Source organism: Marinobacterium sp. MBR-111 (assembly GCF_040547585.1).
In the GTDB taxonomy this organism is placed as follows: Bacteria; Pseudomonadota; Gammaproteobacteria; order Pseudomonadales; family Balneatricaceae; genus Marinobacterium; species Marinobacterium iners.
This window is the reverse complement of the sequence record NZ_JBEPQA010000001.1, coordinates 56,595-114,265: the sequence shown is the minus strand read 5'-3', so window position 1 is coordinate 114,265 and position 57,671 is coordinate 56,595. Positions and strand designations below refer to the sequence as shown.

Below are 57,671 nucleotides of genomic sequence, written 5' to 3'. Positions count from 1 at the left end.
GTGTACCACACCGTGTTGTCATAGGCGTTGATGCTGTTGGGGTTTTCTTCCGGCAAGAACTGCTTCATATCGGCCGGTACCTGGCGAGAAAACGGTGTGTGACTGCCGCTCATCTGAACCACCAGCATGAAGGGACGCTCATCTTCTGACTGGCGCTCCAGCCAGGGTTTGATACCTTTTTCCAGCACCACCCGATCGTCAGCACCAATCGACACACTGACGTCAGCGCTGAAATGACTGCCCTGCTCAAAGTGATCCATATCCTGATCAACAAAAAGTTTATCTGTATTACGCCATTGGAAATCCTGCGCCGTGATCAGTGCAGTGACATAGCCAGCACTTTTCGCATAATTGAACAGCGTCGGTACGGAGTAGATCACTCCATGAGGGTCAACTCCTTGCAATCCGGTCAACATATAGGGAACCGAGGTCAGCGTGCGTGGACCAATACTCACTGCATTGCGCATGGCAACCAGCTTTTGCTCCTGCCGCAGCCGGCTAAGATTCGGTGTTGTCGCACGCTCGTAGCCATAAACCCCCATATGATTCACGTTCAGTGACTCGCCGATCACAAATACCAGCGATGGCGCTCCTTCAGGCACCTGCTCGCGGTAATTCAACGTGGGTTTTGGCGGGTAGTCATCCCGGTTGTAATTGAACTCGACTGCACTGATCAGATTACCGGCATAGGCCACCGGTGAAAGCTGGAAATGAGGTGCGCCATACCAGTTGAGAGTCACCAGTAAAAACAGTGCAACACCCAACCCACCCTTACTCCAGCGCAGCCAGCGACGAGGGGAGGCCGGCTGGCGCATAATCAGATACAACACCATACAAGCGAGCCCTGCCGCCAGAACAGGACGCAGAAAGGTACCGTGCTCCAGCCACAACTCAACGGTCATAAGGGGATCAGTGGCAAAAAAACGGAAATCAAATACCGTTACAAACTTGCGGTATACGCCGAAGTAGGCACTTTGGGCGAAATAGGCAATGGCCACGCCAGCCAACAAGGCGACTGCAGTGCGGCGGTGCAGGTTCCAATAGCCGCGGATATTGAACAACAGCGCCCAAAGCACAAAAGCACTGATGCCAAAATTGACCCAGAAGCGCTTGCCCTGATAGTTCTCCAGCGTCCATGCCAAATCTCGCACCAACAGAAGATCGAGCAGCAAAAGAAAAATGATCGCTACCGGCAACCCCAGCAGGGGCCTGGATAAGGCTTTAAATACAGACAAGGTCTAACACCACACGTTTGAGCTCAAAGGTGCATTTTATTACACTGCGCCCCGTTCAGTCTGCTGCCAATACCAAATTTGGCGAACACAACTCTGCAGACCCTCTCATTCAACAGGGTACAGCCACGATGAATACACTCAAAAAACCACTCGCCATTGCATTGGCCAGTTGCGGCATGATCGCCACACCAGCTGCCTTTGCCAATGAGCCAAGCCTGGATATCAACCTGCGTACGCTTTACTTCAATCGCGACTTTCGTCAGGGAACCGCAGAAGACCGTGTAGCCGCTTCTCAGGCCGTGCGCATTGATTATGTTTCTCCCTATATCAACGATGTTATCGGCTTTGATGCCTCCCTGTTTGGAGCCCTCAAACTGGATGGCCGCGGTGGCGATGAAAGCATTGGCATGCTTAAAGCCGATGGCGATGATACCGAGAGCTATGCCAAACTGGGCCAGGCATTCATCAAACTGAAATTGGGTGACGTCACCGAGCTGCGTGCGGGTCGCATGGTTCTCACGACTCCTCTGCTATACGATGACGACTCTCGCTCAACCCCCAGCTCGACCCAGGCGATCAAACTGGATACTCAAGTGGGCGGCGCTGATCTTTATGCCATCTACAGTGATCGTGCTGTCAACATGGCCGAGACTGACTTTGACAAGTATGAAGCCAACGGCGAAGAGTACGACCTGTACGTACTCGGCGGCAGCTACAGCTTCAATAACGGCTTGAACGTCCAGGCAGCTCACGGCATCGCTGATGACTACCTGCGTCAGACCTACCTGAACGCGTCCTATCCGTTTGAACTGAACAACGGCGACAGTATTCTGGTAGATGCACACTATTACTACGGCACGGATGACGGTGACCTTTACGGCCGTGACTATCAATCCAGCCTGTTCAACCTTGCAGGCCGCTACACGACCGGCGACCTAACCATGACGCTGTCCTACCAGAACATAGGTGGCGATGATGGTTATGACTACAGCTGGGATGGCTTTAACAACGACAACAACATCCTGATGGTCTGGAACTCCGTTCAATATCTGGACTTCAACAGTGCGGATGAACAGTCACTGCAGGTTCGCGCCGACTACAATGTCGCATCTGTACCGGGACTGAGTCTGATGGCACGTCATACCGAAGGTTGGGATATTGATACCAGCACCCAGTCAGATGCCAAAGAAAGCGAAACCGATCTTGAGGCCCGATATACAATTCAGGGCGGAACGCTTGAAGGCCTTTCACTGCGTGCACGCATTGCTCACATTGAAAGTGAGCAGTTCGACAACGTCGACGAGGTACGCCTGATCGCCAACTACGGCTTCAGCGCTTTCTGATCACCTGTCAGCATCCTCTTTTTACAGGCCCCTTTGGGGCCTGTTTTGTCTCTGCGCCCCGCCAAATCATCCTGCCAGCTGTGTTATAGTAGCCGCCTTGAATTGAACAGAACAGGCAGTAATGAACTCAGCTCAGGCACCACAAACACTCGACACTTCCAATCCCTCTTCGACACCTGACAGTATCAGCCGGCGATTTTCTGTCGCACCAATGATGGACTGGACAACATCTGATTGCAGGGTCTTTCATCGCCTGTTCTCAGACCACACCTTGCTGTACACCGAAATGGTTACGACAGGCGCGCTGATCCATGGCGACGCCGCACGCCATCTTGACTATCACGCCAGTGAGCATCCAGTCGCGCTTCAGTTGGGTGGCAGCAACCCGAGTGAGCTCGCTCAGTGCGCCCGCATGGCCGAAGAGTGGGGCTATGACGAGGTGAACCTGAATGTAGGCTGCCCAAGTGATCGGGTACAGAACAATATGATCGGCGCCTGCCTGATGGCGCACCCGCAGCTTGTGGCGGAATGCCTGGGCGAAATGCGGGCAGCGGCAGGCATTCCCGTCACGGTCAAACACCGACTTGGCATTGATGATTTGGACAGCTTTGAGCACTTGCACCAGTTTGTCGAGACAGTTCGCCAAAGCGGCTGCACCAGCTTTACCATTCATGCACGCAAGGCGATTCTTCAGGGCTTGAGTCCCAAGGAAAATCGCGATATCCCGCCACTGATCTACGACCATGTTTACCGCATAAAGACTCTATACCCCGAGCTGGAGATCATCATCAATGGCGGCATTAAAACACTTGCCGAGTGCGACCAGCATCTTGAGAGGGTCGACGGCGTGATGATCGGGCGTGAGGCCTACCAGAATCCCTGGCCACTGCTCAGTGAGGTGGACCAACGCTACTTCGGCATTGATCGTCCGGCACGCAGCCGCATGGACATTGCCGAAGCATTCATCCCCTACTTGGAGCAGCGCCTGGCTGAAGGCGCTCCCCTGTACGCCGCTGCCAAACACCTGCTTGGACTCTTCCACGGCCAGCGTGGCGGTAAACAGTTCCGCCGATATCTAAGCGAAAACGGTCATGCAAGGGAAGCAGGCGTTGACACCTTCAGGGCTGCGCTTGCATTGGTCGCACAGGATTGAGCTAAAGACTTTATTTGCTTTTACAGGACTAGATTTGATGAACCAGCTTGAACAATTGAAACAGATGACAACCGTGGTAGCGGATACCGGCGACATCGACGCCATCCGCCAGTTTGCACCGGTCGATGCCACCACGAACCCATCACTGCTGCTCAAGGCCGCACAGGATGCAAAATATACCCCCCTGCTGAAGGAGGCACAGGACTGGGCTGCTGCACAAACCTCCAACACAACCGACCAGCTCGGACTGATGACAGATCGCTTCGCCGTACTGATCGGCCGTGAAATTACTCAACTGGTACCGGGACGCGTCTCTACCGAAGTTGATGCCCGCCTGTCATTTGATACGACAGCCACGGTTGCCAAGGCGCGAGAGCTGATCAGCATGTACGAAGCCCTTGATATTCCCCGGGAACGCGTATTAATCAAGATTGCCTCCACCTGGGAGGGTATCGAAGCCGGCCGTCAACTGGAGCAGGAAGGCATCAACTGCAACCTGACCTTACTATTTGGCTTTGCTCAGGCCCGCGCCTGCGCCGATGCCGGCATTTATCTGATTTCACCCTTTGTTGGCCGCATACTGGACTGGCACAAGGCTCGAGAGCCAGAGGCTGATTTCAGCCTGCAGCGTGACCCGGGGGTACGATCAGTGGCTCGAATCTACCATTACTACAAAGCACACAACTACGATACAGTCGTGATGGGTGCCAGTTTCCGCAATATCGGCGAAATCCAGTCATTGGCAGGCTGTGATCGACTCACGATCAGCCCCGCCCTGATGCAGGAACTGGCCAGCACTGAGCAGCCCCTGCACCGCATGCTGTCAGCTGAATGCAGCAGTGATGATACTCGCCTACACCTGAACGAAAGCGACTTCCGCTGGGATATGAACGAAGATGTAATGGCACAGGAAAAGCTGGCAGAAGGGATTCGCAATTTTGCCAAGGACCAGATCAAGCTGGAACAACTACTGGCAGGTCACTGACGGTTGCAGGAGAGCGGCTTTAACGGCAGCTCTCCAATGTTGCGACCAGATCCTTAAAGGCGTTACGGTTGGACTCGTTCAGATCAATCAGCACCTTGTGAGCATCGAGAATTCGCTCGCGCAATTCATCTTCAGACTCCTGCACAAACGGCACCTGCTTGAGGTCACAGCGGCTGGTAGGCAACTCCTCCAGCAACACAAACACGCGATCAAACCCCATACTGTAGAGAATGCGTGTGATATCGCCGTTGGTGGACACCAAGGTCGGCAACGGCATTCCTTTCTCTCGCGCCTTGATCGCAAGCTTTGCAATCAACCCAAGAGATGTGCTGTCGATGTTGTCCGTTTCAGTCAGGTCAACCAGCGTATCTGACACATCTTCACGCTCCAACACGGCTTCGAGGTGTCGCTCGATAGTCGAGCAGAGGGTCAGGCGCACATCACCTACAAATTTCAGAACGTAGTGCCCGTCGCGGCACGCGTAATAGATCGCCCCATCACTCATAAAGACTCTCTGCGTACAGTCATGATCGCCACATCATCGGGATGTCCCCGCCCGGCGGGCATCATACTCTGCAAAAACTCGGCTGGCGACCCGTATTTTGCACTGCACATATTCAGCAGCACCTGCTCTTTATCTTCCAGCGTTTCACCATCAATCACTTCAAGCACACCATCGGAGAACAGAGTCAGTGTAAAATTGTCGCCAAGCGGACACTCTAACTCATCAAACACCGGCTCTTCAAACAAGCCAAGGGGCATACCCCTCCCTTCCAGAAAACGCACCCTCCCATCCTGAAGCAAAATCGGCAGCGGATGATGACCACCTACAGCATAGCTCAGGGTTTGAGTATCGTGGTTAATCAAACCGACAAACATGGTCAAATGCTTGCCCAGCGAAGTCAGCAACATTTCCCGATTAATGCGGTGCAACGTGGCAGAAGGCGACAGAATGTCAAAGCTTGAATTACGGCGGTAGTTACGCAGCAGCCTGTGTGTCATGTTTTTCAGCAACACCGTCACCAGCGCCGATGAAGCCCCATGCCCGGATACATCCGCCAGATAGAACAGGCTCAACTTGTCACTGACAACAAAGGCATCAACAAAATCACCGCTGAGCAGCAAGGAAGGCTGGAGCACATAGGCGTACTCGATACCATTGATATCCTGTTGCTGAGGCGGAAGCAGATTCTGCTGCACCTGCTGAGCAGCATGCTGATCTTCACGCAGTTCATCCAGGCTACGCTCAAGGCTGTCGCGCAGACTGCGCACCTCCTCAATATAGCGTGCTCGCTTCAATTGCCGCTCAACCGAACGAACGAACAACTCAGGGTGCAGATCCAGCTCGCCCGATACGTAAACATCATCAGCCCCGCTGCGCAGTGCAGCAACCAAACTCTCGGCCGTGCCTTCATTGATCAGGGCGATAAGTGGCTTGGGGTTAAGTCGCTGTGCGATGCGATCCATCGACAGGCTGCTGCCGACAGAAGCAAGATCGAAAATTATCAGGGAGATATCATAGTGGTCGAGCTGTTGATCGGCATCGTCAGTGTCACGACAAACAATCAGACGCAGACGCTGATGATCACATTCCTCACAGAGCTCGAAGATACGATCAGTGGTGCGGGTGCTGTCTGAGACCAGCAACACCCGCTGATGGTGTAGACCCATTAATCAGCCATTAAGAGACTCTAAATCAAGAGTCTCAACAGTAGCCACAACCGCGCCCGGTTGCAACTGAATCAGAAGTCGTTCTTGTAGTCGACATCAACGGCTTTATCGTTAATCTGATATTCACGACGCTGCATATACGCATCACGAATGAAACTGTATTTGTCGCCACTGATGATCTGCTCGGCCTGAAGCAACCGGCTGCGAGTATCAATCAGGCGCAGACCGTAAAGCGCATTGCGGTCAGACGTGTCACCGACCTGGCGTACAGGATCGACAGCACTATCCGCGAGCAGTGAAATACCGTCACGCGGGTTGCTTGGCCCCAGCAGCGGCAGCACAAGATAAGGCCCCGAAGGCATGCCCCAGTAACCCAGCGTCTGACCGAAGTCTTCAGGCTTCTGAGCTATTCCCATCGGTGTTGCCACATCAATCAGACCAAACAGACCGAAGGTTGAGTTGAACGTAAGGCGAGCAAAGCTCTGACCGGCCGCTTCAAGCTTGAACTGCAGAAGATTGTTCAGCAGATTGCGCACATCGCTCAGGTTATCGAAGAAATTACTGACGCCCTTTTCGGCAATGTCAGGCGTGACATAACGGTATCCCTGCGCCAGCGGCTTCAACGCATACTTGTCCACGCCTTCATTGAAGTTGAATACCGGGCGATTAAAGCCTTCCCAAGGGTCAACTTCGCTGTTCGCCGACAAAGGGGCAGCAATAGCCGCCAGTGAAAAACCGGTTACCAGAAGCCCTGTACGCAGTGCAGATTTCAGCATGCTCGATCCTTAAAAGCTGACATGAGAATGTGGCAATTCTATCTCGGGGGGCAAACAGAGTAAATGAGCTCACTTAAACTAAGCCAAGTAACAGCTATTCAACCAAATATACCCAATAACATTGGATTGATAATATCTCTAATAACGCAAAAAGGCTCCCGAAGGAGCCTTTTTCGCAAGGAACTAATATCAAGCGATATTAGAAGTCCAGACGGTAGCCGATCATCCACAGATCTTCAGCAACACGCTTGCCACTCAAAGTAGATGAAATTGCAGCAGCTTCTTCGTCGAAGTCAGTGTAACCAACCCATGCATAGCCACGGTTACCCAGCTTCTGCTCAACCTCAATACCCCACTGATCTCCATCGTCTGAATCATTAACAAGACCAGAACCGTAAGGGGTAGACAGTGCACCATTCAGATCAGCTTCAATGTTACCGTAACGAGCTTTAAGAGCTGTTGCACCGATCTGGTACTGTGCCGCCAGTTCCCAAACTGTCAACTCAGAATCGCCTGCAAACGTGTAGGCATTCTGGTAAGAAGCATAGGTAGCAGCCTTGTCTTCACGCTCTTCATATTTAGCAGAAAGAGTCAGGTCAGCGATCTTGTAAGTAGCACCCAAGCCCCAAATTTCAGACTCATATGCACCATTCTCAACATTACCGTAAGAAGCAGAAACGCGGAGGCCTTCGACGCCAGTGTACTGGGCACCAAGGTTGTATCCGTCTACGTCATCGTCGAAGTTGTTATCGCTGTCGCTACCAGTGCTAGCAATAACTGCACCAGCTACAACCTGAAAGCCACCCATTACCGGAGAAGCATAAGCCAGAGTGTTGTCGGTACGCTTGTGCCACTGGTTACCCAGCGCAAAAGCCTCGCCGAAATCAGCATCAGCACCCTGGAAAATGTTTGTATGGCTGTTAACCATAGTGTAATACGGGTGGTACTGGCGACCTACCAATGCAGTACCCCAATCGCCCGTCAGACCCATCAGAGCCAAACGAGCCTTGAACATGTCGCCACCGTTATCAACAGTTGCAACGTTAGCTTCCCAGTTGAAGAGACCTTTGGTATTTTCCAGACCAAGATCTACATCACCTTTGATACCGATACGGGTGGATTCATCACGCAGGTCCATATCAGCGCCGTCAGCACCTACCAGACCCATACGGAAAGAACCGTACAGAGTAGCATCAGCCTGAGCGACCATCGGAGCAGTCAGAGCACCAGCAACAGCCAGAGCAATCAGTGACTTTTTCATCAACATTTCCCCTTCATTCAACATACTAGTAGTGAATTCTAGTTTTTCTCAGCACTATTAGTGCTATCAGCAAAAATACTATAAATCCAGATTATTGCAAACCAATGAAAGCAAAAAGTTCCGTAACTTTATACTTTTACTGGTCCGATGTTGCCTGGTAACTGCACATCCCTTGCAAGGTTCTCTGCTGAGAAAGGCTCGCGTCCGGCTGAGCAACTACCTAAATTGGCGGCATTACAGCACAACTGATGCCGCGTTTCAACATTTTCAGTCCCTGCACCGGTTCAGTGCGTGCTTTTTTGACCGGCATCAGGGCAGCACCTCAAAGCTCGGCCAATGCCTGCTTCAGGCGCTTCTCGGATACCGTCAGTTTTGTGCCCAGCTGCTGGGCAAACAGGGATACCCGATACTCTTCCAGCAGCCAACGGAAGCGCCCGAGCGCCTCGGGCAGCTCGTGCCGGGCACGGTACTCCTGCTCCTTTTTTTTATATTGCTGCCAGAATTGGCTTAATTGATCTGACAGCAGGCATTGCTGGCGGAGATCGCGCTGATATTTTTCCAGCCGGATTTCAATCGCCTGCAGATAGCGCGGATACTGTTGCAACCACTCCTCTTCTGTACGACTAAGGTAGTGCGGATGCATCAGTTCCGCCAACTGCTGCTTAATATCATTCAGGACAGGCACAGCCTGCAGGTTAATACGGCCACCCAGTTGTTTGTTAATACGGTGCACTGATTGATGACACTGCAGCACAAACTGACCAATCTGCGCCACTTCATCGGCAATACTGCCTCGCATCTGTTCACGCAGGGCATCAAAGCGATTTTCATCACGCGGCAGATTGTCGGGGTCAAGCCCGGACGCACGCCGTGCCGCCAGCAGCAGAACCTCATCTTCCAGCCTTTTGCGCTCAAACAGCTTTCCGGTCAGGATCAGGCTCTGGTTCAGCTGCGGGATATCGCGGCGCAGGTATTTGAGTTGTTGTGCCGGCAGTGACAACAGCAACAGTCGGCAGATGCCCAGCAGGCTTTCCTGCTGAGCCAGATCGGGAGAAGGCATTACTTTAAGTTCAATACTGTCCTGCCGATCAATCAGGGCAGGCCAGACTTCGACTTCGATACCACCTGCCTGACGCAGTCGCAATGACGCAGGCAACTCACCAAAATCCCAACCGGTAATACCGATTTTGCCCCATTGTTGTGACGGCCCTGCCTGCAGTGCCGCTTCAGCCTTGTCACCGAAGCGACGGTTAAGCGCGTCCCAGTCACGCCCCTCCCCCACGACCCGATCCTTTTCGTCACGCAGGCGCAGGTTGAATCGATGATGCGGCTCCAGCTCTACATCACGCAGGGTATCGGCATCAATTCGTATACCGGTCATGCGCAGCAGCTGAAGCGCCAATGCTTCGTACAGGTCACCCTCTGCAAACACCACTGCAGCACAAAAGGCTTCAACATAATTGGGTACAGGTACATAGTGCTTGCGCAATGACTTGGGCAGCCCCTTCAGAATCGCTGTCACCTTGTCCGCGAGCATCCCCGGCACCAGCCACTCCAGCCGTTGCAGCGGTGCGATACGCAGCAGTGCCAGGGGCAGCTCCAACGTCACGCCGTCATCCTCGGCACCTGGCTCAAACTGGTAGCTGAGTTTAAGCCGGGCTCCCTCCAAATCCAGATGATCCGGGTATTGGCGTGCTGTTACATGAGCTGCTTCACGCTGCAGGATATCCTCTACACGCATAAACAGCGCTTCGGGGTTATCCTGCTCAACCTGTTTGCGCCAGTGCTCAAAGCCCTTGCCGTTGACGACATGAGTGCCCTTCAACTCCTCAAAGCGCTGGGCATAGAAAGCGTACAACTGCTCCTCGTCAACCAAGAGGTCGCGGCGGCGTGACTTGTCCTCCAGCGCCTCGACACTGGCCAGCAGTTCACGATTATGCTGGAAGAAGGCGGCACTCGTTTGATACTCACCTTCTACCAGCGCCGCGCGAATGAATATTTCATGGGAGGCAACCGGATCGATGGCGCCATAGTTGACCTTGCGCTTGGGCACAATGATCAACCCGAACAGGCTGACCTGCTCAGTCGCCACAACCTGAGCACGCTTTTTCTCCCAGTGCGGTTCCATCCATGTTTTCTTGATCAGATGCCGAGCCGGGGCTTCCACCCATTCAGGTTCAATCCGCGCCACCTGATGTGCAAACAGCTGACTGGTTTCCAGCAACTCTGCCGCCATGACCCACTTGGGAGCTTTCTTGAACACCCCCGAAGCCGGAAATATCTTGAAGCGACGGTTACGCGCACCCAGATACTCGCCTTTCTCCTGTTTGAAACCGATCTGGCTTAGCAGCCCAGCCAGCAGGGAACAATGCATCGCCTTGTAATCCGCTGGCTCGGTATTTTCCTTCAGGCCCAACTCACGGATGCTCAGGTGCAGCTGGCGGTGTACATCACGCCACTCACGCAGACGCATGAAAGAAAGAAAGCTCTTCTGACACCAGCGCCGCAACTGGCTCTGACTGAGCGCTTCGCGCTGTTCATTGTACAGGTCCCACAGATTGACCAGCGAGACGAAGTCAGACTCCTCATCACTGTATTCCTTGTGCTTCTGGTCTGCGGCCTGTCGTTTGTCATGCGGGCGCTCACGCGGATCCTGTACGCTGAGCGCACTGGCAACTATGATCACCTCACGTAACGCATCCAGCCGGCCAGCCTCGATCACCATGCGCGCGATGCGCGGGTCCACGGGCAGCCTTGCCAGCTGCCGCCCAATCGGTGTCAGGTTACGTGAACTGTCGACAGCGCCCAGTTCCTCCAGCAGCTTGTAACCATCATTGACCATGCGACTGTCGGGCGGATCAACAAACGGGAAGTCTCGGACATCCCCCAACTTGAGCTGCAACATCTGCAAGATAACAGCTGCCAGATTGGTGCGCCGAATCTCGGCGTCAGTAAACTCGGGTCTACCGAGAAAGTCTTCCTCGGAATAGAGGCGGACACAAACACCCGGGGCCACACGACCACAACGACCAGCGCGCTGATTGGCGCTGGCCTGGGATACGGCCTCAACCGGAAGTCGCTGCACTTTGGAGCGATAGCTGTAGCGAGAGATGCGCGCCAGACCGGGATCAATTACATAACGGATACCCGGCACAGTCAGCGATGTTTCAGCCACATTTGTCGAAAGTACAATGCGACGCCCCGCAGCCCGACCGCCATGAAACACCCTGTTTTGTTCCGCGAGTGACAAGCGCGCATAGAGTGGAATGATTTCAGTGTCACGCAGTTGAGCCTTACGCAACAGGTCAGCGGTTTCACGAATTTCACGCTCACCCGGCAGAAATACCAGAATATCACCGGGGCCTCCATTTCGCTTGGCGCGATCAATTTCGACCAACTCATCCACCGCTGCCAGAATTCCCTGCTGCAGGTCCAACGCCTTCTCATCCTCACCCTCCATTTCATGCAACGGGCGGTAAAGAACATCAACAGGATAGGTGCGACCGGATACTTCGATCACTGGTGCATCATCAAAGTGCTTTGAGAAACGCTCCAGATCAATGGTGGCTGAGGTGATAATGAGCTTGAGGTCAGGTCGCCGCGGCAACAGACGCTTGACGTAACCAAGCAGAAAATCGATGTTGAGACTGCGCTCATGGGCTTCATCGATAATCAATACTTCGTACTTATCAAGAAAACGATCATGCTGGGTTTCAGCAAGCAGAATACCGTCGGTCATCAGCTTGATCTGGGTATTGTCGCTTACCTGATCATGGAACCGCACCTGATACCCCGCACGCTCGCCCAGCGACGTTTTCAGTTCTTCGGCAATACGAGCAGCAACGGTGCGCGCCGCCAATCGGCGTGGCTGGGTGTGGCCGATCAGGCCACGGCAACCCAGCCCCAACTCAAGGCAGAGCTTGGGTATCTGGGTGGTCTTTCCGGAACCGGTCTCGCCAGCGATTACAACCACCTGGTGCTCAGCAATGGCCTTGAGCAGTTCCTCACGACGCTCCGATACCGGCAGGTCAGGGTATTCAGGCTTTGCAGGCAGGGCTTTCAAACGTTCGACCTGAGCCACTGAAGCGTCAATCTGTTCATTCAGGCGTTGCAGGAGATCCGGATCCAGCGTTTGAGTATTACGCTGCAAACGGTTGAGATCTCGCTGCAAGCGGAAGCGGTCCACGAGGCGAACCTGCTGCAGCCTCTGTTTCAAGCTAATAATGGAGTCAGACAAACCGATACAACCTGTTGCGGGTAAATGAATGTATTCAGAGAGTGCGGCGCCCCAGCGCCTGCTCGCGCAACGCACGGCGCGAGACCTTGCCGATCGAGGTGCGCGGCAACTGCTGACAGAACTCTACCAAGCGCGGCACCTTATAGGGTGTCAGCCGTTCACGGCAATAGTCGCGTACTGCCTTGATGGTCAGTTGTTGACTGGCAGGCACCACGTAAAGCTTGATCTGCTCACCACTGCAGCTGTCCGGTAGCCCTATCACAGCGCATTCCAGAATATCCGGGTGGCACGCAATAATATCTTCCAGCTCACTGGGATACACTTTGAAGCCTGATACATTGATCACCTCCTTGCGACGGTCAATGATACGCAGATAGCCCTGTGTATCGATCAGGCCGATATCCCCTGTATCCAGCCAGCCTTCATGAAATGCTTGCTGTGTTTCGCCATGCTGATGCCAATAGCCCTGCATCAATTGTGGCCCGCGCACGAAAATGGAACCAATCTCGCCATCGGGCAATCTCTGGTCCTGCTCACCAATGATACGAACCTCTGTATCCGGCAACGGACAACCGACACTGCCCAGATGAATATCATCGGGCCGGTTCACACTCACCACCGGTGAACACTCGGTCAGGCCGTAACCTTCACAAATAGCGTTGCCCGTCACTTGCTGCCAGCGTTGTGCCACCGATTGGGTGAGCGCCATACCGCCTGAAATGGTCAACTTCAAGCGACCGAAATCCAACCGCTGAAACTCCGGCTGCTGGCATAGAAAAATGAACAGTGGATTGATACCGGCCACCACGGTCGGATCGAAACGATCCCAGCATTTGACCAGAGTCCGGATACGACGCGGGTCCGGTACCAGCTCAATACAGCTACCAATGCTCAACATGACCAGCGTCAACATGAACGAGTAGATATGATACAGCGGCAAGGGTTGCAGCAGTTTTTCCTGACCCGGCTCACAATAGTGGTCAAGCAAGGCACGAATCTGGGCCAGATTCGCCAGCAGTGCCTTTTCGCTCAGCATGGCACCCTTGGCAGGCCCTGTCGTTCCACCGGTGTACTGCAACAATGCCAACGACTCCTGTTGGCCGAACCGCTCCGGCGGCTGCCAGATCAAGCCGCCGCCCTTTTGCATCACTTGGGTCAAGCGCATGCATTGTATACCTGATAATTGTGGTACCGGCTGGAGCAACTGAGCCGCACCGCCTCGTTTAAAGCGGGCGGCCAGATTCAGCACCCAGCGCTTGCGCAGAGGATGCAGATCACCCAGCTCGGTGGTAACCAGATATTCGATTTCGGTGCCGGCAAGCTGTTGACACACCTGCGCCTGCAGCGGCGCAAAGGCAACCAGCGCACGCGCACCCGAGTCTTTCAAGTGCTGACACAGCTCTTCACAGCAGTAAAGGGGATTGGTATTCACCACCACCAGCCCAGCCCGGCGAGCCCCAAACAACACCACTGGATATTGCATCAGGTTGGGGAGTTGTAATGCGATTCGGTCGCCCGGCTGCAAATCGGTTTCATGCTGCACCCAGGCGGCAAAGCGGCGTGACAGGCGATCCAGATCAGCAAAGCTGATACTGGCTCCCATATGCCCAAAGGCCGGACGTTCATCAAAACGGCGCGCCAGCAACTGGAGCATGTCGGACAGACTGTCGAACTGCGGCCCGGGCGCCTGCATCAGGACGCCTCCGACAAATCACATACAACTTCGCCGTCGTTGAATACAACCAGCTCACCCGCCTGCAGTCGCTGCCACTGTTCGTTATCCGTGAGCGGTTCGGTGGCAATGACAGTAACCACGTCATTCGGTGTTGTTTCAGCGCCAAAGTCCACGCTCATCTCGCAGTCTTTCAGCCGAGCCTCGCCAAAAGGTGCCCGCCGTGTAATCCAGGCCAGCTTGGTACTGCAATAACAGAACAGATGTGTAGATTCACTCAACAGCATGTTGAACACGCCCAGCCCGCGCAGCCTCTCACAGCACTGGTGAATAAAGTGCTCCAGCTCATGCAAATCAGTTGGACGTTCGGGGTAGCGGTTACGGATCTGATCCAACAGCCAGCAGAAGGCATATTCGCTGTCGGTGGTACCCACCGGATGATAGAACTTCAATGGCCAGTCGAACAGGTTCGGGTCAAGCTGACCGTTATGGGCATAGGTCCAGCTATAGCCCCACAGTTCACGACTGAACGGGTGGGTATTTTCCAGGCAAACCTGGCCGACATTGGCCTGACGAATATGGCTGATCACCACCCTGCTCTTGATCGAGTAGTCCGCGACCAGATTCGCAATGCGCGAGTCCGCACTGGGCTTGGGATCATGGAAGCAGCGCAGCCCCTTGCCCTCATAAAAGGCGATACCCCAACCATCTCGATGCGGGCCAGTACGACCACCTCGCTGCATTAGACCGGTAAAGCTGAAACAGATATCCGTCGGCACATTGGCACTCATGCCAAGCAATTCGCACATGGCCTAACTTCCCTTGGCGCTGAGGGTGATACGGTCCGGCAGCGAGTCGATCAGACTGTAGTCGATGCTGCCGCTGTGCTCCCGTACCGTCTCTTCAGGGTGATATTCCAGCTGTGGCGTTACCTGAAGCCGGCGCTCGCCGACAAAACAGCCCTGGGGATCAATGCTCAGATTATCGCTGTAGACGGTAGCCCGTACCTGCCCACCACGTTCGATATGCAGTTGATCGCAGATCAGCTCACCTTCCAGCACACCACTGACTGTTACGTTGCGTGCCTTGATACGGCCACGAACACAACCATGGCGCCCGATAGAAATATCCTCGGACGAATCGACACTGCCCTCAAACAGGCCATCCACATGCATCTTGCCGGATACCTGGGTATCACCTTTGAAGTGATTGCCCTGAGCGATGATGGTTACTGCAGACCGACCTGATTTAGCGGATACATCGCGTTTAATGATTCCCAAGGTACCTCCTCGACACGACTGAACAGGGAGTCGAAATTATCCAGCCCCCACTGTACAAAGGGCTCCGGGTTCAGAGGCTGATACAGATGTCGAACCTCGTAGTGCAGATGAGCACCGGTGGAGCGACCGGTGTTGCCACTCAACCCGATCTGCTGCCCTTTGTAGACAAAGCTGCCGCTTTTGACCTGCACCTTGTGCAGGTGCGCATAATAGGTCTTGAAACCGAAATTATGCTGCAGAATGATCAGATTGCCAAAGCCGCTGCCCTTGCGATAGCCGGCATACTCAACCACACCATCTGCTGTGGCATACACGGGTGTGCCTGTATCCGCCTTAAAGTCAGTACCATTGTGCATTTTGCGGGTTTTGAGCACTGGATGGAAACGCATGCCGTAGCTGTCATTCACCTGCTCCGCCTGAATCGGCACCCCGTTGGGAATACTGTGCAGCAGGAACAAACGCTGACGAGCGGCCAGCCGAGCGAGTTCCAGCCTTTGCTCAGCATTGTCGGCAGCGCTGTCTTCAGCCAAAAGCCCCAGCATCGACTCCAGATCATCCAGAGCAGTACTGAATTGATGGTTTTCCAGCGCGAGTTGCTCACGTTCTTCTGACAGACTGGACAGGGTTGCTCCCAACTCCCCCAGCTCGGATATATAGAGCTGCTGGGTACCCAGTAACATTTCATACTGCTCGTTCAAGCTTTGATGGTCACGTTCCAGATCCGTCAGATTATCGTGGGTCTTCATCAACAACCAATTGGATACAAAAAAACTCAGCGCCGACACCAGCAGGAACATCAGCATCAAATAGCCCAATACCCGGTGAAGGGAATACTGCCGGGAGCCACGCACAGTGGTCAGTGTCAGAATCAGCTTACGTCGCAAACGGGATACTCATACGCTCAAATCCAGCTACTATAACCCGAGTACCCCCACGCCACCAGTAACACGACCCTGATCAATGCCGCTGGCAAAAGGGAGTTTCTGGAGCGTTTTTTAAGGTAGACTGGGTCACGACCACTCATTGTGCGGAGTAGATGGATGTTACCGCTGGCACTCTATATTTCGGATGAATTCAGGCTGTTGAGTCGAGCCCAGCTGCAGCGAGGTGTAAGCCAATACTTTACGGTCCCTGACCAGCTATTGGTCAGTGCCTGGCAGGAATTGAAAAACCTGACACCGGAAGTATGGCAACCCGGGCGCAGGCAAGAACAAATCCAGACGGATATCTGTCTGCCGACACGGCTGCCACCGCCGCTGAATATTGAAGAATCCAATCAGCGCTTCAACCAATATCTGAACTCACCAACACCGCGGAACACCCCGCTGATCATTAACCCTGCTGATCTGCACCCTCGTTTCGAGCCGCTTCTGCGCGAGCGAATCAGCGAGGGTATCAGCAAACGGCTACAGGTAATTGCCTTGGCTGCGCGCGAGCAGAGACGCGAAGTGCTGTTACTCTCCCCTTCGGAAGAGGCTCTCGAACTTACACTGGGCATTTTTACCAGTACCCTTGCCCTGCCGGGCCTGGAAGGCTGGAACCATTTTGGTATCTGCCTTCCGACAGCATCAAAACGCGCACTTCCAACCCTGGGATATCTGGAACACTTGGGGCGTGCGTTCAAGCTTAACATTCCGGTCCTGCTGCTAACTGGTGCACCGGAGACCTCGGAAATCAGTAACGCCCAACACCTCGGCTACCCTGAATATCCGGTCATGACTGACCCTGCACACTGCGACATCGCATTTGAGCTGTGCGACACTTTCCTGCACAGTACCAATAACACCTGCCTGCGTACCCGGCTCGCCAAATCCCGCCCTTTTCCTGATCACTATTCAGCTCCATTACCACCAACCGACATCTACTTGCCGGCCAGACTGAACGCCACCGGCCCCATACGAGGTCAATGGTTGATTGAACAGGCACTGCAGGACGCATTGCAGCGTGTTCAACGGGAAAGATGGGTTGCCTGCCCTCTGATCGCAGGCGAGAGCTGCACTGATACACTGGCCAGAGAGCGCTTTAACCCTGCTCATGTTGAAGACATGATCGGCGAGGTTTGCGACTGTACCGAAGCGCAGGTGCGTGAAGCATTTCAGCTGGCCGTGGAAGCACAGCCCGGCTGGAATGACGTTCACGTCTCTCACCGCGCTGATCTGATTCTACGCTGGGGGCAGCGGTTACAACAGGAACTGAATACACTGGCCACATTGTGTGTTCGCGAGTCAGGACTTGTGCTGAATGATGTACTGGGTGATCTGCGTACCGCCATCAACCTGTGCTACTACTATAGTGCTCAGGCTCGAACACAGCTGCAGACACGCCCCCTGCACGGCCTTCACGGTGAGGTGAACCAGCTGGAACTGCACGGTCGCGGTGTCTACATTTGCATCACGGATGACAACGACCCACTGGCTACTCTTGTGGGTCAGTTGGCGGCCATTCTGGTCAGCGGTAATGCTGTTTTGGTCAATACAGGTAGCGCCACGGTTTTCAGTGCGACCCGACTGATCGAGCTGTTGCTGGAAACAGGTCTGCCTGAGTCGCTTGTCGCACTGCTACCGGGACCTACCGAACGGGTTTCGGCCTGGATGGCTGAAGACTACCGGCTGGCAGGTGCCGTGTTTTTTGGTGATGCCAGTGAAGCCACAGCTCTGAATGCGATGATCAGCAACCGCTCAGGGGCTCCGCTGGTACCGCCTCTGACTCACAGCAGCCTACCCGGTACTCAGCTGGTTGACCGACCACTGGACAACCGTGAAGTGCGCGAACTACTGCACAGTGCCTTCAGTTTTGCCGGCCAGCGACGCGCCTCACTGGGCATGCTTTATATTGAAGAGTCGATAGCCGACCAGCTGGAAGCCCAACTGATCAGCAGCCTGCAGCTTTTGCACCTGGGCGATCCGGCACAACCTGACACCGATATTGGCCCACTGGTCAGCCGTCATCAGATGGACCGGGTCTATCACCACATTGAGCGACTGCGGGTGCGTGATCGCTTGCTGGCACAACTGCCACTGGACGACCGCCATGACAATGGCTTTTTTGTACCCCCAACGTTGCTGCGACTGTACACCCTGGATGAGCTGCAAGACTGTGTAAATGGCCCCATCCTGCACCTCATCCGTTACAACCGGGAAAACCTGCAGCGTGTGATCGACGAAATCAACCGTTACTGCCAGGGGCAGGCATTCGGCATTCACACCCATGATGAAGCACTGATCGCTCGGGTGCGACAACAGCTGCAGGCCGGCAGCCTGATGATCAACCGCAGCCTGGCCGACCTGTCAGCCGGAGTAAGACCTGCCGGCGGGGCAGGCACATCGGGTACCGGGCCGCTCTATGGCGGCCCCAATTACATCACATCATTTGTGCGTGAACGCACCATCTCGCGCCAGCTCTGATCAACCGGCCGAGGCACGATTGTTTCGTGCCAGCCGGAAGCAGGGCTGGTAATCGTCATGATTAATCTTCATGCGGCGCTGTGAAACGAAGGATTCCAGCAACTCATCCAGCGCCTCGATCACCTCAGGTTCGCCGTGCAGCTCGAACGGCCCATGTTGCTCAATGGCTCGAATGCCCGGCTCCTTGACGTTACCAGCCACAATGCCGGACAGCGCACAACGCAACTGGGCTGCCAGCTCATGATCCTCCTGCCGACGAGACAGGTTAAGCCCGCGCATGTTGGCGTGTGTCGGCTCGAAAGTCTGCTGCAGCGACAATGGGATATGCAGCTGCCAGTTGAAATGGTACGCCTCTCCGGTCGCCTTTCGATATGAAGTCACAGCTTCGAGCCCTACCCGCATACGCTCCGCCACCTCATACGCATCATCCACAACGATTTCATAGCAGCTGGCGGCACGCTCACCCAGCGTATTGCGGATAAAGCGATCCACGGTTTCAAAGTAGGCCTCGCTGCCAGCGGGACCGGTAAAGATCAGCGGGAATGGCTGTTCTGTATTATCCTGCTGCAGCAAAATGCCAAGGATGTACAAAATTTCTTCTGCTGTACCAACCCCCCCGGGGAATACAACAAAACCGTGCCCAAGCCGTACGAACGCTTCCAGTCGACGCTCGATATCAGGCATGATGATCAGCTCGTTAACAATCGGATTGGGAGACTCAGCCGCAATAATGCCTGGCTCCGAGATACCCACATAACGGCCATCGTGGATACGCTGCTTGGCATGAGCAATCGTGGCGCCCTTCATCGGCCCCTTCATGGCTCCCGGACCACAGCCGGTACAGATATTCATGCCGCGCAGGCCCATCTCGTAGCCCACCCGCTTGGTATAGTCATATTCAACCTGATTGATCGAATGTCCGCCCCAGCATACCACCATGTTCGGCTTCACATGGGGCCGCAGAGCATTGGCATGACGCAGGGTGTTGAATACCTGATTGGAGATGGTACCGGACAGGTCCAGCCCCTCGCAGCAGCCATCAATTTTGTCACTGACATATAGCAGGTCACGCAGCACCGCAAACAGGTGCTCGTGAATCCCCTGAATCAGCTCACCATCGACAAACGCTGCGGCTGGTGCATTGATCAGATCCAGCTGTACCCCTCGGTGCTTCTGACTGATCTGTACATCGAACTCGCGAAAGCGATTCAGCACCAAACGGGTACTGTCCATTTCGCTGCCACAGTTCAAGACCGCCAGTGCACACTGACGAAACAGGTTGTACAGGCCGCCCTGGCTTTTGTCCTGCAGCCGGGCCACTTCATAAGGTGAAAGAACATCGAGATTGTCCAGCGGTGTTACGCTGGAGGTAATGTAGTGCTCGGTCATCATACTGACCTCCTTGTTCGCTACTGCTTTGACACACGCCGATACCTGCGTGTGGCTTTAACTATGAACGCTGCCGGACAGATTTACTACCACCGCATGTCAACCCTGTTACAGCACCTCACTGAACTGATATGCAGCAAAAGCCTAACCGGACGCGTTGTAATTGGTCTCACCTTGAATTAGTTTGAAGCCATACACTGTCGTACAAGGAAGCCTGCCGATGTCTGCATCAAAACTGTATATCCTGGACACCAACGTTCTGCTGCATGATCCCAAGTGTCTGTTCCAGTTCAAGGAGCAGGACATCACCATCCCGATGACCGTGCTCGAAGAGCTTGATTCAATCAAGGACCGCAAGCAAAACGTAGCTGCAGAGGCGCGGCATGCCATCCGCGTGATCGACAACATTCTGTCCAGTGCCACCAACGCGAGCCAAATCACTAAAGGCGTGCGCATTCTGGTGGAAGGCAAGGAGCGCGAGCAGAAGCTGGGCAAGCTGTCGATTTTCCCGGACCATGAACTGACCAGCCGCCAGGGCTTTTTGCCGGACATAAGCAACAAGGACAATCGCATCATCAACTGCGCGCTGCACCTGCAGGCCACCTTCCCTCACCGGCAGATTGTTCTGGTTACCAAGGACATCAATATGCGCCTCAAGGCGCTGGGGGCGGGCCTTCAGCGGGTGGAAGACTACCGCACCGACCAGCTGGTATCCGACATCGACATGCTGCCGGCCGGACATCATCATCTGGATACCCCCTTCTGGGAAGGCGTGGATAAGGTCGACAGTTTTCAGCAAGACGGCCACACCTACCATAAGGTGGATCGCAGCCTGTTACCTGACACCTACATGAACGAATACATCTATGACGACAGCAAGGATTTTGCAGCGCGTACCGTGAACGTGGACGAAACGACCGTCACCTTGATGGATCTGGGCTATGACCGCTTGATGCAACAATCCTGCTGGGGTATTCAACCGATTAACCTGCAGCAGGCATTTGCGATGCAGTCGTTGATGGATCCCGAGGTTGACCTCAGCATCCTGCTGGGTGCTGCCGGCTCGGGCAAGACGTTAATAGCGTTGGCCTGCGCCCTGGAAATGGTGATAGAGGAGCAGCGCTTCAACAAGATCATCGTGACACGCTCCACACCTCCCGTGGCCGAGGACATCGGCTTCCTGCCCGGAACCGAAGAGGAGAAAATGACGCCCTGGATGAGCTCGATCAACGATAACCTTGAAGCCATGCACGAGCAGGACGAGCGTCCACAGAGCAGTGTCAAATACGCGATTGAGAAAGCCAACATTCAATTCAAGTCACTGAACTTCATCCGCGGCCGCAGCATACAAAATGCCATCGTACTGATTGACGAAGCCCAGAACCTGACTCCACAACAACTCAAAACCATTCTGACCCGCTGTGGCAAGGGCACCAAGATGGTATGTCTGGGTAACCTGGCCCAGATCGACTCCAATTACCTGACCGCACTGACTTCGGGCCTGACCTACATTGTCGAACGTTTCCGCGACTTTGAAGGTTCGGCAAGCGTTCACTTCGAGGGTATCTTCCGCTCACGACTGGCCGAGTACGCCGAAGAACACCTCTGAGCAGTGTCTGCCTGCGCAGTTGCAGCGAACCAAACGGTTCGCTGCAACAGTGGAATTCAAATCCGCGACAATCGCGCGACCAAAGTCTAAAAACCGCTTCAACGCCTTATCTCACGCGGGTTACAGCCTGATGACACCACCCCCGCAGGGCAGCGGGTTCAAGCAGTGAGTTTTATTCTGTCGACAGTTGCATATAATGCACCGCACCAACGTATTCAGCGTAAATAATCATGCAATCTGCGCGCGGGACCGAGCATCAGCCGGTGACCGCTGCAGTGAGACCCGGAGGTCCTGACCGGTTTTGTGCCCAACGGCACGGGTCCGATCAGGTGTGCCAAAAGCCTTCCCCCCGGTTTCTGAATCCCATTGTTTACGATCAAATGGCGAACTCATATGACCACTAAAACTGTAGATGTGCTGCTTGTCGGTGCCGGTGCCATGAGTACCACCCTCGGGATGATACTCAAACAGCTGGACCCGGCCCTGAAGATCTGTATGGTCGAGCGTCTTGACCATGTTGCGCGCGAGAGTACCGACGCCTGGAACAACGCCGGTACTGGCCATGCGGCCTATTGTGAGTTGAACTACACGCCCGAGCAGCCTGATGGCAGCATCAATACCACCAAGGCGTTCGCAATCAACACCTCCTTTGAGGTCAGCCTGCAGTTCTGGTCCTATCTGGTCGAGCAGGGTAACCTGCCTTCACCCCGTGAGTTCATCAACCCGGCTCCGCATCAGAGCTTCGTCTGGGGCGAAAAAAACGTTGAGTTTCTGCGCAAGCGCTACGCCGCGCTGAGCCAGCACCCCTGCTTCAAAGACATGGAGTACAGCGAAGACCACGCCGTGTTGCGCGAGTGGATGCCGCTGGTAATGCAGAACCGCGACCCGTCCGACAAGGTTGCCGGCACCCGGGTTCGCTATGGCTCTGACGTCAACTTCGGTGCCCTGGCACGCAACCTGGTCAGCAACCTTGAACAACAGGATGGCTTCGATCTGCTGCTTGGCCGCAACGTCAAGGACCTGAACAAGAACAGTGATGGCAGCTGGGACGTGGTGCTGAAAAACAACAGCAACGGCAGCTCTGAAACCGTTCGCAGCCGTTTCGTGTTTCTCGGTGCCGGCGGCGGCGCACTGCCACTGCTGCAGAAATCTGCAATCGAAGAAGGTCGGGGGTATGGCGGTTTCCCGGTCAGCGGCATGTGGCTGGTCTGCAAGCGCCCCGAAATCATTGAACAGCATCAGGCCAAGGTGTACGGCATGGCACCGATCGGCGCTCCGCCCATGTCGGTTCCACACCTGGATACCCGTGTGATCGATGGCAAGAAGGCGCTGCTGTTTGGGCCCTTCGCCGGCTTTACCACCAAGTTCCTCAAGCAGGGCTCGTTTCTGGACCTGCCACTGAGCATTCGCCCAAGCAACCTGGCACCGATGATGTCGGTGGCAATGCACAACATGGACCTGACCCGCTACCTGATCAGTGAAGTGCGCCAGTCACACCGTTCGCGGGTTGAGTCTCTGCGCAACTTCTTCCCGGATGCCAAAGAGGAAGACTGGGAACTGTCCTATGCCGGTCAGCGTGTGCAGATCATCAAGCCCGGTACCGAGCGCGCGGGCAAGCTGGAGTTCGGTACCGAAGTGATAACCTCTGCTGACGGCTCACTGGCGGCACTGCTGGGCGCATCTCCGGGCGCTTCCACCGCTGTCAGCGCGATGTTAAGCATCGTCGAGCGCTGCTTTGCAGAGCGCATGAAGGAAGAGAGCTGGAAACAGAAGATCACCGAACTGGTGCCTTCCTACGGCCAGAATCTGACTGAAAACACAGAACTGCTGCTTCAGGTGCGCAAGCGCACGCTGTCGGTACTGGAGCTGGATCGTCAGTCTTGATCACTTGCCGAGGGGCCTCTTACAGGCCCCTCACAGTTCTCTTCACTGGCTGTTGCCTGCTGCACGGGCTATCATCTGCAACAGATGGTTTCGAGGTTCCCATGCATCGACTGACCCAATGGCTTAAAAAACTCCTTATTCTGCTGGTGCGTGGCTACCAGCTGCTGCTCAGCCCCTTTCTCGGCAACAACTGCCGTTTCTATCCCAGCTGTTCCAGCTACATGATCGAAGCGATCGAAGTACATGGCGTGTTCAAAGGGCTATGGCTCGGTGCTCGACGCATCCTGCGCTGCCATCCCTACAGTGATGGCGGAATTGATCCCGTACCTCCGCGCTGTGGCTGTGCCGACCGCGACGAGCGTTCCGAATTGTCACAGCCTGACTACACTGAAAAGAATCACTGACCGCCACCGGCTGCAGGAGCAAAGATGTTTTCTCCACTGAGTGTCATTCTGGTTGTTGTTGTCTACATCGCGTTCCTGTTTGGTCTGGCTCAGTGGGGTGAGCAGCGCACACGACGCGGCCAGCCGTTTAACTCGGCTACCCTGTATGCCCTGTCTATGGGAGTCTACTTCACCACCTGGACCTTCTACGGCAGTATTGGCTTTGCCACTCAGTCCGGCCTGTTGTATCTGGGTATTTATGTTGGCGCTTTACTGTCCATTTTCTTCTGGCAGATGACCCTGAGGCGCATGATTGCGGTCAAGGAGACATTCCGCATCACCAGCATTGCCGACCTGATTTCGACCCGTTACCGACGCTCGCAACGGATCGCGGCGCTGGTAACCTTGATCGCCTTTCTCGGCCTGCTGCCCTACATCAGCCTGCAGCTTGAAGCGGTGGTGCGTTCTTTTCGCCTGATCACCATTGAAGAAGCCGATGGTATCCACTGGAGTTCTTCTGGGTTGCTGATTACCCTGATGATGGTGGTGTTTACCATTCTGTTCGGGGTACGCCGACTGGACCCTACCGAACGGCACCAGGGGATGATTCTTGCGTTGGTGGCCGAATGCGTAGTCAAGCTGGTGGCTTTTTTGGTACTGGGCGGCTTCATTACCTGGTACTTTTTTGATGGTCCGGTGGATATGTATCAACAGATCCAGACCAACGGCTATCAACACCTGCTCGGATTGGGGGGCGAAGATGCGGGTATCCAGTGGTTAACGCTGATCGTACTCAGCTTCGTTGGTGTGCAGCTGCTGCCACGTCAGTTCCATGTATCCGTGGTGGAGAATGTGTCACCCCGTCACCTGGGCCGTGCACGCTGGATGTTTCCGCTGTATACGGTTCTGATCACGGCCTTCGTGATTCCGGTCGCCGCAGCCGGCATGATTCTGGGCCTGCCCGAAGCCCGCGCCGACTATTTCATGCTGATGGTTCCACAGGCATTGGGCCAACCGCTTCTGGCATTACTTGCCTTTGTTGGCGGCTTTTCAGCCGCCAGCGGCATGGTCATTATCACAACCATGACACTCTCAACCATGGTCTCCAACCACCTGCTACTGCCGGTCTGCGAGAAGTTTGATAATCTGCGCTGGATGCGTACCTGGCTACTGCAGGTCCGCTGGGTACTCGTGGCACTGATTCTGTTTGGCAGCTTTGGTCTGGCACGGCTACTCAGCGATACGCACATGCTGGTGGCGGTAGGCCTGATCTCATTTGTAGCTGCACTGCAGCTGGCACCGGCAACCCTCATAGGCCTGTTCTGGTCTCGCGGCAACAGCATGGGGGCTTTTCTTGGCATGCTGGTCGGTTTTGCCCTCTGGGGATGGACATTGATCATCCCAGCCTGGGTGGAGGAAGGCTGGGTGTCAGCCAGCCTTCTCAATAACGGGCCTTTCGGGATTGAGTGGTTGCGACCAGAAATGCTGTTTGGCCTGGACCTGCCCCAGGTCCCTCATGCCGTATTCTGGTCTCTGTTGGCCAACATTATGTTTTATCTGCTGGGGTCCTGGTTCTACCACCCACAAAAGCACGAACGCACCCTGACTACCGAATTCCTGTATACAACACGAGCACTGCGCACTCAGGAAAAAACACGCCCTACCGGACTCAATGCGTATATCGAATTAGCCCCCAAACTGGTGGAAGCGGAACAGTTGCTCAAGCGCTACTTGGGTGAAGAGAAGGCGCAGCACAGCGTAAATCGCATCGCCGAAGACCTGCAGGTTTACGACAAGAGTCACATTTCGGTTGTGGAGCTGATGGAGTTCCACCGCATGCTGGAGCAGGTACTGGCAGGTTCAATTGGTGCTGCCAGCGCGCATACTGCCATTGAGGAAAGTATTCGCTATACCGACCGGGAACGCTCGGACCTGACCGCCATTTACAGCCATATTGTAAATGAGCTGCAGGGGTCCTATCGCTTTCACCCGGACAAGGCGCACGAGCCACAAAATCACAGTTTCGAAGCATTGGATGATCTGCAGAACCAACTGGAACGGTTGCAGCTGAAGGTGGACCAGCAGAAGAATCAGGTTGAGCAGCTTGAAACGCGCTTGGAACAGCGTTACCAGGAAATATTCGACTATCGAGTGGAAGCGCAGCGCCTGCGTCATGAAAACGAGACGCTGCGTCAGCAGCTGCTGCAGGAACCCAAGCAGGAGGGGTAAGCGCAGCAACCGAAAACTGCAGGCCGGCTCAGTCGGCCTGCTCTTCGCGGTGGAAATGGACATCCATCTGCGGGAAGGGAATGCTGATTCCCTGACGGTCAAACTCCAACTTTACCTTTTCTGTGGTATCCCACAGCACCGGCCAGTAGTCGGCATTTTTGACCCAGGGACGCACGTTGAAGTTAACACTGCTGTCGGCCAACGCCGCCACATTGACGACCGGCTCAGGCTCTTTAAGTACGCGCTCATCCTGAGCAAGAATATCAACCAAAATTTGCTTGGCTTTCAACAGGTCATCGCCGTAGCCAATGCCGAATACCATATCCACGCGACGTGTCTCCCGTGTGGAGTAGTTGGTAATGTTGTCAGCATAGATCTTGCCATTGGGGATAATGACTTCGCGGTTGTCGCCGGTACGAAAAACAGAGTTGAAAATTGTGATGTGCTCCACAATACCGGTCACGCCACCGGCTTCAACGAAATCACCAGCCTTGAACGGACGAAACACAATCAACATTACGCCTGCGGCAAAGTTCTTCAGCGAATCCTGCAGTGACAAACCAATGGCCAGACCAGCCGCACCGATCAAGGCGATCAGAGAGGTAGTATCAACACCCAGCTGACCCAATGCAGCAATGATGACGAACAGCAGCAGCAGAGCATGCGCGATGGAACTGATGAAGTTGATCAGCATTACATCCATTTTGCTCTTGCGCAGCAGTCGCCCAACCACATTCATCAACAGTTTCACAACCAGACGACCCACAAAAAAGATCGCGATTGCCAAAGCGATATTGACCGCCCAAGGTAAAATATATTCCTGAGAAAAGGCTTCCATTTGTGCTCCCCTTGAAAATTCAGGCACATTAATCATGTTTTGCTGCCGTTCATGTACGGGACAGCTCCTAAACGATAAAGTGTTTGTAGTGTAAAATCATGTTTTTGTTGATTACGCAGATGGGAAAACGATGAGAAAAACAGCCCTGTTCACCGCCCTGCTCAGCTTCTCGTTACCGGTTCTGGCTGAGAAAGGACATATTGCCGACGATGTGTACGTTTTTTTCCACGGCGGCCCAAGCAATGAGTACCGTATTACCGGCCGTGTTAACAGTGGCGAGCCCGTTGAAATCCTGGGGCGCAACAACGGTACCGGTTACGTTCAGATTCAAACAGAGAGTGGTCGTACTGGCTGGATGCCCGATCAGTTTGTAGCGACGGGGGACAGCAAGCTGATCGAACTGCCAAAACTGGAGCAGTCTCTGGAGCAAAGCAAGGCCACCATCAGTCAGCAGGCAAAGACCATCGAGCAGCTCAACACCAGCCTCAGCCAGCTGAAAAGCGAGAATGGGACCTATGATGATCAGATCAGGACACTCAACACCGAGATTAGGGACCTGCAGTCTCAGATTGCAAACATGGATCAGAGCAACCTGATGCGCTGGCTGACCTATGGAGGTCTGATCGCCTTTGGTGGCGTCATTCTGGGGCTGGTGATGCCCTATATGCCGCGCAAGCGCAAACGCCGCGACGACTGGTTCTAGGCGCTGACACGTCCCAGAGACGGAGGCAGGGGTTCCAGCTCGGCAAACCCTTCGCCTCTCGCCCAATAATGGCGCCCCTGCTCTACCCTGATCACCCCTTCAAAGCGCTGCTGCAGGTATTCGACCGCCTCTTCCAGCGTATCAATATCACAGAGTATTACGCCGCCGCGCTCGTTGTCGGTGGCAAAAATATAGCTTTTCACGCATTCACTCCCGCTGAAGTCTCAGGCCATCGTCTCATAACTGAGCCGAATCATCCGGCGACAGGATAGCATTGGCCTGATAGTGTTCAGCCCACTTCACCAACTCCTCCGCCCGCATCGGCCGAGCAATATGGTACCCCTGCGCCTGATCACAGCCAAGCTCATGCAGCACCCGCAGATCCTGCTCGTTTTCGATACCTTCCGCCACAACCGTCAGCTCCATCGCGTGACTCATATCGATCATAGCCTGCACCAGCCGCGCGTCAGTACTGCCTGCCTGTACTCCACTGACGAAACTGCGATCAATCTTGAGCATATCGAGTGACATCTGGCGGATATAACTAAGGCTGGAGTAACCGGTGCCAAAATCATCAATGGCGATACGCACCCCCTGATTGCGCAAACGGCAGATCTCATGCTCGGTGCGCTCGGCACTGTGCAGAAAACTGGTTTCAGTCAGTTCCACCACAAACTGATCAGCCGGTAACTGGTAGGTATGCAGTGCCTTGAGGACCTGATCCGCCACTTCAGTACGCTGAAACTGACGAGCAGAGAAATTGACCGACATTTTCAGTGTCAGGCCCTTAGTCAACCAGTCAGCTGCATCCTGTACAGACTGATCCAGGACCCAGGCGCCAATTGACTCAATCAGTCCGGTATCTTCGGCCACCGGGATAAAATCATCCGGCGTTACACGTCCCAGCTCAGGACTGTCCCAGCGAATCAGGGCTTCGACACCCAACAAAGCGCCACTGCGAAGGCAGACCTGTGGTTGATACACCAAGGTGAACTCTTCACGCTCCAGGGCCTGATGCAAGAAACTGTTAATACGATAACGACTCAACGTCTGTTCGTGCAGAACAGGCGAGAAGAAGCAGATATTGTTGCGGCCCCGCTCCTTGGAATGCTCCAGCGCCACCTCCGCAGCTCGCACCAGTTCTCCCGGCTCATTGGCATCAGTCGGAAAAACCGCCACCCCAATGCTACCAAGAACACGTATCTCGCGATTCTCGATCAGGATTGGCAGTGACAATGCCCTGCTTATCCGGTCAAGACAGGCCGTGATGCAGGTCTCATCCTCGAGCTCTGTCAACAGAATATAAAACTCGTCCCCTGACGGCCTCGCCGCGGTGCCGCACTCCTGCAGTGCAGACTCGATCCTCTCGGCAATCTGCTTCAGTACCTGGTCGCCACCGCTGTGGCCAAAGCGATCATTGATCTGCTTGAACATATCCAGATCCAGCGCCAAAAGCGCCAACGATCTCTGCTGCTCGCGGGCAAAACCCAGCGCCATCTGCAGCCGGTCATGAAAAAGCCGACGGTTGGCCAGCCCTGTCACACTGTCAAACCAGGACAGCTGCTGCATGCGTGCTTCCGAGCGCTTGGCTTCGGTCAAGTCATGAAATATGGCGGCATACTGTGTGATCTGGCCGTCGTCATTCTCGATGGCGGTAATGCTGAGCCATTCAGGATAAATACCTCCATCCTTGCGCCGGTTCCAGATCTCTCCTTGCCAGCGCCCTTCTTGCTCCAGAGTCTGCCAAAGCTGGCGGTAGAATTGACGATCATGACGCCCCGAACTGAGCATGCTGGGGTTACGCCCCAGCGCTTCCCAGGCTTCGTATCCGGTGATGGCGGTAAACGCCGGGTTGACACTCTGAATGTTGCCATTGCCATCGGTGATCACAATCCCCTCGCGGGATTCATTGATCACCCGCTCAATCAGGCGCAGGTTATGCTGAGACTGTTGCAGGGCACGGCTCTTGTCATGCAGCAGTTCTCGCAGCCGGTATATGTAATCCAGCTCGACACTGCGCAGTATATCGCCATAGGAGGCCAGGCCAATCACTGTCTCGTTGTGATCCTTAACGCCGATATGACGGCAGTTATGTTCACGAAAATAGCGCCGCACGTTATAAAGGCTCAGGCGGCTATCAACCGATATCAATCTTGGCAGTGCCAGACCCGCCAGCGGCTGATCCAGGTCGACCGCTTCGGCCAGCAGACGAATGACATCGGTTTCAGTCATGATCTGCCAGCCTTGAGCGTCATCACCTACCAGCATGGCGGTATAATTCACGCTGCGCAGGCGTTCGATTGCCCGCCTCAAGCTGCAGTCCGGGGACAGTCTGAGCACATTGAAATTGGTAATTTCTTCCAACGATTTGAGAAAAAGGTCGTGCTCCAGCCCTTGGCTGTTAACGACATCACTCTGGCTGACAATACCAACCCATTGACCGGCCATCCCGACAACAACTGCATGGGCTGCACTTTGACTGATAAACTCAAGCCCCAACTCATCCACGCTCAGATTGGCATCCACCTGCAGTACCGGTGCCAGCATACTGGCTTCAATCAGGGTATTGCTGGAGCCCTGCTGCAACACCAGCTGCATCGCTCTGCTGCGGGTCAAGAGTCCCACCGGACGGGCACCATCTTCCACCAACACCGAGCCAATATGGTGCTGCGCCATCAGGGTCACCGCCTGCGACAGGGGTGCACCGAGTTCGATGCTGATAATTTCAGCCTGGCAGATTGCTGCAACCTTCATTGCCGGCAGATGTCGGAGATGTGTATTCATGACCTGCAAGATTACCACACTTCACTATTTGCGCTAATTGTAGTCTATCAGTGACAGGGTTTTGATTCGCATCAAAGCATTGCTCTGCTGTCACAGCTGTGACAGCATCAATGCATTACCTGCCGATTGCCGGATTCATTGTCGGAACCTTTTTCGGAACTGCGACCATGCAACAACCCTCTCTGAGCGCCCTGACCGCTATTGTTGAACAGATTGCGCGTACCGGCGATCCTGAAGCTATGATGAGTACCATCGTCCAACGCCTGTGTCAGCTGATGCACGTTGATGTATGCAGCCTTTACCTGTGCACACCGGATCAGGAGCATCTGATCCTGGCCGCGACCGAAGGTCTATCCAGAGAAGCTGTTGGCAAGGCCCGACTGAAGCTTGACGAGGGACTGGTAGGGCATATAGCCGCCTCACTGAGCACACTCAATCTTGGCGATGCGCCGGCGGATGATCGCTTCGTGTTCATTCCCGAAACCCACGAAATGCCCTACCACCGCTTTCTTGGCGTGCCGCTGATCCATCTGCGCCGCCTGGTGGGTGTACTGGTGGTACAGGGGCGCGAACGCGAACCTTTTTCCCAAGAGGTTGAGGCCTTCCTGATTACAGTCGCTTCCCAGCTGGCCGGCAGCTTGCATGCCTTGCAAAGCCGGGGTGACTGGTACAAGCAACGCCCGCGCAGCAATCGCGGCGTGTACCGTCGCCATGTCGGTCTCAAGGGAGCCCCAGGGCTCGGCCTCGGAAGACTCTGGCTCGTAAAACCACACATGTCGCTCGATCAGGTTCAGCCCGGGATCAACAGTGATCCGGTTCAGGAGCGCGATGAGTTGCTGGCAGCCATCGCCATGGTCAGTGACGAGCTCGAGTCCGGCTCAGGCCATCTTGGCAGCCACCTGCCCAGCGATGTACACGCGCTGTTCAGCGTCTATCAAATGATGCTGCATAGTCCCGAGCTGACCCAGCAGACACTGGCACTGATTGAGGCCGGCGACAGTGCCGCCTGGGCATTGCGTCAGACAATCGAGCAAATGGCCGATCAGTTTCACCAGTCGGAAGACCCCTACCTGCGCGCCCGTGGTGAGGATATCGCCAACATCGGCCAGCGGGTACTGAACCAGCTTTTATCGCGCGAACGCCCCGTCATCGAAACCCCGGATGAAGAGCTGGTCCTGGCCGGCGAGCTGGTCAGTATCGCCGACCTGGCTGACTTTCCGCTGCAACAGATTCGCGGCATTCTGTGCACTCAAGGGTCTACCCTGTCCCATACCGCCATTGTCGCCAATGCGCTGGGGATTCCTGCAGTGATGGGGCTGGAGCAACTTGAACCGGAGCACCACCGTGGCGCTCGCGTGATTGTTGATGGCAACCGGGCAGAAGCCGTACTCAACCCGCCACCACCGCTGTTGGCTGAATACAAGCGGATGATCGCGGAAGAAAAGCGTTTTATGGAAGGGCTCGAGAAGCTGCGCGATGAGCCCGCCGTAACCCAGGATGGTTTCCGCGTAACTCTGCTGACGAACACCGGTCTGCTGGCAGATGCCACTCCCGGCCTTCAGCGCGGCGCCGAAGGGGTTGGTCTGTACCGGTCGGAAATTCCGTTCATGATTCATGACAGCTTTCCTACCGAGCAGGAGCAGTTCACCCTGTACCAGAAGGTGCTGAAGGCCTATGCGCCTAGGCCCGTTACAATGCGTACGCTGGATATCGGTGGCGACAAGCAGCTGCCCTATTTCGACATCAGCGAGAGTAACCCCTATTTAGGCTGGCGTGGCATCCGCTTTACGCTGGACAATGCCCAACTGTTGATCAGTCAGGTGCGTGCCATGCTGAGGGCCAATGTCGACACCGACAATCTGAGGCTGTTGGTGCCGATGGTTGGACGGGTGGACGAGATGCAGGCGTTCCGCCAGTATGTGGAGAAGGCGGTCGATTCACTGCTGCGCGAAGGACATCAGGTAAAAGTGCCACCGATCGGCATGATGATCGAAGTGCCCTCCTCCATGTTGCTGCTGTCAAAGCTGGCCCCCTACATCGATTACGTTTCGATCGGCTCCAACGACCTGACACAGTATCTGCTGGCGGTAGACCGTAACAACCCGCGCGTCTCGGCGCTGTTTGACCATCTTCACCCGGCGGTACTAGTAGCCCTGGAATATATTCTGCAGCAATGCAAGGCCCTGTCACTGCCGGTGTCAATCTGTGGCGAGATGGCTTCAGACCCGGCAGCAGTACTGGTACTGACTGCCGTGGGCTATGACTGCCTGAGCCTCAGTGCCTACAACATTCCCCGTATCAAACTGCTTATCCGCTCGATCAACCGGGAAGAGCTGCTGCCGGTACTGGAGCAGGCCAGAGCCTGCAACAGCGAAGCCGAGGTACGTGCACTGTTGCTGCCTGTACTTGAGCAGTATGGCTGGGGACGTGAGCCACGCCCGCATCTGAACGACCCTGACAACGCCGAAGCGGGCTACCAATAACAGATTAGAAGTTACCAAGGCGGATACAGAGGAAGTTGTAGATCTCGTTCACCACATCCACCTCGCAGCAGCTCTCAACACCTTCAAAGCCTGGGGATGAGTTGGCTTCACACACCTTGTAGTGATCGCCGGCAAACAGCAGATCCACCCCGGCGATCTCCAGGCCCAGTACTCTGGCGGTTTCGATCGCCAGCCATTCGATTTCGGGAGTCATGGGATAGGGCCGCACCGAGGCCCCGCGTGAGAAGTTGGCCTTGAAGCTGCCCTCTTCCGCCACCCGCTCCATGCAGGCCACAGCTCGTCCCCCGATCACAATCACGCGCAGGTCTCGGCCACGACTGTCGGCGATGAACTCCTGCAGAATGATGTTGGCCTTGGGGTTGGTCAGCTCCACCATCTGCATCAGGTCTTCAAAATGGTTCAGGGTTTCGCACAGGAACACGCCACTGCCCTGAGAGCCGGAAAGCGTTTTTACCACCACCGGAAACCCGATCTGTTTCTTCACCAGCTCCGGGTTGACCGGAAACTTAACCAGCATGGTTTTGGGTACCGGTAGCCCGTTCTGAGCCAGAATTTGGTGGCTGTAAAGTTTGTCCTTGACCGTATCGATGCTTTCGGCCGAATTGAAACTGTGTACCCCAAGGCGCTCCAGGTGACGAATGACCGCCAGCGCAAAGTAATTGGTGCCCGCCCCCATGCGAGGCAGAAAGAAATCTGGCAGCGGGGTGGACTCGCCGTTGATCATCACGCTGTTGCGATCATCACGGGTGACCGTAAGGTCGAAGTCCTCGGGCTGATACACGCGGATATCGATGCCGTGCGAAGGCGCACGTGCAACCAGTCGCTCAAGTTCGTAGGTTTCCTGTTTGACCAGGGTGCTGTCCGATTTGTAAAGAATCCAGCCAAGCATCTGTCGGGGCTACTCCGAAGGGTGTGAGCGGCGATATTAAGCCCGCCAATTGAGCTGTACCAGAGTCTAGGCCAAAAAGTTTTACATCGCCTGCCACAACATGAACGCAGCACACTATACTCATATAAATAGATGAAAAAAATCCATGTTTCACCGGGTAAAAAGTGTTGTGTCGAACGGCGATATGGCGTCCAATGCGCGCACTTGTCGTACGCTGTCCAGACCTGTACAGCAGCCCTTTTTACCCCCTATATCTGACACACTGACAGCTTCCTGATTCCGGCAGATGTGCTGCCCGGTACGTCTGTCTGCAGGAGAAAGACATGAAAATCTGCTTTCTGATGTACCCCTGGGAACAAATCAAACCGGACACCGACACCACACTGCGCATGGTGCATGAGGCGGCCCTCCGTGGTCATACCGTGGCGATCACTTCACCCGCCAACCTGACCATTCGCGACAACATCAGCAGTGCGTTTTGCAACGTATTGCGCAAGGGCAGCAAGGTGTCGGACAACATTCCATCCTTTTACCGCCACGCCGAATTCCGCCGCAGCCGTCTGCCACTGGCTGGCTTTGATGCCATCATCGTGCGTCTGAACCCGCCGCTGGATACCATCGTGCTGAACTTCCTGGATTCGGTTCATGGTGAAGTGTTTATCATGAATGGACTGGATGGCCTGCGCATTGGCAACAACAAACTCTATACAGCGGCATTTAACGGCCCCGCTGCACAGTATCTGCCGGTGACCCATGTATCCAAGAACAAGGACTACCTGGAAAAGGCACTGGATGAGTCACCCGGCGAGCGCATGATCCTCAAGCCGCTGAACGGCTTCGGTGGCAAGGGAGTGATCGTCATCGAGAAAAGCGCGCGTCAGAGCTTCCGCTCTCTGCTCGACTTCTACATCGGCAGTGGCAGCAGCAGCAACTATGTCATCCTGCAGGAATACATTGAAGGCGCCGAGAACGGCGATGTCCGTATTCTGATGCTCAATGGCGAGCCTATTGGCGCAATGCGCCGCATCCCGGCCGAGAACGACATGCGCTCCAATGTGCACGCAGGCGGTCGCGTAGTGAAACACACCCTCACAAAACAGGAACTGGAACTGTGCCGCAGCTTCGGCCCGAAACTGGTGCGTGACGGCCTCTATTTCACCGGTTTGGATGTGATCAACGGCAAGTTGCTGGAAGTGAACGTCATGGCACCGGGTGGCATCGTTCGAATCAATAAGCTCAATCGGGTACGCCTGCAACGTCAGGTGATCGACTTTGTCGAAAATGTGGTCGAGGCGCGCAACATGGTCGAACAGCGCAAAACCGCTTTCCGCAAGGTGATCGAAGATGCAGACGCTGTCTGAAGCCCAGGTTGTCAGCCTGATCGAAGCACGCCAGCCGGTTCACGCCCGGCTGCGCAACGCCGGGCTGACCATACGCATTGATGAGTATGTGCCGCTGGTATGCACCGTTTTACATGCGGGCACCAGCCTGCGGCCTGAAATTTCCTCGCGGCTGGCCATCAGCGAAGAGCAGCGGCAGCGTTTCGAGACGACCGGTACGGAGCAGCTCGCCGCCCTGCTGCCGATCACGCTGATTGTTGAAGAATCTCGCCTGGGCTGCGACCTGAATTTTCCGCTGTCGCAATGCCTGCGCAGGCGCATCGACGGCCGCAGCCTGTGGCAGCGCCCTCCCACCAAGCAGATGCAACAGCGGGCTCATCGTCAGCACCAACGCTTCTACCATCTGCTGGATGCACTGTTGGATGCACTGGAAGAGGACCATGGCCACTGCCTGCTGATCGACCTTCACAGCCACCCACGAGAGCCAGGTACCGAAAGCGGGATTTTTCACGTCATCGCCAGTCAGGTACGTTTGCCGGAAGGTGAAACGGTGGTCAATGGTCTGCTCAAGCAGCTTGACCAGATCAGCCTTCCCAACCAGAGCGTCAGTGTATCGACCGGTGAACCGATACATCAGGGAGAGTACCTGGGTGCTCATGTGAACACCCGTCATGAACAGACCCTGACCATCCCCTTACAGATCGACCCGGTATTCCGCGACAGCAGCGGCGCCCTGTATCCACTGGTGGTGGATGCACTTTGCACCGGGCTGCATCACAGCCTGTACGAGGCCGCCGCCATTCTGGCCCGGCAAAGGTCGGGCCAACGGATTCGCGGCCATGACCTGATGCCCAGCGAACTACCTGGTGAAGTGCTGCGCGTCGACCGCGCACTTAAAAAGCTGGCCAAGGGGTTGGAGACTCTGTTGTACATCAACCCTATCAATATTGCCCGGGAAGAGCGGCTGTTCATGCGCAACCGTGGTCGCTATCAACCGCAGTTCCGCTATCGTCAGTTGCGCATTGACCCTTATGTACACCGCGAGAAGCTGTACCGCCTACCGGTTGACCGCATCCGCGACCCTGCCCTGCGCCAGCTCTACCGTGAGGTGATCGATGCACTGGCCGAGCGGATCGACCTGCTGGTCAGCATCGGCAGTGACCGCTTCCTGTATAATTCACTGCGTTATTACGGTGAACCTACCTCTGAAGATCTGGCGAATGCCCGTTTCCTGCTGCATGCCGCCGAACGGCCTGAAGAGCATAATGGCGTACGTTACAGTGCCGAAGAGATGATCCCGTTCTTCGAACAGAAAGCGCAGCAATGGGGGCTGGAGTGCAAGGTAGAGCTGTCGGATCGACTGCTGGCACAGGCGATGGTGAATAACGGCCGCAAGGCACTGCTGGTGAAACGCAGCGCCCGTGCCAGCGAGGCTGAGCTGCACGCGCTGGCACATCATGAGCTGGGGGTTCACATGAGCACGTCGCTCAATGCTGCTGCTCAGCCGCTGAAGGTGTTTACCCTGGGCCTGCCCGGGAATACCCATGCGCAGGAAGGACTGGCGATTCTGAGCGAGTACCTGTGTGGCCACCTCACGCTGAAGCGTCTCAAGACACTGGCATTAAGGGTCATCGCGGTTGACCAGATGATCCGCTACAACGACTTCTGCCGCACCTGGCGCACGCTGGTGGAAGATCACGCCTGCCCAGAGGAAGAGGCATTCAAGATCACTGCACGGGTACACCGTGGAGGCGGTTTCACCAAGGATCATCTCTACTTGAGCGGTTTCAGCCAGGCGTTGAAGCTGTGGCGCGAGGGGGATATCAAGGGGCTGTATATCGGCAAGACCGGCTTCAGCTACCTGCCACTGATCAACGAACTGCTGGCTCGCGGTCTTGTAGAGCCTCCGACCTACCTGCCCGACAGTCTGGTCAACCCACAAAACTGCAGTCCCGAGATCACCTACCTGGTGAACTGTATCCGCTGAATTGCTACAACCGGTCGTTCAGTATTCCAGCTGTTCCCGTGCCTCACTCCAAAGAGAGAGGCGCGGGCACTGATCCAGCAGCACCCCATCACGAAACATCATCACCTCTCCTTCAGGCAATGGCTGCCAGCTACGTCCATCCAAAGGCACGCTTGCCAGCATTACGCCGGGGTTGTTACGCAGCGGTTCAATCTCGATACCGTCTATATGGGCGTTACCACTCTCGTCACACTCCAGCAGATGCAGTCCTGGCGCCGAAACAGTGCCATCAGCCTGACGCCTGCGGTCACTGTGGGCAAACAATAGCTCTCCGTCTGAGTAGAGAAAGTTGGCCGTACCGAGCTGGCGCATGCGGGCCGCAAAATCGGCCACCACCGCCAGTCGTACTTCCGGATCGGGACGCCCATCCTGCCAAACGGCACTGATGCGATTCATCAGTACACAGAAGGCACGTTCGGAATCGGTTTCACCCACGGGACGGTAACCACCAGTGGGAAAACGCTTGGGGTTATGTATGAACTGGTTGAGATCACCATTATGTGCAAACAGGTGCATGCGTCCTGAGGCTTCTCGCTGAAACGGCTGGGTATTGCGCAGTGCCAGTTCGCCCTGAGTGGCATGCCGTATATGGCCGACAAACAGACTTGAAGGTCGATGACGCTCCCGCAGCCAGTGCGCCGTCTCACTGTGAGCACAAGCGGCCGCTTCACGAATCAGCTGGACATCTGCTCCCTCATACCAGGCAAAACCCCAGCCATCGCCATGAGGACCCTCCAGCCCATCATGACGAGCAAAGCGTTCCAGTGAAAGTGACAAATGCACAGGTTCAGCCGTTGAGATCGCCAGCAGCTCACACATGATTCAGGATACTCCAGCTGGTTGCGGAACTTCCTGCTGTCGACGCAAGGGCTCCAGCAACAGGATTGCCAACAGGGTAAAACCCACTACCGGGATCATCAAGGCGTTCATCGCCTGCCAGCCCAGGCTGGACTCCAGCCAGCCAGCTGCCAGCGCCGAAAAGGTGACCGTCCCGAATACCAGAAATTCATTGGCGGCCTGAGTCCGCGCCTTCTCAGCCGGCCGATAGGCCCTGGTCAGGAAAGAGGTTGCGCAGATGAACATCCAGTTCCAGCCCAGACCCAGCAGGAACAGCGCACTCCAGAAGTGCCACTCGCTGACACCGTGCAGGTTGATGCCAATACACACCAGCATGATGATCGCACCACAGAGCATAAGGCGCACTTCGCCAAAACGACGAATAAGCTGGCCAGTAAAGAAGGATGGCAGGTACATGCCCAACACATGCCACTCAATGACGTTGGCTGCACTGGAAAAGGCATAGCCACAACGATCCATCGCCAGCGGAGTTGCTGTCATCAGCAGGTTCATAACCGCATAACTTGTCATGCCCACAATCACCGCCAGCAAAAACCTTGGCTGCAGCAGGATTTGCCGCAACGGCCTTACTTCGCCATTCGTCCCCTGCTGCATCGGCGGAATTCGAATTTGCGTCAGAAGTACAAGTGCCAGCAGATACAGCCCGGCGAGTACGGCAAAGGCGCCGCTGAAATCGGCACCGATCTCGAAGTCACGGCTGTAAACGGCAATATTGGGCCCCAGAATGGCCGCAACCACCCCACCCACCATTACCATGGAAATGGCACGACTTTCATAGCCCTTGTTGCACACTTCAACGGCGGCAAAGCGATACAACATGCCGAAGCCGATGCCCACCCCAAGGAGGGCAGTACCCGTACAGAACAGCACAAACGAACGCTGTTGCAGCGCCAACAGGCAGAGCAAAGCACCGCTGAAGCCTATCAGGTTGCCCAGAAAGAAGCCGTTGCGCCGCCCGATACGCTGCATGATCAGAGAAGCGGGAATGGTCGCCAGCATCAGACCTATGAACTGAAACGCCACTGGCAGCGTAATCCACTCACTGGCCGGTGCGAGCTGCAGCCCAATCAGGGCGTTGACCGATACCAGCAACACATTGCCGGTGTTCAACAATGCCTGACAGAGTGCCAATAACCAGACATGGCGATTCATATACTTATTCCATCCAAGACCAAAGCCAGCTATTTAACGGCGATCTCTCCCCTTGATGCAAGCCGTAGCGGAGCCCTGAGCCAAGCCGGGGCAAAAAAATACGGAAAAGGCGGCACTAATGTTGATAATCTGAGACACTAAACACAGGCAGTTCCCCCTGTATACTGTAGATAAAAGCTGAACATCAGACTCACGACCGGGGTCTGGGACTGATTCAAGTCAGAATGGATTGAACTGATATGAACCTCGATGAACTTCTGGTACTGGTAATTGAGCCCTCACGACTTCAACGGCATATCATCATCGACATGCTCAAAGACGTCGGGCTACGTGAGATTGAGCCATTTGAAGAGGCCGGTCCCGCGCTTGAGCGGATGCAACATGTAGTGCCGGATATCGTTGTCTCTTCCATGCATCTGCCGGACATGACCGGCACTGAGCTGGTAACCCGCATGCGTGCCAGCGCCGAGCTGACCGACGTGACCTTCCTGTTGATCTCTTCGGAAACCCACTACCGCTATCTGGAGCCGATTCGCCAAGCCGGCTCCATCGCCATCCTGCCGAAGCCGTTTCGGCGTGAAGAACTGGAAGTCGCCCTGCGCAACACCATGCACTATATACGCGATACTCAGGAAACCGAACCGCTGGATAATGATGAGCTGGAAGACATGCAGGTGCTGGTGGTGGATGACAGTGTCATGTCACGCAAGTTTGTCCGCCGCAGCATGAACGCCATCGGGATCAATAATGTCATTGAAGCCAAAGATGGGGCCGAAGCACTGCAGATAATGAAACAGCAGCGCTTTGATTTGGTGATCTCTGACTACAACATGCCGAATATTGATGGTCTGGAGCTGGTAGAGCATATTCGCCACTACAGCGATCAGCCGACTGTTCCGGTGATGATGATCACCTCTGAGCAGAATCAAAGCCGTTTGGCTGCTGTTCAAAGTGCCGGGGTTTCTGCCATTTGCAACAAACCGCTCAACTACGACATGCTCAAGCAGCTGGTGCGTCAGCTGGTAGCGGTGAACTGATCTTTAGAGATCAGTTCACTGTTTTCTCTTCCGTATCCCGCAACAACTGCTCAGGGTTAAAGCCCATGATCAGTGCCCCCCAGTGCTGACCATTAAGGTAGATCGGAATCGACAAATCATTCAGCACCTCACCGGTATCACGTACAAAGGTCTGCAGCAGGAACGGTGAAGTGTGAGAAGCCCGGCGCTTCTCGGCACGATTGCCATTGAAAATGCGCCGATTGCGGCTTTGCAGGTTATCAACCTCAAAATTCCCGGTTAGAGGCTTCGAAACCTTGGAGTGGTGTGCCGGCGCATAACCATTCTTGTCCACCGTAATGGCATAGATAAACTCGGGTCGCTCGGTGATAAAACGGTCAAACAAAGGCTGCAGCGCCTGCTCAAAGCGGCTGGTGTAGCTGCAGTCGAACTTCTCAGGCTTCTGCCCCTTGTTGGTACAGCGGTAGTTGTGATCGAACAGATTCACGCCTTCGGCCTGCAGCCTCTGCATCGCATCAACGGTTTCCTGTGCCCAGTGCTTGCCGGTCTGAATCATGCGCTCAAAACCACCATAGCCGATAATGAAACGTGACAGCAGCTCCTGGGTTTCTTCCGTCGAGATTTCCAGCTCTTCAGAATAGGTGCGCGATTGCGCCATTTCATCACGGATGCCACCGGACAGCTCGGTAATCTCACGCACATGACTATGCGATTCCCGGTTGGTGTGTGACAGTTCATCAATGGCGGCACTGATACCGGTCAGCTGTGCGTTAACCTCTTCGAAGTCATGTACCATGCGGGCAAATTGTTCATTGGTACTGACAATGAACTGATCCGTGTTCTCGACGTACTCCAGAATATTGTGGGCACTGCTGCGAGTGCTCTCGACCAGACCCGCCATTTCACTGATGTTTTTGTCAATCTGCTGGGTAGCGGCACTGACCTTCTGTGAAAGGTTGCGCACCTCATCTGCCACGACAGCAAAACCACGCCCCGCCTCGCCCGCACGGGCGGCCTCAATGGATGCGTTCAAGGCCAGCAGGTTGGTCTGATCGGAAAAGTCCTTCACCATGGACAGAATACTGGTGATATTGCCAGAGTTCTCGCTGAGCTTGTCCACCGTTTGCTGGAACCCAACCGCCAGATCGCACACCGCTTTGACCTGCTCCTGAACCCGTTTGAGCTCTTCGCTGGAGCCATGCACTTCCTGCATGTTGCTGTTGTTCTGTTCACTGATGGTGAGTGTGCTCTGGGCGATCTCGTCAATCGCCTGGGTCGACTCCTGACTGGACTGAAATACCAGCTGGGCCTGTCCCTCCTGACGCTCCGCCGAAGCATGCGCCTGAATCACCACCTTCTGCAGTCGCGTTGCGCAGAGCGCTACGCTTACTGAGCGGCGCTGACTCTCGGCGATCATCCGTTTAAGACTGGCCGAAAACTCGTTGTAGGCCGCCGCCATTTCGGAAATTTCATCATGGGTGTATTCCGGCAAGGTGGCTGAAATATCACCATCTTCCTCCTTGATTGCACGCAGCACCGACGTAATTTCACGAATCGGGCGCAGAAACAGATGGCGCATGAAAAAGATGGTGAAGATGCCCGCCAGCAGCGCCAGCGTTACAGTGGTACCGGTCGCAAACATCAAGGCAATAAGACTGCTTTCGATCGCGCCAAGCTGGGTTTCATTCAGATCGAGGCTGTGCAGCAGCTGGCGCAGCTCGGCAGCGTAATAGATGCCAACCAGAATCAGAACCAGATGGGGTAACAGCAGGAAGATGACATTGCCCACAATTTTTTTGGTCAATGTATTGAAAGCGGCCTTCTCAATAGCTGTATAGAGACTCATCAGACACTCTTTCTTATCGTTATAGGCACAGGGGATGGCTCGCTTTGCGGCCTCCTGCGACGAAGTGACCTATTTTGGCCACAGATACAAGCGAGGTGCCATCCTCCTTAGGTATCAAGACTACCAGTTCAAACAGACAGTATATTGAGCCAACTCAGCTCTTAATTGAATGTGTGCGGGGCAATGATGCGCCAGCAGAGCATGAAAACGCGGACCATGGTTCATCTGTTGCAGGTGACACAACTCATGCAGAATGACGTAATCCTGAAGCCTGGGCTCTAGCTGCAACAAACGCCAGTTCAGACCAACTTCACCTTTTGAGGAGCACTGTCCCCAGCGTGCTCGCCAGCTGCCGATACTAATGCTCGCCGGTATCAATCCGGTTATCTGGGCCAATTCCTGACAGCGCGGGATCAAACGCGCTTCAGCCTCGACCCGAAACCACTGCTGCAGCAGAGCTCGCACGGCCTCACGCTCTTCACGGCGCACCCGAGCCGAGAGGGTCAGTTTTAATTGTTCCGGCAGCTGACGCACTTCGTTTCGGGCGGCTCTCTGCCACTCCAGTGCCAACCAGCGTCCATCCAACATTACACGACCACCCTGACTAATCTGGATCTGATACCGGCTGAGCTGCTCCCGCTGATGACTCAAGTGACGGTTGATCCAGTCATTGCGACTGAGTACAAATCGATCAATGTCATCTCGACTGACACCGGCTGGAGCACGCACCTGAATTTCGGCATCACGGATGCGAATGCCCAGGGTTTTACGCTTGCGGCTGCGGATCAGCTGGTAAGCGTGTGTCATCACCGCTCCCGCGCTGCGCGCAGCAACTGATCAACCAGCGGCAACATTTGTTGGCGCAGCTGTTGATCGCTGTCACGAGCATAGCGCTGTCGTTCGTCCAGCCTGGCCAGTTGCTCCAGCCTGCCCTGTTGCTCTGGCCATTGAGTAGCCAGAACCCGGAGCCAGCCTGTCAGGGACTGACAGGGCTGACGCGGTTCAAACTGCTGCCCCAGCACGGCCTGTAACCGTTGCAACCTGCGTTCGAAGGGATCCTTGCGACCCGCTCTGAGGCGTTGACGCAATTGCCAGCCCATAACGGCTGCCACAACGGCGGTAGCCGGCAGCATCAGAGCCAGAATCATGCGCCAGTAGTCCAGTCCACCCAACCAGTCCTTGAGCAGATCCGTTTGCTGACTCTGGTAGTTCAACACCCAGCGATGCCAGGCAAAATTGAAGGCTTCGTAGCGCAACTGCAGCTGGCGAGCCCAATCGGCCTGCAGCCTGAAACCACGCCCGCCACTGAACGCGGTATCGCCACGCTGCTGAAAAAATTGTTCCGTTGAAGATTCAATTCGCTCCGGTGCCACGGCAGCGGTCGGGTCAAGCCGTATCCATCCCGCCCCTTCCAGCCACACCTCGGTCCAGGCATGGGCATCGTACTGACGCAGCTGCAGGTAGTTCTCGTATGTGTTCCACTCACCACCCTGATAGCCTGTAACCACCCGCGCCGGAATCCCGGCTGAGCGCAGCAGAAAGGTACTGGCGCCAGCGAAGTGCTCACAGTAGCCGCGACGTGTCTGAAACAGGAACTGATCGATACCGTCACGCCCCAATATCCCGGGTGTCAGAGTGTATTCAAAATCACGATTGAAATGATTCATCAATTGACGAATGAACAATTCAGGCTCGCCATTGCTGTCCTGTTGCCATTGTCTAGCAAGCGCCCGGCTGCGGTCATTACCCACTTGCGGCAACTGCAGGTAATGTTGCTGTTCCTGCTGTGTCAGCAGAGGCTGGAGCCGATAATCCTGCACCGATTCAAGCCGATATTGGGTGCGCCGCTCCAGAGGAGCGTTGTTCACCAGCGTTCTGAACGGCGTCATCCGCTGCCCCTGTGCCTGAGCCAACGGCAAGTCCAGCGCCATCAGCCAGGGCATGCCACTGGGCTCCATTACGATTTCATACCCCTGCGGCTCGGCCTCGGCAATCAACTTTTCTTCTCGCAAACGGCTGAGCTGACCCGGCGAGGCCTGACGCCAGCTTCGTCCATCAAATTGGCTCAGTACCAGCGCTCGCCAGTAACGCTGAGCCGGAGCAGGTGGTTGATTGCCATCAAAACTCACCCTGAACGCCAGCGCATCTGACAGCGCCAGGTCACTTACATCACCAGGGCTCATGCTGTCTGACAAGCCGGTGGTGGCACGCGGAGAACTGATCTCCACTGACCAGAAAGGCTCCAGCCGCGGGAACAGCAGAAACAGTACCAACATCAGTGGCAGGGCCGGCAGCAGCAACCCAAAGGCGCGCTTGAAGGGTGGCAGCCATTGCGTGCGTCCCGGTCGCTGGTGAATTGCACACAGGGCGGCCAGCAACAGCCAGACCACCAGCAATACGTACGCGGCGACCCAGACACTTTCATGAAACAGAAACGCCGTCGCCAGTACAAACAGGGCCACAAACAGCAGAATCAGCGCATCACGGCGGTGATAGATCTCGATCAGTTTAAGTGCCAGTCCCAAAACCAGCAGTGCGACCATCGCTTCAGGACCCGCATTGCCACCAAAACTGAAAATCAATCCAAGCGTACCGGCACCTATCAGTGCCAGCTTGATCAGCCAGTGGGGAAATGGCCAGCGGCCGGTATGGATCATCAGTCGTGCACCCACCATGGCCAGAGCCAACAGGGTGGTCCAGATTGGCAACCAGTTCAGATGAGGCAGTAGCACAGCGACAAATGTCACCAGCTGCAGGATCACCGCACTTCGACTTATCTGCACGTGCCTCATGCTCGACCTCCACGACCATACAGCGCAAGTCGCTTCAAAGCTTCATAGCGATGATTATCACCCTGCTCGGGGAGCAGCTCCAGGGCTCCCAGCCTGAGTCCGAAGCGCTGCTCTCGTCTGGACAGTTCCAGCACCCAGTAGGTCAAGCGTGAGAGACGCTGCTCAAGGTTTCCCGGACAAGCTTCAAGGTCCAGCCAGATATCCGGGCTCTGCTGACTTCCAAACTGCTTGGCCTGAAGACCCAGCCCGCGGGCATAGCTTTTCCAGTCAATCTGACGCAGCGACATCCCTGGCTGAAACTGTTCAAGACCTGTGAAATCATCTGTGCCATCCCGCTTTTGCAAGCCGGTTTCGCCCGACTGGCCGCCGCCTTCAGGAGCCGGAAGCTCTCCCCCAAGAGGCTTGGGATAAACCAGTGCCTGCAGCTCCAGGCTGACCCAGGTCCAGGCTCTGAACAATCCCAGCGGAAAACAGGTTTCCAGCTTCAAGCCACCGGGATCCAACCAGCCTCGCTCAGGTGCAGCACAGAAAAGCTCCAGACGCTGACCTCTGTGTTCCAGATCAATCAAAAGAGGGCTGCCCTGCTCAAACTGCAATCGTATCTGCTCAGGCTGCCGCCCAGCCTGATGATCCAGTTCAAGTTCGAAACCGGCCTGCTCACCTGCAAAACAGCTGTTGCCACGAAGTGCCTGCAACTTTATGCCGGCCAGGTTGCTGTAAGTGTGCAGGCAGGAGACCAGAAATACCCCGGCTGCCAGAAAGGTGATGGCATAGATCAGGTTGTTTTCGTAGTTGACGCCCATTATCAACAACATAAGCAGCAGCAACATGAAACCGGCGCCGGCGCGGGTAGGCAGAATGAAAATGCGCTTTTGGGTCAGTGTCACACTGCGACTTCGCGGGTAGCGCTTCAGCGCCCAGCGTCGAACACGTCCCTGTAGCCGTGATCGCAGTGTGTCAACCAAGAACATCCACCTCCGCCATCAACTCTGACACCAGCCGACGGCTTTCATGACCCGCCACATCCTCTGCTGCCCGCACGCGATGACCGACCACCGCTTCGAGTACCGCCTGAACATCTTCCGGCACCAAGTGATCTCGCCCATCCAGCCAGGCCCAGCAGCGTGCGCAGCGCAACAGAGCCAGCCCGCCGCGAGGTGAAACCCCATAACTGAAGCCGGGCGCATCACGGGTGTACTGCAACAGACGCTGCACGTAGTCAATCAAGCTGGAAGAGGCATGTACATCACGGCACGCCGCCTGAGCCAGTGACAATTCAGCTGGCGTCAGGCATTGTGGCAGCCCCCCCAAATGCTGGCGAGTATCCCCGCCCGTCAGCAGGCGCCGTTCAACATCTGGGGCCGGATAACCCAGGGCAATACGCATCAGAAAACGATCAAGCTGAGACTCGGGCAGTGGAAAGGTGCCGTACTGGGTAGATGGATTCTGGGTCGCAATGACAAAAAAAGGCTCAGGCAGCGGATAACGTTCACCCTCAATACTGACCTGCCCCTCTTCCATCGCCTCCAGCAGTGCAGACTGGGTTTTGGGGGTGCTGCGGTTGATCTCGTCCGCCAGCAGAAGCTGGGTAAAAACCGGGCCAGGATGGAAGCGGAAACTGCCCTTGCCGGGTTCAAAAACACTCACACCGAGGATGTCGGCCGGCAGCATGTCGCTGGTGAACTGAATTCGCTTGTCGTCCAGCCCCAACACGCGTGCCAAGGCATGCGCCAGAGTCGTTTTGCCCATACCGGGCAGATCTTCGATCAGCAAGTGTCCCTCTGCCAGCAGGCAGGTCAATGCCAGGCGCAGTTGCTCATCCTTGCCCAACAACACCTGTCCCAGCGTGCTCAGTGCATTTTCCACCTTGTGTCGCAATTGATCAGTCACAGTTATCTCCTCCCTGTTATAACCACAGTGTAACTGCAGAGCCTCCATCTGAACCAGCATGGCTCAGGAACGAATCCGCTCCAACAGTTGACGAGCACTCGCGATGGCGCCGTCGATGCCGCCACCAGCCACCCAGTCACCACAAACCAGTACACGGGCATCATCACTGCAGAATGATGACAGCACCGGCTGTCTGGCATGGGCATAAAGCCAGCGATGAATACGGCTCTGGACCAGTTTAGCCGGCTGCATGCACAACGCCGAAAACGCCTGTAACAATTCAGCCTGAACCCGCTCGGGCGTATCACCAACATGACGCCTGCTCCAGTCAGCTCTGGCCTCAACCGCCCAAGTTTCGCCACTGCGGCCGGGCTTGCTGCCATCGCGCCAGAGCCTTTGCAGCAAGGAATGCTCCCCCTCCAGCCATTCTACCTGTGCCAGCCGATCAGGTCTCTGCTCAAGCTGCAGCAATAACATCCAACAAGGCTCCATCTCCACTGTTCGAACGGCCCGCTGCAGCGCAGGCTCACACTCCAGCAGAGATACCGCCTGAGGGGCCGGTGTGGCGATTACGACTCTGTCGAATTGACCTTGAGCGGTACCGGCATCATCTTCCAGAACGCACCCCTCTTCATCCGAAAACTCGATCCGAGTAATACGGACACGGGTATTGAGCTCAACTCCATTCAACAGGGCGCGGGTAAGACCACTGCTGCGTGGCTGGGCCAGCCAAAGCTGTTTAGCCGCCACAGGCTTCAGGTTAAAATCCACAGCAATGGGTTGCCAGTGGGACAGGGGTGGCATTGACGCTCCTGGCAACAGCGCCGCCAGAGCACTGCGTTGAGATGGATTGAGCCCGGGAGCTCCCAGATCCATACTCAGCTCACCCAACCTCGCGGCCGCCAGGCGACCACCGGTACCCCGGCTTTTGTCAAAAACGGTTACCTGCGTTCCAAAGCGATGTAGTCCTTCAGCTACCAGCGCACCAGCAAGCCCCGCACCTATAATTGCCACCCGTTCTCCCTGCTTCACGGACCAATGCTCCTTGATGTTCTACAAAATTTTTCATACTACGCCATTTTGGTCGCTTGAGATCATGCCTGAGGGCCGCTGCGGGTTGCACCTGCTCTGCCGGGCCGTTAGCATGTTGCACCAAACCAACCGGGAGCCCTGCCAAGCTGCCCTGTTTTCGGCTCGCTGAGCCCTGTGTCATCACTGGCAGGGGTTGATCGACCGGGAGCCTGTGCATCGACGCATCTCCGCATCACCAGGAGAGACCCTGATGCAGATCGCTGACAAATCCGTTGTATCCATCCACTACACTCTGACCAATGCAGAAGGCAACGTGCTGGACAGCTCCAATGGCCAGGAGCCACTTGCTTACCTGCACGGTGCCAGCAACATCATCCCGGGACTGGAAAATGCCCTGCTCGGCAAGGCCGTGGGTGACAGTCTGCAGGTAACCGTTGAGCCTGAAGAAGGTTATGGTCCTATGCGCGAAGAGCTGGTTCAGGACGTTGATCGCAGCGCCTTTGCCGGTATCGATGATGTACAGGTGGGCATGCAGTTCATGGCTCAGACCCCCTGGGGTGAACAGCCCGTGACTGTGGTTAAGGTTGAAGGCGAGAACATCACGCTGGATGGCAACCACCCGCTGGCAGGCCAGACGCTGAGCTTTGACGTAGAAGTTGTTGAAGTACGTGAAGCGTCTGAAGAAGAGCTTGAGCACGGTCACGTTCACGGTGCCGGTGGACACCAGCACTGAGTTCGGAGCTCAGCACTGATCAGGATGCCCGGCCATGCCGGGCATTTTTGTTTTCAACGATCGTCAGATGTTGCTTCAATCTTGTGAATACTCAAATCCGCGCCATTGAACTCTTCCTCAGCAGTCAAACGCAGGCCCACCAATGATTTGATGGCACCATAGACCACCAGACCACCCAGCACTGCAATCACAACCCCAAGCAGAGATCCGAGCAGCTGTGAAACCAGGCTGACACCGCCCAGCCCACCCAGTGCTTCACTGCCAAAGACACCGGCGGCAACGCCTCCCCAGACACCACACAAGCCGTGCAACGGCCACACCCCCAGCACGTCATCGATCTTCCAGCGGTTCTGTATCAGTGTAAACGTCCACACAAACAGCGCACCGGCCACACTACCGACCACCAGAGAGCCCAGTGGGTGCATCAGATCAGATCCGGCACAGACAGCCACCAGACCCGCCAGCGGGCCATTATGAATGAAGCCCGGGTCATTGCGCCCCGCAATTAGCGCACTCACGATACCGCCAACCATCGCCATCAGACTGTTCATTGCCACCAGACCGGACACACCATCCAGCGTCTGAGCCGACATGACGTTGAAACCGAACCAGCCAATACACAGAATCCAGGCACCCAGTGCCAGAAACGGAATATTCGACGGCGGGAATGCAACCAGCCGGCCCCCCTTGTAGCGACCATGACGTATGCCCAGCAACAGTACTGCAACCAGTGCCAACCACCCACCAACACCGTGCACCACAACAGAGCCGGCAAAATCATGGAACGGTGCCCCGAAGCGCTCCTCCAGCCAGGCCTGAACACCAAAATTACCATTCCAGGCAATACCCTCGAACAACGGATATACCAGCCCAACGACCAGAGTTGAGGCTATCAAGAACGGCCAGAAGCGACCCCGCTCGGCAATTCCACCCGAGATAATGGCAGGAATCGCAGCGGCAAAGGTCATTAAAAAGAAAAACTTTACCAGCTCATAGCCGCTGTCGCGGGATAGCACGGCAGCACTGTCATAGAACGTGATTCCGTAGGCCAGCCAATAGCCTACGAACAGGTATGCCAGCGCTGAAAAGCCAAAATCACTCATGATCTTGGCCAGTGCATTGACCTGGTTCTTGCGACGTACCGTTCCCACTTCAAGAAATGCAAAGCCGGCATGCATGGCAAATACCAAAACGGCGCCCAACAGGATAAACAGAGTATTGGCACTCTGCGACAGCTGCGAGATTGCACTGCTGATGGATTCCACTCGATCCCCTCCGTCTGTTGACGGATGCACCATCAAGAGGCAACTGCACCGCAATACAGCACCGCTTGAATCAACACCCGAAGTAAGTTGAATGGCTCAGACGGCGTGGTGACTGGGCTTACGCACCAATGTGTACAATTTGCACCAGCGCCGTGCAGAGCATTGGTGCAAAATCAAGCAGTTTTTGTGCCAGTTCAGTGCAGTCGGGCGATAAAAGCCCCGTGGCAGTGCATCAGCGACGATGACGAATTTCAAAGCAACTGTGAATTCTGGCGTTGCGCTTGAAGTCCGGGTCCAGTGTTTGGGCCGTAATATCCCGGATTTCAAAGTCCGCCAGCGCCTCACGATCGATACTGAAACGGCGGTAGTTATTGGAGAAAATCAGCAGACCATCATCACGCAGCAGCTGCATCGCACCCTTGATCAGCTGCACGTGGTCTCTCTGCACATCCAGCACATCATCCATCCGCTTCGAATTGGAAAAAGTGGGCGGATCCATGAAGATCAAATCATAGCGATTCTGGTGCGGTTGCTGCAGCCACTGCAAGCAGTCCGAGCGGATCAGCTGATGTTGCGCCTTCGGCAGGCCATTCAGCTCCAGGTTGCGCCGAGCCCAGTCCAGATAGGTCTGAGACAGGTCCACACTGGTGGTACTGCGTGCCCCACCCACACCGGCATGTACGCTGGCACTGGCGGTGTAGCAGAACAGATTCAGCATATCCTTGCCCGCCGCCAACTGCTGTACTTTGAGCCGAGCCGGGCGATGGTCAAGAAACAGACCGGTATCGAGATAATCGTGCAAATTAACCTGCAGCTTGCAGCCATGCTCAATGACTGTCATGAAATGGCCGGTCTGGTCCTGGCGCTCATATTGCTGCTGGCCCTGCTGACGCTTGCGTTGCTTCAGAACCACCCGCTCCGGCGGCAGTTCAAGCACCTGCGGAACGGCAAGCATCACATCCTGAAGTCGCGAGAACGCCTTGACCGGATCAATGGACGCAGGTGGTGCATATTCCTGAACCACCGCGTGGTCTGGATAGATATCCACGGCGACGGCATATTCGGGCATGTCAGCGTCATAGGCACGGTAGCAGCTGATCGACTCTCGCTTCACCCACCGGGACAGCTGTTTCAGATTCTTTTTCAGGCGGTTGGCAAACATCTGCGCCTGTTCGGACAAAGCAACGGTCTCACTGCCCTGTTCCAGCCGCTGCCGGGCTTCCTCACGCTGCTCTTCCGATTGCTCATGTACGGTAAACAGCAGCAGTTTGCTGTCGATGGTGCCGTTGAACAGCCGGTATTGTTTCTCCGCCCGTAGCTTCATCACCTTGCACAGGTCAGGGTTGCCGGTAAATACAGCAGCCTGCCAGTTGGCAAAGTCCTGTTTCAGTCGCTCGCCCAACAAACGGTACAGGAACATCAGCTCCTGGGTTTCGCCGAGGCGCTCACCATAGGGTGGATTGGTAATCAGCAGGCCTTTGGCGCCTCCCTCTGGCCTCTGTAACTGATCCAGTGGCCGGCGTTCAAATCGGATCAGTTCAGCGACACCGGCACGGCGGGCGTTTTCTTCAGCCCGCGACAGCACACTGGCATCGGCATCAAAACCATAGAACTGCGTCTGTACCTTTACCAGACCGGTTTCACGACGCTGGCGAGCTTCTTCAACCAGCTGCTGCCAAAGACGTGAATCATGCCCCGGCCAGCGACTGAAACCAAATGTCTGTCGAAACAGGCCAGGCGCGATATCGGCGCTCATCAGTACCGCTTCCGTCAGCAAAGTACCTGAGCCGCACATGGGATCAAGTAGCGTATCAAAGCCAGCGGCGGGCCAGCCCGCCCGAATCAACACGGCAGCGGCCAGGTTCTCTTTCATCGGTGCCGCACCGGCTTTGAGGCGGTAGCCGCGCCGGTGCAGGCTGTCTCCAGACAGATCAAGTGCCACCGTAGCCCGGTTACGCTGCAGGTGAACATTGATGCGCAGATCGGGTTGGTTGCGCTCTACACTCGGACGCTGTCCAGTTGCAGAGCGAATCTGATCCACAATGGCATCCTTGACTTTCAGTGCACCAAAGTGAGTGTTGTTGATCGCGTCAGAACGGCCATTAAAATCCACCGTCAGAGTGCCGGAGGGACGGAGATGCTCAAGCCAGTCCACGGTCTGTACCAACTGATACAGTGCATCCGCGTCCGGCACCTCACCTTCTGCCAGAGGCATCAGCACCCGGTTACCAAGCCGAGACCAGAGGCAGATGCGGTAAGCGGTTTCAAGTTCGGCCTCACAGGACACACCCGCGACGGTCTGACGTACTTCGGCAGCACCCAGCTGAGTCAGTTCGTCCTGTAACAGATTTTCCAGCCCCTTGGGACAGGTGATGAAAAGTTGCATTGTCTGGAGTAGCTCCGACCTGGTCATGACGATGTTTTACTGTCTGCAGGTAACGACCTGTCATGAAAGTGAAAAATATTCATTCAAGCGCCGCAACTGCAGCAATTCGGATTAAGCACTTGATTTAATAACCGATGCTGCAATTGCGCTCGGATAAATTTTATTACAACACTGTAACAACATAGTTTATTTAAATCGCCACGGCCTGTTTTTTCAGATATCAATAGGGGTGTGACGTCACGACAGAAAACCGTAAAGCGCATCCCCGTTCCATGCAGTTACCTTAACGTCGGGGACAGTATAATCAGAATATGTGAGGCGCAAAGTATGAAGAAACAGAAACGGGATCGTACCTCTACTCTGTTTAATCGTGGATTCATGGCTGGCATCAACGGGCGTTCCCGTGAGGAATGCCCAGTCCAGACAGTTGAGCTGCGCAGTCACTGGATGAGTGGCTGGCGCGAAGGACGTGAGGCGCACTGGAGTGGAATGTCTGGCGTTTCTGCTATCCAACACAACCCTTCAATGCACTGACGGTGCAACTCACCTCTTAAATCTGAACGGCAGGCCTGCTCGCAGGCCTGCCGCCGGGTTCAACCTCGCTTAAGCTGTTCAATTGCTTCAAGCGAATCCCGTACCAGTGACGGCCCACGATAGATGAATCCGGTATAGATCTGCACCAGGCTGGCGCCCGCCTCGATTTTCTCGGCAGCATCAAAGCCTTCGGTAATCCCCCCCACACCAATGATCGGCAGAGCACCATCCAGATGTGAAGCCAGTGTCCTGATCACCTCAGTAGAACGATTGCGTACCGGTGCGCCACTCAAGCCACCCGCCTCATCCGACAGTGGGCTGTCTTCAACCCCCTCGCGTGACAGCGTAGTGTTGGTGGCAATCACACCATCCATCTCGTAGGTTTTGAGAGCGGTGGCTACAAGCCCCAGCTCTTCATCATTCATGTCCGGAGCAATCTTGACCGCAATGGGTACATAACGTCCATGCAGACTGGCCTGCCTGGCCTGTTCGGTTTTCAGAGCATCCAGCAGACTGTTCAGCGAATCTCCGAACTGCAGTGTACGCAAGCCCGGCGTGTTGGGCGATGAAACATTGACCGTAATGTAGCTGGCACGGGAATACACTTTGCGCATGCACACAAGATAGTCCTGATCAGCCTGCTCGTTCGGAGTATCCTTGTTCTTGCCGATATTGATGCCCAGAATGCCCTTGTAGCGGCTACGATCAAGATTCTTCAACAGCTGATCAACGCCAGCGTTGTTGAACCCCATACGATTGATAATGGCATCATGCTCCGGAATCCGAAACAGTCGAGGCTTTGGATTACCCGGCTGCGGCCTGGGAGTTACCGTGCCCACCTCAATAAAACCGAAGCCCATGGCAGCCAGGCCGTCGACGGCGGTACCGTTTTTGTCCAGACCCGCCGCAAGCCCAACCGGGTTGGGAAAGCGAATGCCCATCACCTTGGTCGGCAGAGAAATTTGCTGAGCACCCAACAGGCGAGGCAAGCCCAGAGAGGCAGCAAGGTTCATACTGCCCAATGCCAGTTCGTGCGAGGTTTCGGCGTCCAGCCTGAACATGAGTGCGCGTGCGAGGTCGTAGAGCATGAGAGTCACTGAGGTGGTTATAAACTGAGGCCACATTATAGGCGAGCGGCCGGGTTATGAACACCATTCAACTCAAGCGCTGGATATCCTCCAGTTTGCCTGCGTCACTGAAGCGGATGCGAAAGGTGCCCCTGATGCCGTCATGCAGCAGCCAGGGACGCAGAATATTGGCCGGAAACTGTACTCGACGACCGTCCCGGGCGCGGGTTGATACCACCCGGGACGGGCCCCGATACACTTTCAAGAATTCTTCACTGCTGATCCTGAGATCAACAATTATTTCGTTCATCTAGCCACTGGATTCCATCAAGCTACTGCAGCGGGCCAGATCGGCCAGCTCTCGTGTGGCGACAGTATACATTGCGTAATCCTGAACACTGGCATTTTTCAACTCGGTCAAAATGTTAAGCCAGCGCTCCACATGCGGCTGATTCTGCTCCTGCCAGACATCCAGGCGCGCTTCCAGCCCCGACTGGTCCAGCTTGCCTTTTGGGGCAAACAGGGTCGCAATCAGAGCGCGTTGCTGAGTATCCAGATCATCACGGAAACTGTCCCGCGCAAGAGCCTGCCAGTAGCTGTTCACATCCAGATCGTTTAGCTGAGTGCTGAACCATTGCAACTCGAGCGCATCACCCATGCTGAAATATGCTTTTGCTGCCAGTTCTACAGACACTTCGCAATCATGCGCCACTTCTATGATGCCCAGCAGCGGATACAGTGCTCTTGAGCCAGCGACACGCTGCGCCAGCTTCTCGGGAACGCCTGCATCGATATAGCGGTCATGCGCACTCTGCCAAATGTCCAATGGCTGCCCACTCAGTAAGTTGCCCAGCTCAGGCACCAATTTCACCAAGCAGGGGCTAAAATGTTCGGCTTCCTTGGCGCAGTCGAGCGTACCTTGACGGTTACGAACAAACCAGCGCGTCACGCGCCGAATCAAATGCTGCAAATCATGCATCATTTCAAGCTGCACATCGGCCTTAACCTTGTAATCAAGCCCTTCAATCTCTTGCCACAGCGGCTTCAGATTGAAAATATCCCGAGCCAAAACATAGGCACGTACCACATGCTCTATGTCGGCTCCCGTTGAGGTCAGCAAGCGATCAACAAAGTTGATGCCCATAAGATTGACCATTTGATTTGCAATCTGAGTGGCAATAATCTCGCGGCGCAGTCGATGTTCATTGAGGGCATCAGAATAGGTTTTACAGATTCGTGCAGGAAAAGCCGTGGCCAGCTCTTGCGCCAGATAGGGATCATCCGGCACCGTAGACGCCAGTAACAGCTCCTTGAGATCAGCCTTGCTGTAGGAAACCAGCACTGACAGTTCCGGTCGACTGAACCCCTGACGATTGTTCTGCCGGTCGGCCAACTGTTCATCTGTCGGCAGAAATTCCAGCTTGCGCTTGAGTTTCCCCTGAGATTCCAACGCATTGATAAAGCGCCTGTACTCAGCCATGGAGCTTGCAGAACGCGCCTCCGCCAGTGAAATTGCCTGTACCTGACGGTAGTTGTTCTGTAGCACCAGCTCCGCGACATCATCAGTCATGTCACTGAGAAGCTTGTTACGCTGGCGTGCGGTCATATCACCACTGGCCACCAGCTGATTCAGCAGAATCTTGATATTCACTTCGTGGTCGGAGCAGTCAACGCCACCTGCGTTGTCAATGAAATCGGTATTAAGGCGGCAGCCATTGCATGCCAGCTCCATACGCGCACGCTGGGTCAGCCCCAGATTACCCCCTTCTCCAACCACGCGCGCGCGGACCTGCGGCGCATCGACTCGCAGGCCATCATTGGCCTTGTCACCCGCATCGGCATGAGCTTCATCGCTGGCCTTGATGTAGGTACCGATACCACCGTTCCAGATCAGATCCACCTCGGCACACAGCAGGGCCGAGATCAGCTCATTGGGTGTAACTCGGCTTGAAGTCAGACCGGTCAACCGCTTGATTTCTGGCGTCAAACTGATCGACTTGGCGCTGCGATTAAAGATACCACCGCCTTTGGAGATCAATTTGGCGTCATAGTCCCCCCAGCCCGAGCGTGGCAGCTCAAACAGACGCTGACGCTCCTTGAATGAAGCCGCGGGGTCCGGGTCAGGGTCGATGAAAACATGCAAATGATTGAACGCGGCCACCAATTTGATCTGATCCGAGCGCAGCATGCCGTTACCAAACACATCGCCAGACATGTCACCGATCCCAATGCATGTGAACGGCTCTTTTGCCGTATTCAGTCCCAACTCACGGAAATGCCGCTCTACCGATACCCAGGCGCCGCGTGCGGTAATGCCCATTTTCTTGTGGTCATACCCCTGACTGCCACCGGAGGCGAAGGCATCACCCAGCCAAAAATTGTAATCGGCGGCAATTTCATTGGCGATATCAGAGAACGTTGCTGTGCCCTTGTCCGCGGCCACAACCAGATAGGTATCGTCTTCGTCGTGGCGTACGACTGCCTTGGGAGGTACGACCTCACCCTCAATCAGATTGTCGGTTATATCCAGCAGGGCACGAATAAAGGTGCGATAACAGCTTACGCCCTCCTCCATCCAGGCTTCACGACTCATATCCGAATGCAGATGTCGCGCGACAAAGCCACCCTTCGCACCGACAGGAACAATAACCGCGTTCTTCACCTGCTGAGCCTTGACCAGCCCCAGCACCTCGGTACGGAAGTCTTCCAGGCGATCAGACCAGCGCAACCCGCCGCGGGCAACCTTGCCACCGCGTAGATGCACCCCTTCCACCCGCGGAGAATGCACATAAATTTCAAACAAGGGCCGAGGCTCTGGCACGTGAGGAATATCACGCGGCGAAAGCTTTAACGACAGATAGGGCTTGGGCTGATCACCAAGCTGCTGGTAGAAGTTGGTTCTTAATGTGGCACGTATCAGTGCCAGATACTGACGGATTGCCTGATCTTCGTTCAGACTGGCGACCTCTTCAAGCCCCTGAAGAATATCCGCTTCCAACTTGTCTTCCCGTTTGGGATCGGCCCTGTCAGGGTCGAAGCGTGCAGCAAACAGCTCCACCAGCAGTCGTGCCAGCGCCACATGATGTTTGAGCGCCAGACTGATCGCTTCCTGACTGATCGGAAAGCGAATCTGTTTCATGTAGCCGGCATAGGCTCTCAGCAGCGCAACCTGACGCCAGTGCAGCTGCGCCCCAAGCACCAGCTTGTTGAAGTCGTCATTACCGGTGTTGCCGTTCCAGATATTCAGGAAAGCATCTTCGAACAGGTTCTGCATAGTTTCGGCCGTAACCTGTTGCTTGCCGGTGTAGCGCAGATTGAAGTCGTGAATCCAGATACAGCGTCCGTCTGTTTCCACCTGGTAGGGGTGTTCATCGATAACTCTGAGACCCAGATTTTCCAGTACCGGCAGCACATCTGACAGCGGCAGCGCCTGTCCAAAATGGTAAAGCTTGAAGTTCAATTCATCTGGCTCACGCTCAAGCGCTTCATAAAAGCTCAGTGCAAT

At 55.3% G+C, this 57,671-nt stretch carries 43 protein-coding genes (2 of these 43 cut by a window edge); 15 read left to right on the top strand and 28 right to left on the bottom strand.

What is annotated here, in order from left to right:
* A protein-coding gene (locus ABIE61_RS00530) for a phosphoethanolamine transferase (RefSeq protein ID WP_354405936.1) crosses the window boundary here: on the bottom strand, nucleotides 1-1,235 show its 5' portion. Its footprint begins 523 nt before the window's first position; only the first 1,235 of its 1,758 coding nucleotides appear in the window; its start codon is at nucleotides 1,233-1,235; its stop codon lies beyond the left edge, outside the window.
* A 128-nt stretch (nucleotides 1,236-1,363) separates the two neighbouring features.
* Here ABIE61_RS00530 and ABIE61_RS00525 point away from each other — a divergent pair, with 128 nt between their 5' ends.
* From ABIE61_RS00525 to tal, 3 genes are all read left to right on the top strand, one after another.
* On the top strand, nucleotides 1,364-2,578 hold the full coding sequence (locus ABIE61_RS00525) for an OprD family outer membrane porin (RefSeq protein WP_354405934.1): 1,215 nt from the start codon (nucleotides 1,364-1,366) through the stop codon (nucleotides 2,576-2,578).
* 121 nt (nucleotides 2,579-2,699) lie between these two features.
* The gene (dusA, locus tag ABIE61_RS00520) at nucleotides 2,700-3,731 is read left to right on the top strand and encodes a tRNA dihydrouridine(20/20a) synthase DusA (protein ID WP_354405932.1); all 1,032 of its coding nucleotides are present in this window, start codon (nucleotides 2,700-2,702) and stop codon (nucleotides 3,729-3,731) included.
* A gap of 37 nt (nucleotides 3,732-3,768) precedes the next feature.
* Nucleotides 3,769-4,716 (top strand): transaldolase, encoded by a 948-nt coding sequence (gene tal, locus ABIE61_RS00515; protein WP_502915013.1) that lies wholly within the window; start codon nucleotides 3,769-3,771, stop codon nucleotides 4,714-4,716.
* A 19-nt stretch (nucleotides 4,717-4,735) separates the two neighbouring features.
* Here tal and ABIE61_RS00510 read toward each other — a convergent pair whose 3' ends face one another.
* From ABIE61_RS00510 to ABIE61_RS00470, 9 genes are all read right to left on the bottom strand, one after another.
* The gene (locus tag ABIE61_RS00510) at nucleotides 4,736-5,221 is read right to left on the bottom strand and encodes an STAS domain-containing protein (protein ID WP_354405929.1); all 486 of its coding nucleotides are present in this window, start codon (nucleotides 5,219-5,221) and stop codon (nucleotides 4,736-4,738) included.
* The gene (locus ABIE61_RS00505) at nucleotides 5,218-6,387 is read right to left on the bottom strand and encodes a PP2C family protein-serine/threonine phosphatase (protein WP_091823659.1); all 1,170 of its coding nucleotides are present in this window, start codon (nucleotides 6,385-6,387) and stop codon (nucleotides 5,218-5,220) included. Before ABIE61_RS00505 ends, ABIE61_RS00510 begins: the two co-directional genes overlap by 4 nt.
* A gap of 71 nt (nucleotides 6,388-6,458) precedes the next feature.
* Nucleotides 6,459-7,163: an MlaA family lipoprotein gene (locus ABIE61_RS00500; protein ID WP_091823662.1), complete on the bottom strand. Its 705-nt coding sequence runs from the start codon at nucleotides 7,161-7,163 to the stop codon at nucleotides 6,459-6,461.
* A gap of 199 nt (nucleotides 7,164-7,362) precedes the next feature.
* On the bottom strand, nucleotides 7,363-8,424 hold the full coding sequence (locus ABIE61_RS00495) for a porin (protein WP_354405927.1): 1,062 nt from the start codon (nucleotides 8,422-8,424) through the stop codon (nucleotides 7,363-7,365).
* Nucleotides 8,425-8,746: 322 nt separating this feature from the next.
* Nucleotides 8,747-12,661, bottom strand: a complete 3,915-nt coding sequence (gene hrpA, locus ABIE61_RS00490) for an ATP-dependent RNA helicase HrpA (protein ID WP_354405926.1) — start codon at nucleotides 12,659-12,661, stop codon at nucleotides 8,747-8,749.
* A gap of 34 nt (nucleotides 12,662-12,695) precedes the next feature.
* The gene (locus ABIE61_RS00485; protein ID WP_354405924.1) at nucleotides 12,696-14,354 is read right to left on the bottom strand and encodes an AMP-binding protein; all 1,659 of its coding nucleotides are present in this window, start codon (nucleotides 14,352-14,354) and stop codon (nucleotides 12,696-12,698) included.
* The gene (locus ABIE61_RS00480) at nucleotides 14,354-15,142 is read right to left on the bottom strand and encodes a class II glutamine amidotransferase (RefSeq protein WP_354405922.1); all 789 of its coding nucleotides are present in this window, start codon (nucleotides 15,140-15,142) and stop codon (nucleotides 14,354-14,356) included. Before ABIE61_RS00480 ends, ABIE61_RS00485 begins: the two co-directional genes overlap by 1 nt.
* 3 nt (nucleotides 15,143-15,145) lie before the next feature.
* Complete coding sequence (locus tag ABIE61_RS00475; RefSeq protein ID WP_354405920.1) at nucleotides 15,146-15,613, bottom strand: bactofilin family protein; 468 nt, start codon at nucleotides 15,611-15,613, stop codon at nucleotides 15,146-15,148.
* Nucleotides 15,562-16,497 carry a M23 family metallopeptidase gene (locus tag ABIE61_RS00470; protein ID WP_354405919.1) on the bottom strand — a complete coding sequence of 312 codons (936 nt, stop codon included), beginning with the start codon at nucleotides 16,495-16,497 and terminating at the stop codon, nucleotides 15,562-15,564. Before ABIE61_RS00470 ends, ABIE61_RS00475 begins: the two co-directional genes overlap by 52 nt.
* A 156-nt stretch (nucleotides 16,498-16,653) precedes the next feature.
* On the opposite strand from ABIE61_RS00470, the gene ABIE61_RS00465 reads away from it, so the two are divergent.
* Nucleotides 16,654-19,017, top strand: coding sequence for a proline dehydrogenase family protein (locus ABIE61_RS00465; protein ID WP_354405917.1), 2,364 nt, complete (start codon nucleotides 16,654-16,656; stop codon nucleotides 19,015-19,017).
* Here ABIE61_RS00465 and ppnN read toward each other — a convergent pair whose 3' ends face one another.
* On the bottom strand, nucleotides 19,018-20,409 hold the full coding sequence (gene ppnN, locus ABIE61_RS00460) for a nucleotide 5'-monophosphate nucleosidase PpnN (protein ID WP_091823687.1): 1,392 nt from the start codon (nucleotides 20,407-20,409) through the stop codon (nucleotides 19,018-19,020).
* A 217-nt stretch (nucleotides 20,410-20,626) separates the two neighbouring features.
* On the opposite strand from ppnN, the gene ABIE61_RS00455 reads away from it, so the two are divergent.
* The 4 genes from ABIE61_RS00455 (at nucleotide 20,627) to ABIE61_RS00440 (ending at nucleotide 26,511) form a co-directional block, all read left to right on the top strand.
* Nucleotides 20,627-22,015 carry a PhoH family protein gene (locus tag ABIE61_RS00455; RefSeq protein WP_354405915.1) on the top strand — a complete coding sequence of 463 codons (1,389 nt, stop codon included), beginning with the start codon at nucleotides 20,627-20,629 and terminating at the stop codon, nucleotides 22,013-22,015.
* 393 nt (nucleotides 22,016-22,408) lie between these two features.
* Nucleotides 22,409-23,899 carry a malate dehydrogenase (quinone) gene (gene mqo, locus ABIE61_RS00450; RefSeq protein ID WP_354405913.1) on the top strand — a complete coding sequence of 497 codons (1,491 nt, stop codon included), beginning with the start codon at nucleotides 22,409-22,411 and terminating at the stop codon, nucleotides 23,897-23,899.
* A gap of 101 nt (nucleotides 23,900-24,000) precedes the next feature.
* On the top strand, nucleotides 24,001-24,303 hold the full coding sequence (yidD, locus tag ABIE61_RS00445; protein ID WP_354405912.1) for a membrane protein insertion efficiency factor YidD: 303 nt from the start codon (nucleotides 24,001-24,003) through the stop codon (nucleotides 24,301-24,303).
* 24 nt (nucleotides 24,304-24,327) lie between these two features.
* A complete protein-coding gene (locus tag ABIE61_RS00440; RefSeq protein WP_354405910.1) occupies nucleotides 24,328-26,511 on the top strand; it encodes a sodium:solute symporter family transporter in 2,184 nt (727 codons plus the stop codon).
* Between the two features lie 28 nt (nucleotides 26,512-26,539).
* On the opposite strand, the gene ABIE61_RS00435 is transcribed toward ABIE61_RS00440, so the two are convergent.
* Nucleotides 26,540-27,349 (bottom strand): mechanosensitive ion channel family protein, encoded by an 810-nt coding sequence (locus tag ABIE61_RS00435; RefSeq protein ID WP_354405908.1) that lies wholly within the window; start codon nucleotides 27,347-27,349, stop codon nucleotides 26,540-26,542.
* Between the two features lie 130 nt (nucleotides 27,350-27,479).
* Here ABIE61_RS00435 and ABIE61_RS00430 point away from each other — a divergent pair, with 130 nt between their 5' ends.
* The gene (locus tag ABIE61_RS00430; protein WP_091823700.1) at nucleotides 27,480-28,052 is read left to right on the top strand and encodes a TIGR04211 family SH3 domain-containing protein; all 573 of its coding nucleotides are present in this window, start codon (nucleotides 27,480-27,482) and stop codon (nucleotides 28,050-28,052) included.
* Here ABIE61_RS00430 and ABIE61_RS00425 read toward each other — a convergent pair.
* Together ABIE61_RS00425 and ABIE61_RS00420 are read right to left on the bottom strand one after the other, a co-directional pair.
* Nucleotides 28,049-28,255 (bottom strand): hypothetical protein, encoded by a 207-nt coding sequence (locus ABIE61_RS00425; RefSeq protein WP_091823703.1) that lies wholly within the window; start codon nucleotides 28,253-28,255, stop codon nucleotides 28,049-28,051. The genes ABIE61_RS00430 and ABIE61_RS00425 overlap by 4 nt on opposite strands.
* Before the next feature lie 34 nt (nucleotides 28,256-28,289).
* A complete protein-coding gene (locus ABIE61_RS00420) occupies nucleotides 28,290-30,836 on the bottom strand; it encodes an EAL domain-containing protein (RefSeq protein ID WP_354405906.1) in 2,547 nt (848 codons plus the stop codon).
* Nucleotides 30,837-31,003: 167 nt separating this feature from the next.
* On the opposite strand from ABIE61_RS00420, the gene ptsP reads away from it, so the two are divergent.
* The gene (gene ptsP / locus ABIE61_RS00415) at nucleotides 31,004-33,319 is read left to right on the top strand and encodes a phosphoenolpyruvate--protein phosphotransferase (RefSeq protein WP_354405904.1); all 2,316 of its coding nucleotides are present in this window, start codon (nucleotides 31,004-31,006) and stop codon (nucleotides 33,317-33,319) included.
* Nucleotides 33,320-33,323: 4 nt separating this feature from the next.
* On the opposite strand, the gene ABIE61_RS00410 is transcribed toward ptsP, so the two are convergent.
* Nucleotides 33,324-34,229 carry an ATP-grasp domain-containing protein gene (locus ABIE61_RS00410; protein ID WP_091823708.1) on the bottom strand — a complete coding sequence of 302 codons (906 nt, stop codon included), beginning with the start codon at nucleotides 34,227-34,229 and terminating at the stop codon, nucleotides 33,324-33,326.
* Between the two features lie 323 nt (nucleotides 34,230-34,552).
* Here ABIE61_RS00410 and ABIE61_RS00405 point away from each other — a divergent pair, with 323 nt between their 5' ends.
* Together ABIE61_RS00405 and ABIE61_RS00400 are read left to right on the top strand one after the other, a co-directional pair.
* Nucleotides 34,553-35,590: a glutathione synthetase gene (locus ABIE61_RS00405; RefSeq protein ID WP_091823711.1), complete on the top strand. Its 1,038-nt coding sequence runs from the start codon at nucleotides 34,553-34,555 to the stop codon at nucleotides 35,588-35,590.
* Complete coding sequence (locus tag ABIE61_RS00400) at nucleotides 35,574-37,556, top strand: flavohemoglobin expression-modulating QEGLA motif protein (RefSeq protein ID WP_354405903.1); 1,983 nt, start codon at nucleotides 35,574-35,576, stop codon at nucleotides 37,554-37,556. The genes ABIE61_RS00405 and ABIE61_RS00400 overlap by 17 nt, the downstream gene beginning before the upstream one ends.
* An 18-nt stretch (nucleotides 37,557-37,574) precedes the next feature.
* Here the strand turns inward: ABIE61_RS00400 and ABIE61_RS00395 are convergent, their stop codons facing one another.
* Nucleotides 37,575-38,414 (bottom strand): class II glutamine amidotransferase, encoded by an 840-nt coding sequence (locus tag ABIE61_RS00395; protein ID WP_354405902.1) that lies wholly within the window; start codon nucleotides 38,412-38,414, stop codon nucleotides 37,575-37,577.
* 3 nt (nucleotides 38,415-38,417) lie between these two features.
* Nucleotides 38,418-39,605, bottom strand: a complete 1,188-nt coding sequence (locus ABIE61_RS00390) for an MFS transporter (RefSeq protein WP_354405900.1) — start codon at nucleotides 39,603-39,605, stop codon at nucleotides 38,418-38,420.
* Nucleotides 39,606-39,844: 239 nt separating this feature from the next.
* On the opposite strand from ABIE61_RS00390, the gene ABIE61_RS00385 reads away from it, so the two are divergent.
* Nucleotides 39,845-40,642, top strand: coding sequence for a response regulator (locus tag ABIE61_RS00385; RefSeq protein ID WP_091823722.1), 798 nt, complete (start codon nucleotides 39,845-39,847; stop codon nucleotides 40,640-40,642).
* 10 nt (nucleotides 40,643-40,652) lie between these two features.
* Here ABIE61_RS00385 and ABIE61_RS00380 read toward each other — a convergent pair whose 3' ends face one another.
* The 6 genes from ABIE61_RS00380 to ABIE61_RS00355 all read right to left on the bottom strand — a co-directional run bounded on the left by ABIE61_RS00380 (nucleotide 40,653) and on the right by ABIE61_RS00355 (nucleotide 48,181).
* A complete protein-coding gene (locus ABIE61_RS00380) occupies nucleotides 40,653-42,467 on the bottom strand; it encodes a methyl-accepting chemotaxis protein (protein WP_354405899.1) in 1,815 nt (604 codons plus the stop codon).
* Between the two features lie 120 nt (nucleotides 42,468-42,587).
* Nucleotides 42,588-43,274, bottom strand: a complete 687-nt coding sequence (locus ABIE61_RS00375; RefSeq protein WP_354405898.1) for a M48 family metallopeptidase — start codon at nucleotides 43,272-43,274, stop codon at nucleotides 42,588-42,590.
* Nucleotides 43,274-45,259, bottom strand: coding sequence for a transglutaminaseTgpA domain-containing protein (locus tag ABIE61_RS00370; protein ID WP_354405897.1), 1,986 nt, complete (start codon nucleotides 45,257-45,259; stop codon nucleotides 43,274-43,276). Before ABIE61_RS00370 ends, ABIE61_RS00375 begins: the two co-directional genes overlap by 1 nt.
* Nucleotides 45,256-46,224, bottom strand: a complete 969-nt coding sequence (locus ABIE61_RS00365) for a DUF58 domain-containing protein (RefSeq protein WP_354405896.1) — start codon at nucleotides 46,222-46,224, stop codon at nucleotides 45,256-45,258. The genes ABIE61_RS00370 and ABIE61_RS00365 overlap by 4 nt, the downstream gene beginning before the upstream one ends.
* Nucleotides 46,217-47,137: an AAA family ATPase gene (locus ABIE61_RS00360; protein ID WP_502915018.1), complete on the bottom strand. Its 921-nt coding sequence runs from the start codon at nucleotides 47,135-47,137 to the stop codon at nucleotides 46,217-46,219. The genes ABIE61_RS00365 and ABIE61_RS00360 overlap by 8 nt, the downstream gene beginning before the upstream one ends.
* Before the next feature lie 75 nt (nucleotides 47,138-47,212).
* Nucleotides 47,213-48,181 carry an NAD(P)/FAD-dependent oxidoreductase gene (locus tag ABIE61_RS00355; RefSeq protein WP_354405894.1) on the bottom strand — a complete coding sequence of 323 codons (969 nt, stop codon included), beginning with the start codon at nucleotides 48,179-48,181 and terminating at the stop codon, nucleotides 47,213-47,215.
* Nucleotides 48,182-48,431: 250 nt separating this feature from the next.
* Here ABIE61_RS00355 and ABIE61_RS00350 point away from each other — a divergent pair, with 250 nt between their 5' ends.
* Nucleotides 48,432-48,914, top strand: a complete 483-nt coding sequence (locus ABIE61_RS00350) for an FKBP-type peptidyl-prolyl cis-trans isomerase (protein ID WP_091823740.1) — start codon at nucleotides 48,432-48,434, stop codon at nucleotides 48,912-48,914.
* Between the two features lie 53 nt (nucleotides 48,915-48,967).
* Here ABIE61_RS00350 and ABIE61_RS00345 read toward each other — a convergent pair whose 3' ends face one another.
* Nucleotides 48,968-50,179, bottom strand: a complete 1,212-nt coding sequence (locus ABIE61_RS00345) for an ammonium transporter (RefSeq protein ID WP_354405893.1) — start codon at nucleotides 50,177-50,179, stop codon at nucleotides 48,968-48,970.
* Between the two features lie 232 nt (nucleotides 50,180-50,411).
* Entirely contained in the window at nucleotides 50,412-52,565 is a 2,154-nt protein-coding gene (rlmKL, locus tag ABIE61_RS00340) for a bifunctional 23S rRNA (guanine(2069)-N(7))-methyltransferase RlmK/23S rRNA (guanine(2445)-N(2))-methyltransferase RlmL (RefSeq protein WP_354405892.1), read from the bottom strand.
* A 327-nt stretch (nucleotides 52,566-52,892) separates the two neighbouring features.
* Here rlmKL and rmf point away from each other — a divergent pair, with 327 nt between their 5' ends.
* Complete coding sequence (rmf, locus tag ABIE61_RS00335) at nucleotides 52,893-53,099, top strand: ribosome modulation factor (RefSeq protein WP_091823749.1); 207 nt, start codon at nucleotides 52,893-52,895, stop codon at nucleotides 53,097-53,099.
* 59 nt (nucleotides 53,100-53,158) lie between these two features.
* On the opposite strand, the gene ABIE61_RS00330 is transcribed toward rmf, so the two are convergent.
* From ABIE61_RS00330 to ABIE61_RS00320, 3 genes are all read right to left on the bottom strand, one after another.
* Complete coding sequence (locus ABIE61_RS00330) at nucleotides 53,159-54,187, bottom strand: quinone-dependent dihydroorotate dehydrogenase (RefSeq protein ID WP_354405891.1); 1,029 nt, start codon at nucleotides 54,185-54,187, stop codon at nucleotides 53,159-53,161.
* 67 nt (nucleotides 54,188-54,254) lie between these two features.
* The gene (locus ABIE61_RS00325) at nucleotides 54,255-54,476 is read right to left on the bottom strand and encodes a DUF2835 domain-containing protein (protein ID WP_354405890.1); all 222 of its coding nucleotides are present in this window, start codon (nucleotides 54,474-54,476) and stop codon (nucleotides 54,255-54,257) included.
* Nucleotides 54,477-57,671: the 3' portion of an NAD-glutamate dehydrogenase gene (locus ABIE61_RS00320; RefSeq protein ID WP_354405889.1), read on the bottom strand. It continues 1,665 nt past the right edge of the window; 3,195 of the gene's 4,860 nt are visible here — the last part of the coding sequence; its start codon lies beyond the right edge, outside the window; it ends in the stop codon at nucleotides 54,477-54,479.

Excerpts from the sequence above, each read along its gene's own strand:
- ABIE61_RS00430 (WP_091823700.1), top strand. The coding sequence starts at position 27,480 with ATGAGAAAAACAGCCCTGTTCACCGCCCTGCTCAGCTTCTCGTTACCG.
- ABIE61_RS00400 (WP_354405903.1), top strand. The coding sequence starts at position 35,574 with ATGCAGACGCTGTCTGAAGCCCAGGTTGTCAGCCTGATCGAAGCACGC.
- tal (WP_502915013.1), top strand. The coding sequence starts at position 3,769 with ATGAACCAGCTTGAACAATTGAAACAGATGACAACCGTGGTAGCGGAT.
- ABIE61_RS00330 (WP_354405891.1), bottom strand. The coding sequence starts at position 54,187 with ATGCTCTACGACCTCGCACGCGCACTCATGTTCAGGCTGGACGCCGAA.
- ABIE61_RS00495 (WP_354405927.1), bottom strand. The coding sequence starts at position 8,424 with ATGAAAAAGTCACTGATTGCTCTGGCTGTTGCTGGTGCTCTGACTGCT.
- ABIE61_RS00435 (WP_354405908.1), bottom strand. The coding sequence starts at position 27,349 with ATGGAAGCCTTTTCTCAGGAATATATTTTACCTTGGGCGGTCAATATC.
- ABIE61_RS00505 (WP_091823659.1), bottom strand. The coding sequence starts at position 6,387 with ATGGGTCTACACCATCAGCGGGTGTTGCTGGTCTCAGACAGCACCCGC.
- ABIE61_RS00465 (WP_354405917.1), top strand. The coding sequence starts at position 16,654 with ATGTTACCGCTGGCACTCTATATTTCGGATGAATTCAGGCTGTTGAGT.
- ABIE61_RS00385 (WP_091823722.1), top strand. The coding sequence starts at position 39,845 with ATGAACCTCGATGAACTTCTGGTACTGGTAATTGAGCCCTCACGACTT.
- rlmKL (WP_354405892.1), bottom strand. The coding sequence starts at position 52,565 with ATGCAACTTTTCATCACCTGTCCCAAGGGGCTGGAAAATCTGTTACAG.
- ABIE61_RS00480 (WP_354405922.1), bottom strand. The coding sequence starts at position 15,142 with ATGTGCGAATTGCTTGGCATGAGTGCCAATGTGCCGACGGATATCTGT.
- ABIE61_RS00325 (WP_354405890.1), bottom strand. The coding sequence starts at position 54,476 with ATGAACGAAATAATTGTTGATCTCAGGATCAGCAGTGAAGAATTCTTG.
- ABIE61_RS00455 (WP_354405915.1), top strand. The coding sequence starts at position 20,627 with ATGTCTGCATCAAAACTGTATATCCTGGACACCAACGTTCTGCTGCAT.
- ABIE61_RS00420 (WP_354405906.1), bottom strand. The coding sequence starts at position 30,836 with ATGAATACACATCTCCGACATCTGCCGGCAATGAAGGTTGCAGCAATC.
- yidD (WP_354405912.1), top strand. The coding sequence starts at position 24,001 with ATGCATCGACTGACCCAATGGCTTAAAAAACTCCTTATTCTGCTGGTG.
- mqo (WP_354405913.1), top strand. The coding sequence starts at position 22,409 with ATGACCACTAAAACTGTAGATGTGCTGCTTGTCGGTGCCGGTGCCATG.
- ABIE61_RS00375 (WP_354405898.1), bottom strand. The coding sequence starts at position 43,274 with ATGACACACGCTTACCAGCTGATCCGCAGCCGCAAGCGTAAAACCCTG.
- ABIE61_RS00500 (WP_091823662.1), bottom strand. The coding sequence starts at position 7,163 with ATGCTGAAATCTGCACTGCGTACAGGGCTTCTGGTAACCGGTTTTTCA.
- ABIE61_RS00405 (WP_091823711.1), top strand. The coding sequence starts at position 34,553 with ATGAAAATCTGCTTTCTGATGTACCCCTGGGAACAAATCAAACCGGAC.
- ABIE61_RS00350 (WP_091823740.1), top strand. The coding sequence starts at position 48,432 with ATGCAGATCGCTGACAAATCCGTTGTATCCATCCACTACACTCTGACC.
- ABIE61_RS00390 (WP_354405900.1), bottom strand. The coding sequence starts at position 39,605 with ATGAATCGCCATGTCTGGTTATTGGCACTCTGTCAGGCATTGTTGAAC.
- ptsP (WP_354405904.1), top strand. The coding sequence starts at position 31,004 with ATGCAACAACCCTCTCTGAGCGCCCTGACCGCTATTGTTGAACAGATT.
- ABIE61_RS00510 (WP_354405929.1), bottom strand. The coding sequence starts at position 5,221 with ATGAGTGATGGGGCGATCTATTACGCGTGCCGCGACGGGCACTACGTT.
- ABIE61_RS00485 (WP_354405924.1), bottom strand. The coding sequence starts at position 14,354 with ATGCAGGCGCCCGGGCCGCAGTTCGACAGTCTGTCCGACATGCTCCAG.
- ABIE61_RS00525 (WP_354405934.1), top strand. The coding sequence starts at position 1,364 with ATGAATACACTCAAAAAACCACTCGCCATTGCATTGGCCAGTTGCGGC.
- dusA (WP_354405932.1), top strand. The coding sequence starts at position 2,700 with ATGAACTCAGCTCAGGCACCACAAACACTCGACACTTCCAATCCCTCT.
- ABIE61_RS00380 (WP_354405899.1), bottom strand. The coding sequence starts at position 42,467 with ATGAGTCTCTATACAGCTATTGAGAAGGCCGCTTTCAATACATTGACC.
- ABIE61_RS00410 (WP_091823708.1), bottom strand. The coding sequence starts at position 34,229 with ATGCTTGGCTGGATTCTTTACAAATCGGACAGCACCCTGGTCAAACAG.
- ABIE61_RS00370 (WP_354405897.1), bottom strand. The coding sequence starts at position 45,259 with ATGAGGCACGTGCAGATAAGTCGAAGTGCGGTGATCCTGCAGCTGGTG.
- ABIE61_RS00440 (WP_354405910.1), top strand. The coding sequence starts at position 24,328 with ATGTTTTCTCCACTGAGTGTCATTCTGGTTGTTGTTGTCTACATCGCG.
- ppnN (WP_091823687.1), bottom strand. The coding sequence starts at position 20,409 with ATGATGACCGAGCACTACATTACCTCCAGCGTAACACCGCTGGACAAT.
- rmf (WP_091823749.1), top strand. The coding sequence starts at position 52,893 with ATGAAGAAACAGAAACGGGATCGTACCTCTACTCTGTTTAATCGTGGA.
- ABIE61_RS00395 (WP_354405902.1), bottom strand. The coding sequence starts at position 38,414 with ATGTGTGAGCTGCTGGCGATCTCAACGGCTGAACCTGTGCATTTGTCA.